This is a genomic window from Actinopolymorpha sp. B17G11 (genome assembly GCF_040196095.1).
GTDB lineage: Bacteria > Actinomycetota > Actinomycetes > Propionibacteriales > Actinopolymorphaceae > Thermasporomyces.
In genome coordinates this window covers 1-57,671 of record NZ_JBEFTW010000032.1, presented here as the reverse complement: position 1 = coordinate 57,671, position 57,671 = coordinate 1, and the positions used below count along the sequence as shown (strand labels likewise).

Sequence of the window (57,671 nt, the reverse complement as noted above, 5' to 3'; positions counted from 1 at the left end):
CAGGACGAGGTTGACGGGCGCAAGGTCCGGCGGACGATGGGCATCGCCAGTCTCGGTGGCGCCACGCTGGACAACGAAGAGAACTACCTGATGAAGAAGCTCTACACCGCACTTGGAGCGATCCAGATCGAGAACCAGGCCCGTATTTGACACTCCTCCACGGTTCCCGGTCTGGGAACCTCCTTCGGTCGCGGCGGCGCCACGACGTTCCAGCAGGACCTGCAGAACTCCGACTGCATCCTCATCCAGGGTTCGAACATGGCTGAGTGCCATCCGGTCGGGTTCCAGTGGGTGATGGAGGCCAAGGCGCGGGGTGCGAAGGTCATCCACGTCGATCCGCGGTTCACCCGTACGAGTGCGGTCGCCGACCTGCACGTGCCGCTGCGGGCCGGATCGGACATCGCGTTCCTCGGCGGTCTCGTCAACTACGTCCTGCAGAACGGCCTCGAGTTCCGCGACTACCTTCTCGCCTACACGAACGCGCCCGCGATCCTGCGCGAGGACTTCCGCGACACCGAGGACCTCGACGGACTCTTCTCCGGATACGACCCGGACAGCCGGCACTACGACATCCACACCTGGATGTACGAAGGAGCCGAGGAGGTCACGGCGGCGGCCGGAGAGCGCGACGACACCTCCGTGGGCACGACACACGGCGGGCGAAGGCACCGCGAGGCGGCCCGCGCCGAGACGTACGGAAGCGGCGGCGCCGCCCTCACGGCCAAACCGAGCCTCGACCTCACGCTGGAACACGAACGCTGCGTCTACCAGGTGCTGAAGCGGCACTTCGCGCGTTACACACCGGAGGTGGTCGAGGAGACCTGCGGCATTCCGGTCGAGCAGTTTCGCCAAGTGGCGCAGGCGATCACCGAGAACTCGGGCCGTGAACGCACCACCGCCTTCTGCTACTCGGTCGGCTGGACGCAGCACACGGTCGGCGTGCAGTACATCCGTACGGCGGCGATCCTGCAGACCCTGCTCGGCAACATCGGCCGGCCGGGCGGCGGCATTCTCGCGCTGCGTGGCCACGCGAGCATCCAGGGTTCGACCGACATTCCGACCCTCTTCAACATCCTGCCGGGTTACATTCCGATGCCGTACGCGCACGAGCGGCTGGATCTCGACACGTTCGTGGCAACCGATTCCGCGCAGGCAGGATTCTGGGGGAACATGCGCTCCTACGTCGTGAGCCTGCTCAAGGCATGGTGGGGCGACGCGGCGACCGCGGACAACGACTTCCGTTTCGACTATCTGCCGAGACTCACCGGCGACCACGGCACCTACCAAACGGTGATGAACCAGCTCGCCGGTGAGTGCAGGGGCTACTTTCTGGTCGGCGAGAATCCGGCGGTCGGTTCGGCCAACGCGAAACTGCAGCGGCTCGGGATGGCGAACCTCGACTGGCTCGTCGTACGCGACCTGCAGATGATCGAGAGCGCGACGTTCTGGAAGGACGGGCCGGAGATCGAGACCGGCGAGCTGCGGACGGAGGAGATTCCCACGGAGGTGTTCTTCCTCCCCGCGGCGGCCCACACGGAGAAGGACGGCAGTTTCACCAACACCCAGAGGCTGCTGCAGTGGCACCACCAGGCGGTCGAGCCACCAGGCGACGCCCGCAGCGACCTGTGGTTCTACTACCACCTGGGCCGGATCATCCGGGAGAAGCTTGCCGGGTCCACCGATCCGCGTGACCGTCCGCTGCTCGATCTCACCTGGACTTACCCCACGCAAGGTCCACTTGACGAGCCTGATGCCGAGGCGGTGTTGCGTGAGATCAACGGCGTGGGGCCTGACGGCGCGCTGTCGGCGTACACCGAACTCAAGGACGACGGGTCGACCGCCTGCGGGTGCTGGATCTACTGCGGGGTCTACGCCGGCGAACACAACCATGCGGCCAATCGCCAGCCAGGTCACGAGCAGTCGTGGGTCGCGCCCGGATGGGCCTGGGCGTGGCCGGCGAACCGGCGGATCCTCTACAACCGCGCGTCGGCCGATCCGCAGGGCAGGCCGTGGAGTGAACGCAAACGCTACGTCTGGTGGGACGCCCAGAAGGCGCACTGGACCGGAGCGGATGTCCCCGACTTCGAGGCGACAAAGCCACCCGACTACGAGCCACCCGAGGGCGCGACGGCGCAGGACGCCTTGTCGGGAACGGATCCGTTCGTCATGCAGGCGGACGGGAAGGCGTGGCTCTTCGCGCCGGCCGGACTCACCGACGGCCCGCTGCCGACCCACTACGAGCCAGCGGAGTCGCCGGTCGCCAATCCGTTGTACGCCCAGCAGGCCAACCCGGCTCGCCAGGTGTACGTCGACGGGCGCAATCGTTACCACCCCAGTGGCGGGGAGCCTGGCAGCGAGGTCTTTCCGTACGTCTTCACCACCTATCGGCTCACCGAGCATCACACGGCGGGCGGGATGAGCCGGAGCCTGCCCTACCTCGCCGAGCTGCAGCCCGAGTTCTTCTGCGAGGTGTCACCAGAACTCGCGGCCGAACGCCGACTCACGCACCTGGGTTGGGCGACGATCGTCTCCGCGCGATCCGCGATCGAGGCGCGGGTTCTCGTCACCGAACGCATAAAGCCGCTCCGGCTACGGCGAAGCGATGGCGGCACCCGCACCATCCACCAGGTCGGCCTGCCCTACCACTGGGGACCGAACGGCCTGTCGACCGGCGACGCGGCCAACGAACTGCTGGCGGTCGTCCTCGATCCCAACGTGCACATCCAGGAGTCGAAGGCCGCGACCTGTGACATCCGCCCGGGCCGGCGCCCGCACGGCCAGGCGCTGCTGGACTTCGTGGCGCACTACCGCAGCCGCGTGCCGGAGGCGGGAGAGGAAAGGGAGGAGCCTTCATGAACGACGGCCACCGACTGTCCGGGCCGCTCGCCGATCCCGCGGCCGACGCGGGCCATCCCGAAGGCCACCCGCCGCGGGTCGGGTTCTTCACCGACACCTCGGTCTGCATCGGCTGCAAGGCCTGCGAGGTGGCGTGCAAGGAGTGGAACGCCCTACCAGAGGACGGTCTCGACCTGCTCGGCCAGTCGTACGACAACACCGGAGCCCTCGGTGCGAGCACCTGGCGACACGTGGCGTTCGTGGAACAGGGCGACAAGGAGGCCGGCGACGCCGGGGCCTTGCGCTGGTTGATGTCGAGCGACGTGTGCAAGCACTGTACGCATGCGGCGTGCCTCGACGTCTGCCCGACGGGAGCGCTGTTCCGTACGGAGTTCGGCACGGTCGTCGTCCAGGACGACATCTGCAACGGCTGCGGCTACTGCGTACCTGCCTGTCCGTACGGCGTCATCGACATCCGGCCCGACAACGGCGGCGCATTCAAGTGCACGATGTGCTACGACCGGTTGGGTGTCGGGCTCGAGCCGGCGTGTGCGAAGGCGTGTCCGACCGACTCGATCCAGTTCGGGCCGCTGGAGGAGCTGCGCGAACGCGCGGACCGCCGGGTCTCCGAGCTGCGGGACCTGGGCGTCGACACGGCCCGCCTCTACGGCGAGAAGCCGGACGACGGCGTGGGCGGAGACGGTGCCTTCTTCCTGCTGCTGGACGAACCGGAGGTCTATGGCCTGCCACCCGACCCGGTGGTGACGACCCGCGACCTGCCGTCGATGTGGCGGCATGCGGCGGTGGCCGCCCTGAGCGTGGCGGCGGGCATCGCGGCGTCCTTCGTGGTGAGCGCGCGGAGGCGGCGATGAGGCACGGCGAGACTCCGAACGTGCCGGAGGCAGCCACCTCAGCGACGAGTGGCCGGTCGTACTACGGGCGTCCGATTCTCAAGCAACCCGCCTGGAAGACGCCTGACGCCCCGCTCTACCTGTTCCTCGGCGGGTTGGCTGGTGCGTCGGCGACGACGGCGTCCGTCGCCGACCTCACCGGACGACCGGGCCTCGCGCGCGCCGGTCGCTACGTCGCCGCGGCTGGCGCGACGGCGAGTGTGGGCACGCTCGTCCACGACCTCGGGCGGCCCGCCCGCTTCCTGCACATGCTGCGGGTCTTCAAGCCGACGTCGCCCCTGTCGGTGGGATCGTGGATCCTGGCACCGTTCTCGGCGGCGGCAACGGCGGCGGCGGTCTCGGCGGCGACCGGTGTCCTTCCCCGCTGGGGCCGTACGGCGGGCATTGCCGCAGGCATCCTCGGGCCCGCCATGTGCACCTACACCGCCGTCCTGCTGGCCGACACCGCGATCCCGGTGTGGCACGAGTCCTATCGCGAGCTGCCGTTCGCCTTCGCGGGGAGTGCGCTGGCGAGCGCGGGAGGGGCTGCGCTGCTGGCCGCGCCGCCGGCCGACCACCCACCCGTGCGCCGCCTCGTCGTGGTGGGTGCCGCCTTGGAGCTCGCGGCCGTGACCAGGATCGAACGCAGGAAGGACATCACCGCCGAGCCCTACCGCAAAGGACGCGTACGCACACTGCTGACCGCCGGCCGCGTACTCACCGGTGTCGGCGCCGGGCTGGCTTTGATGGGGCGGCGGAACCGGGCGATGTCGGCGCTTGCGGGCGTGAGCCTGCTCGCAGGGGGACTGTGTACCCGGTTCGGCATCTTCGAAGCGGGGCACGAGTCGGCGCGTGACCCGAAATACGTCGTACGACCGCAACGCGATCGGCTGGCCCGACAGGGTGGCAGATGAGTGAGGACCCGGACCGCCCGCAAAGCGCGTACACACTGCGCCGGGTCCTCGCAGCACTGGCTCTCGTGGGTGGCCTCGCGGGAACGATCGCCTTCGGAAGGGCCGCGGCACGACCGGACGGCACGACCACCGGTGAATGGGTCGCGGCGGTGATCTGCGCCGGAGTCGCCTTGACCGCGCTGATCGATCTCCTTGTCCTTCGGAGGAAACCGTAAGTTCTGGGGAAAGTGCGCAGATCTCCTTCCGTACAACCCATCCGACGGCCGCGAATGCATGTTTCCGGTAGCGCCGGGTAGAGCGTTCTGATAGGCAGAAAAGAGCAAGCTACGCCGTGTCGGCTCGCGGCGAGGCAGCGAAACCCCGCACGGCGAACCGCTCGTGAAGGTGGAAATGCCATGCCACAGCAACAATGGAGCAAGAAGCGCGAACGCCAGTACGAACACGTCAAGGCCAGCCAGAAGGACCAGGGCCGGTCGGAGGGCCGCGCGAAGGAGATCGCGGCGCGCACGGTGAGCAAGGAACGCGCACGCTCCGGTGAGGCGAAGCAGCGCAGCCGCACCTCGACGAAGGACATCTCCTCTGGTCGCCGCGGTGGGCTGCGTTCCGGACGCGGCCCGGCCGGACGGACCAAGGCCCAGCTCTACGCCGACGCGAAGCGGAAGGGCGTGCGCGGTCGCTCCACCATGACCAAGGCCCAGCTCGAACGAGCCGTCAGCCGGTGAGAAAGTCGCCGCCTGCACGTCGCGGTTGCGACTGACACTGCTCGGGGTCGGCGCGATGAACTCGCCGCGCTTCGCGCCCGCCGGCCTCGTGCTGCGGTACGCCGGGCACCGGATCGTCTTCGACGGCGGAACGAGAACCCCAACGCTACCGCGACGCATCGACGCGTGGCTCGTCACCGACGAACACGCCGAGCTTCGCTCCGTCCTTCGTCACATGGCCGCCGAACTCGGCACCGAGCCCAGGGCGGCGAGCCTCGCGTACGACGACCTCGAGGTGCTCCGCCACCCGGTCGCGCACACGTCCCATCCGGCGTACGGATATCGGATCGTCACCCACGGACTGGTGGTGGTGTGGGCGCCGGAATTCTGGGAGTTTCCGTCGTGGGCCGCAGATGCGGACCTGATGTTCGCCGAGGCAGCTTCCTGGGACCGGCCGATCAGGTTCCGCGGCGGCGTCGGGGGTCACGCCAGCGTGCGTGACGTCGGCGCTGCCGCTGCCCGCCATGGTGTACGCCGGCTCGTCTACGCCCACATCGGCCGGCCCAGCATCCGGGCAATCGACCGGGGACTGCGCCCGGAGATCGGGGAGTGGGGCCACGAGGGCCGGACCTACGTCCTCCGCCCCACCACCTGAGCAGGAGGTCAGGACGCCTTGGCGACGGCGCGTTCGAGTTGGGCGCGACTCATCTTCGACCGGCCGGCGATGTCGAGCTTGGCCGCCCGGTCATAGAGTTCCTGCTTGCTGAGGCCCGTGACGTCGGCGCTCTTGCGGGCGCGCGACTTGGCGGCGGCGGTCTTTGTCGTACCCGATGCCTTTCGGGCCTTCTCCTGTGGCCGGCGCGAACCCTTGCCCTTGGCTTCGTCGATGCTGCGTTGCAGGGCGTCCATGAGGTCGACGACCTTCTCCCTGCGGGGGCCGGGCGCCTCGACGGAGACCTCTCGACCCTTGGCCTTGTCGCGCACGATTCCCAACAGGCGTTCGCGATAGGTGTCGTGATAGCGCTCGGGATCCCACTGCGTGGTGAGCTGTTCGATGAGGTTGACCGCCGCCTTTATCTCCCGCGAGTCCTTCTTGTGCGCACGCGGCAGCTCGTCGATCACGTCCTCGGGGTCGCGTACCTCGTCGGCGAAGAGCATCGTCTCCAGGACGAGCACGCGCTTCCAGGTGCGGATGACGGCGAGATATTCCTTGCCCCGCATGATGAACGACGCAACTCCCGCGAGTCCTGTCTGTGCCATCGCGTCACGCAGCAGGCCGTACGCACCGTGCGCGCTCTTGTCCTTCGGGGCGAGGTAGTACGTCTTCTCGAAGTAGATCGGGTCGACCTCGGCGATGTCGACGAAGTCGGTGATCTCGATGTTCCTGGACTTGCCGAGATCGGCGGCACCCACCTCGTCCTTGGTGAGCGTGACGAATGTGTCGCCGGAAAGCTCATAACCCTTCACGATGTCGTCGTAGTCGACCTCGCGGTTGGTGTCCTCGGCGACCCGCTTGTAGCGGATGCGAGCATTCGTCCCCTTCTCCCGTTGGTGAAAGGCGACGTCCTTCTGCTCGGTGGCGCTCAGCAGGCCCACCGGTACGTTCACCAGTCCGAAGCTCAGGGACCCAGTCCAGATCGAGCGCGCCATACCTCTTCTCCTACCACGAGGACGGCGGCGCCATACCCACAGCGTGATCAGCGATGGTCGGACAGTTGGAGACCCCTGGTCACCGTCGCATCGAGGTTCTCCGCGCTGAACAGCTGGTCGAGCGCCATGGCCGCAGCGCCGACGACGCCGGCCCGCGAGCCGAGCCGGGCCGTGACGATCCGCAGGTCACGGGTGGCCAGGGGGACGGCCTGCCCATGGACCGCCTCCCGGATGGCAGCGGTGAAGAAGTCACCGCTCGCACTCATTCCGCCGCCGATCACCAGGACGGACGGGTTGAGCAGGCTCACGACGGTCGCGAGCATCGTCCCGACGATCGCACCCACCTCGCGCAACAGGCCCAGACAGGCCGTGTCACCGTGGGCGGCTGCCTGCGCCACGGTCTGCGCAGTGACGGTTTCGCCCTGCGCGACGACCTTGGCCAGCCATGGGCTGGTGCCGTCCACGGCGTACTCCTTGGCTTTCTGGACGACCGCGGCGGCTGTCCACTGGCCGGCCGTGTCACCGGGCGGCGGGAGATCTGACTGGCGCAGGCTCATCGCGAGGTGGAGGAGGTTGCCCAGCCGCCCGGCGCATCCCTGGGCGCCGCGGTGCAGGCGCCCCTCGGAGACGAGGGCAATCCCGATTCCCGTGCCCAGCTTGATGAAAACGGCGTTGTCGTTGTCCTTCGCCGCGCCTTCACGATGCTCGCCGAGCATCATGATGTTCACGTCGTTGTCGACCCAGGTGGGGGCGTCGTACCGCTCGGCCAGGCGTTCGCGGACCGGATAGTCGTCCCAGGTGGGCATGCCGGCGGGCGCGACCGCGCGTCCGGTGCCGAACTCCACCGGCGCGGGGATGCCGATCCCGACGCCCCAGAGCGGGCCGATGTCCTGGTGGTCGGCCAGCAGTTGGCCGAAGAGCTTCTCGATCTGGCTGAGGGTGACGTCCGGTCCGTCCGTCACGTCGGTCGACTCGGCGACGTGCGCGAGGAGCCGTCCCGCGAGGTCGGTGATCGCGACGTCGACGCTCGTCCAGCCGACGTCGGCCACCAGCAGATGTCCTGCGGGCAGGAACGTCAGCTGCTTGGGGCGCCGCCCGCCGCTGCTCGGACCGAAGCCCTCCTCCCGGAGCAGGCCGACGTCGAGTAGGTGCTGTACCCGCTGCGCGGTGACCATCCGGGTGAGGCCAGTGCGCCGCATGATCTCGACGCGGGACCTGCAGCCGTGGAGGCGGACCGCGGACAGGACCTGTGCCGCCCCGTCGGGGAGGCCGGCCGTGGGCGTGCTCTGGGTGGAAGGCGACGTCATGTTCCGCAGCATACAGCTTGACTTACGCATAATCGCTGCGTAAGTTCGCGCCATCGACGCAGAACGCGTCTCAGCCTCGGGCGACAGGACCCGCGCAGGGCCGCCCGAATGCACACAAAGTGCCGGCGAGAGGAGCCGTAGATGAGTCCAGTCATCAGCCGGCGGGGGATCATGCGAGGTGCGCTCGGCATCGGAGCGCTGCTCACCACCGCGTCGACCGGAGGTTGTTCGTCGGGGTCCCGCACCACCGGCACTCCCGGGACCGCGACCTACTGGTCAGCGCTGGAAGGCGGCGAGGTCCGCGGCTACTTCGCCGACACCATCGCTGCCGGATTCACCGAGCAGTATCCCGGCGAACGGGTGGAGCTCGTCTACAAGACCTCGGAGAACCTCGAACGCGACGTCCGCCTGGCCCTCGCGGCAGGCACCGCACCCGACGTGATCGAGACCAACGGGCCGGCGTTCGTTCCCGAACTCGCCGACCAGGACTATCTCGCCGACCTCACCAAGCGGGCGAGCGACCTGGGATGGAACGACGTCCTCCTGCCGTGGGTGCCCAGCGTCGGCACGATCGACGGCAAGCTCTTCTCCATCCCCACCCAGTTCGAGACGCTCGGCATCTTCTACAACGCCACGCTCTTCGAACGCCGCGGCTACACCCCGCCCCGGAGCCGGACCGACCTGGAAGCGCTGTGCGAGGAACTCACGAACGAAGGGATCGTGCCGTTCGCCGCGGGCAACCGGGAGTTCGCGCAGACGATCGAGTGGTTCACGAGCGTCTTCTTCTCCCACTTCGCCGGCCCGCAGGTGATGTACGACGTCCTGACCGGGGCGAAGCCGTGGACCACACCGCCGATGGTGGAGGCGGCCGCGCTGATGCAGGACTACTTCCGGCGTGGCTGGTTCGGCGGGAGCCCGCAACGGTACTTCACCACCTCGTTCAACGCGATGCATGCCGATCTCGCGGCCGGGAAGGCCGCGATGGACATGGAAGGCACGTGGTTCTTCGCCGAGATCGACAGCTTCTTCGGCAAGCAGGGTGGCAACGCCAACGACTGGGGCTTCGCGGCGTTCCCCGCACTCCGCGACGCGGTCCCCTATCCGCTGTACGCAGTCGGAACCGGCGCGACCCTGTCGATCAACGCCGACAGTGTGAGCGCGGACGAGGCGGCACACTTCATCGACTTCCTCATCGGCGACCGCAAGGCAGCGGCACAGCGGATCGCGGACCACCCGTCGGAGTTCGCCCTGCCGCTGCGGTTCACCGAGAGCGACTTCCCGCAGAGCATGGACCCGCGGATTCGCACGGCGTACGTCGACCTCATGGCGGCCACCGGCAAGGGCAACATCGGCTATACCAACTGGACGTTCTCCGCACCGCGCACGGCGATCGAGATCTACGAAAAGGCGCAGGAACTCGTCGCGGACGACCTCTCCCCCGAGGACTATCTCGCCGGCATCGAGGACACGTTCCAGTCCGACCTCGAGCGCGGGTTCACCCCGGTGGCCATCGACCCGAGGGCCGGCGATGAGTGAGACCACCTTCGCCAACCGGCTCTCCGCCGCCGACCAACGCTCGCGACGGCCCACCAGCACGCTTCACCGCTCCCGTACCCGCTTCGGGCTCGTCCTGCTGGTGCCGTTCGCCGTCCTCAACGCCGCCGTGATCGTGGTCCCGTCGCTCGCGACGGTCTTCTACTCCTTCACCGACTGGACGGGTGTCGGTCCGGCAAGCTGGGTCGGCCTGGACAACTACGTACGCCTGGCGGGCGAGGGCGACTTCTATTCCGCACTGTCGCACAACCTGATCTGGACCGGGATCCACCTCACCGTGCCGATCGGCCTGGCGTTGCTGGGCGCGGCGATCCTCGCCAGGATCCGCCGGGCGCAGGTGCTCCTCCGGTTGCTCTACTTCCTGCCGTACACGGTGGCGAGCGTCGTCACCGCGTCGGTCTGGCAGGACCTGCTCGACCCGGAGCGTGGCGTCTCCCGCCTCTCGTCCTTCCTGGGCATCGACTTGCCGGATGATCTGGTCCTGCTCGGCAACCAGGCGACCGCGCTTCCCACGATCGCCATGATCAACGTGTGGGCGCTGTGGGGATTCCTGCTGGTGATCTTCCTGTCCGCCATGCAGGGTGTGGACGACCGGCTCTACGAGGCGGCGCGGATCGACGGCGCCAACGTCCTGCAGGAGTTCTGGCACGTCACCGTTCCGGGAATCCTTCCCACGCTGGTCTTCGTCGTCCTGATCAGCATCATGTGGTCGCTGCTGGCCTTCGACTACGTCTGGATCATCACCCAGGGCGGACCCGCCGGCGCGACCGAGCTGGTCAGCACCCTGCTCTACCGCGAGGCGTTCCAGCGTTTCGATGTCGGGTACGCGGCGTCGCTCGGCCTGAGCCTCACGTTCATCAGTGGGCTCATCATCGCCGGATTCCTCCTCCTGCAGAAGAAAGGGTGGACGGTGTGATTCCACCGACGACAGGGCGGATGTCACCGCGTCGCCGCCTCGGCGGCCTCGCCACCCGAGGCGCCACGTCCGTCGCGCTGGTCGTCCTCGCGCTCTATGCGGTCGGGCCGCTCGTCGTGCTGGTCTTCAATGCGTTCAAGACGAACGTCGACATCGCCGGCAACCCACTTGGACCACCGTTGCCGCCGACCTTCGACAACATCGCCGAGGCATGGGAGCTGGGCAACTTCGCGACGACGCTGCGCAACAGTGCCATCCTCGCGATCTGTACGGCGGTGGGGGTCTGCGTGGTTTCCTACCTGACCGCCTACGCGCTCGCGCGGCTCCTGCCGCGGCCGGCGCCCCTGGTGCTCTACCTGTTCGTGGGGACAGCCGTTCCAGCCCAGCTGTTCATCATTCCGGTGTTCTTCCTCTGGACTCGGCTACACCTCAACAACAGCCTCTTCGGCCTGATGCTGATCTACTGGGCGTTGTTCGCGCCGTTCGGAACGCTGCTGTTGCGGGCGTTCCTGGTGACGCTCCCGCAGGAGATCGACGACGCCGCCCGGATCGACGGCGCCACCGAGTGGGCGGTGATGAGCAGGGTGGTCCTGCCGCTGGCGCAACCGGGCATGCTCGTCGTGGCGCTGACCACGGGCCTCTTCGCCTGGAACGAGTTCTTCTTCGCCACCACCCTGATCGATGACGAGGCACTGAAGCCGATCTCGACAAGCCTGCTCGCCTTCCAGGGCCAGTTCTCCCGCGACTGGGGACTGACGAGTGCGGGCTGTCTCTTCATGATCGGCCCGGTGCTCGTGCTTTTCCTGGTCCTGCAACGTCGATTCATCGCCGGCCTCACCGCCGGTAGCCTCAAGGCCTGACCACCGAAGGGATCATCCGTGGCCACCTGTCTCGTCCTGACCGCGCCGCGCACGCTCGAATTCGTCGTCACCGAACACCGACCGCTTCGCGACGGTGAAGTCCGGCTGCGCACCCTCGTGAGCGGCATCAGCCACGGCACGGAGATGAACCTCTACCGTGGCACCGCACCGTTCGCCACGCGGAGCTTCGACCCCCAGCTGCGGGTCTTCGTACCTTCCGAGGAGTCCAGCCGGACGGCCAAGCTGGGCTACGACCTGGTGGGTGAGGTCGTCGAGGTCGGTCCGGGCGTCGACGGCGTGGCGGTGGGCGACATCCTCCACACCGGGCAGGCGCACCAGGAGGAGCCGATCGTCGCGCTCGACGAGCACACGGACTTCTATCCGCCCTGCAAGCTTCCCCGCGCGCACGTGGAGAGAGGCCTGTTCGTCAGTCTGGCGAGCGTCGCGTTGCAGGCTGTCCACGACGCGCGGATCAAGGTGGGTGACGCGGTCGTCGTGTCGGGCGGGGGCGTGATCGGCCAGCTCGTCGCCCAGCTCGCCCGCATGAACGGCGCCGATCCCGTGGTGGTCGTCGAACCCCACGCCGAACGCCGCAACCTGGCCGTGCGGCTCGGCGCGGCGGAGGCGCTGGACCCGACGGCCGGCGACCAGCCGATCGGCTACCAGGTGAAGAAGGCGCTGGGTAACCGCGGCGCCGACATCGCCATCGAGACCTCCGGCACGTATCCCGGCATGCACGGCGCGATCGCCTCTGTCGGTGTCGGCGGCACCGTCGTCGCGGCCGGCTACTACCAGGGCGGCGCCGCCGACCTCAGGCTCGGCGAGGAATGGCACCACAACCGGCCGAACCTCGTGTCGAGCATGGGCGTCTGGGGCTGTCCGCACCGCGACCACCCGCTCTGGAACCGGGTCCGGATCGCGCGCACGGTGGTCGACCTGATCTATTCCGACCGGCTCGTGGTCGAGCCACTGCTCACCGACCGGGTGCCGTTCCGGCAGGCACCCAAGGCCTACGAACGGCTGGACAACGATCCCGCCAGCGCACTGAAGATCGCCCTCACCTACTGAGCGCGACCGGTCTGGCCAGGCGTCACGTACTTCTCGTGGAGGGCGTCCAGACCGATCCGGCCGTCGAGGTCGTCGGCGAGGGCGACGTTGGCCCGGACGACGTCGGCGTCGCGCATGCCGACGAGCGCCACGTCGACGTACGGATTGGACAGGACGAACTGCACCAGCGCGCTCGAGTAGTCGAACGTGTTGGCCGGGTTGACCAGCTGGACCCAGCGCTGGAACGTCCCTGACGTCGTCGTGCGCATCGTCGCGATTCCCAGCCCGTGCCGGTCAGCCTCCAACATGGCGCCGAACGGACGGCTCGGTTCGTACGGATGCTGGAACAGCAGGTTGTAGCAGACCTGGATGGTGTCAAAGACTCCGCTCGCGATCATCCGGTAGGCGGAGTCGTTGTTGTCCTCGGTGGTGAAGCCGATGTGCTTCACGAGTCCCTCGTCCTTGAGCGACAGCAGCTGCTCGGCCATCCCTCGCGGGCTGAGGATGTCGTCGGTCTGTTGCGTCGTCCAGGACTCGCCGTGCAGTTGCAGCAGGTCGACGGAGTCCCGCCGCAGCCGGGTGAGGCTGGCTTCGAGGGATGCCCGGACGTCGCCGCGCGCGCCGTACCCCACCTTGGTGGCGACGAAGAGGGGCTGCCCGCCGCTCGTCGGCACGCCCTGCAGTGCTTCGCCGAGCACCTGCTCGCTGGCACCGTTGCCGTAGCCGGGCGCGGTGTCGTAGTAGTTGATCCCGCCGTCGAGGGCGACCTCGATGGCCTCGAACATCCGGGCCCGGTCGCCGGGGTCCTCCGGGTCGAACGCCGACACGTAGTTCGTCAGGCCGAGCGTGGCGCCGCCGAAGCCGATCCGGCTGACGGTCGCGCCGGTTCCACCGAAGGTGGCGTACTCCATCTGTGGCCTCCGCTCGAACAAACCGGATGCGCGGACTCGACGTCGAGGCTACGGTCTTGCCCATCGGCGTCGAAACCTGACGTCCGGTCGGCCCGCCGCGCGAGAGCTCTGTCCTCGCCGCCCGCTCAGTTCTCGAGTGGTTGCGGCGCTACCCGCGTGTGTCCGCCGCAGGAGCACACTCTCCCCTCACAGAGGACAACCGTGTCCCACGAAACGACCGCTTCCTTCGCCACGGCATTCCGGCTGCTCGTCGGCTTCGTCGCCTGTACGTCGCCGCCACGCTTCGCCGGCCTGCTCGCCCTCGCGACCGTCGAGGGCCTGCTCGGCCCGCTCGTGATGGCCGCCACCGGCCTCGCCGTCGCCCGCGCGCCAGCCGCGTTCGACGCTGGCGTCGGGTCGGCGCAGGCGTACGACCTCGCTCTGGCGATCCTCCTCGTCGGGCTGGCGTTCGGCGCCGGGCAACTGCTCGCACCGATCCGCGTCGCCGTCTCGACCGGCCTGGGCTCGATGGTGGCCCAGCGAATCCGCCAGTGCCTGCTCGACGCGACGCTCTCGCCGCCCGGCATCGCGCACCTGGAGGATGCGGAGACCGCGAACGAGATCCAGCGCGCCGGGGAGTACGAATGGGCCGACCTGGCACCGCTGACCCGAATCGTGACCGAGTTCGGCTCCATGGTCTCGAAGGTGGTCACCGCGGCCGGAGCGGCAGTCCTGCTGGCCGGTTTCGCCTGGTGGGCGCCGGTCCTGCTGGTGGCCGGGGCGTTGGCGTCGCACGTGTGGATGGCCGGCAACGAGCACGCCGCCATCGAGAAGCATGAGGAGTACGCCCCGCTGGTCAGGCGGGCCAACTACTTCGCGAACCTCTCGCACGACCCGCCGGCGGCCAAGGAGGTGCGGCTCTTCGGCCTGGTGGGTCTCCTGGCGTCGCAGACCCGCCACTACCGCACGGAGTTCGGCCGGCACGTCTGGCGGGCTCGCCGGGCGAAGCTTCGGCCCGTCCTCGCCACGATCACCTCGATCGCCGTCGCCACCGGGATCGTGCTCGGCGCGTTGGCGTCCGCCGCCGTCGAGGGGCGGATCGACGCGGCCGGGCTGACGGTTGCCGTCCAGGCCATCTACGCGATCGAGCTGTTGGGCAGCGGACTGTTCGCGACCTGGTGGGTACGCCAGGGTGCCGCCGCGCTCCCCCACCTGCGCGCGCTGCCGGCACGCACGTCGGCGCTGAGCTTCGCCGCGTACGGCACGGGCTCGGCCGACGGCATGCCGCGCAGGCACATCCGCTTCGCCGACGTGCGCTTCGGCTACCCGGGCCATGACCGGCCGGTGCTGGACGGGCTCTCGCTGGAGATCCGCGCCGGCGAGTCCCTGGCGATCGTCGGCGAGAACGGCGAGGGCAAGACGACGTTGCTCAAGCTGCTCACGCGCCTCTACGACCCGGACGAGGGCGCGATCCTCGTCGACGGCCACGACCTGCGCGACCTCGACCTCGCGTCGTGGCGGTCCCAGGTGGCGGTGATCTTCCAGGACTTCGTCCGGTACGAACTGAGCGCCCGGGCCAACATCGGCTTCGGACGCGTGACCGACCTCGACAACGCCGAGGCCGCCGCCCGTGCCGCGGACCGGGTGGGTGCACACGACCTCATCACCGGACTGCCGGCCGGATGGGACACCGTGCTCGCCCGGCAGTACCGCGGCGGCCTCGACCTCTCCGGTGGACAGTGGCAGCGGATCGCGTTGGCCCGTGCCCTGCGGGCGGCGGAGGGTGGAGCCCGACTGCTCGTGCTCGACGAGCCGACCGCCGCGCTCGACGTCCGCGCCGAGGCTGAGCTCTTCGACTTCGCTCTTCGGGGGTTCCAGGGGGTCGGCCCCCTGGGAGAGCAGAGCCTCGACCTCACGGCCGGGGTGACGACCCTGCTGATCACCCACCGGCTGTCGAGTGTCCGGCGGGCGGACCGGATCGCGGTGGTGGGGGGTGGGCGGGTGGTCGAGGTCGGTACGCATGACGAACTGCTGGCCGCCGGCGGTGTCTATGCCCGGATGTTCCGCCTGCAGGCACAGCGATTCGAGACGGGAGCAAGCCATGGTTGACAGCACGCGTACGCCTACGGACGAGACCGATGTCTCTTCGTTGAACGGCGCCGACGGTGCCAAGGACCGGGACCTGCCGGGCCTGCTGCGTACCCTCTGGTTCACGGTACGGATCTCGGTCCGCTCCCACCCGGCACTCGCGGCCGGTGGGATGCTGATCATCCCCGTCGGTTGGGTGACGGGAAGCCTCGGCGCCCTGTGGCTGAAGTACTTCATCGACGGGGCCATCGGCGGACAGGCCGGCACGGTCGGCCTCGCGGCGAGCCTGCTGGTGCTCACCCAGGTGCTCGGCTGGGCCGCCGGCGGGCTCGGCATGCGACTCCAGCAGACGTTCCACGAGAAGGCCGGGATCATCTTCGAGGAACGCCTGATCCGGGCGTCGGCCGGTATGAACGGCATCGAGCACCTGGAACGCCCTGACTACCTCGACAAGCTCGACCCGCTCCGCAAGGAGGCCTGGATCGTCCACTGGACGCTGGAGGCGCTGGCCGAGACGATCGGCGCCGTCGCCCAGACCGCGTTGACCGTCGTGCTGCTGCTCTCGGTTGATCCGCTGCTGCTGGTGCTGCCGCTCTTCGGCGTTCCGGCTGTATGGGCCGCCCACACCGGTGCGGTGCGGGAGCGCGACGCGCAGGAGGCCACGGCTGAGTACCGCCGCCGGCAACGTCACCTCGTCACCCTGGGATCGGAAGCGTCGCCGGGCAAGGAGATCCGCGTCTTCGGGCTCGCCGGCGAACTCCTCCGGCTGAGCCGGGAGACGTGGCGGCGCGAACACACGGTCCGGGTCCGGATGGCGTGGGTCGGCGCCGGACGCATCGCCGCCGCGACCCTGCTGATGGCGATCGGGTTCGCCGGCGCGCTGTTGCTGGTGGGCTACCGAGTGGTCACCGGCGCGGCGAGCGTGGGCGACCTCGCCCTGACGTTCGTTCTCGCCCAGTCGTTGAGCGGCAACCTCGGGCTGGTCGTGGGGATGGTCAGCTGGCTCGTCGACTGCCTCGGGATCGGCGCGCGGTTCGTCTGGCTGCTCGACCGCGCCGACGCCGAACGACGCGGCCTCATCGCGAACCCTGTCGACGTGCCGGCCAGGTTGGTCGACGGGATCGCCCTGCAGGACGTGACGTTCGGCTATCCCGGCACCGGCATCATGACGTTCGACAAGCTGTCCTTGACACTGCCCGCGGGCAGCGTCGTGGGCATCGTCGGCGACAACGGTGCCGGCAAGACCACACTGGTCAAGCTGCTCTGCGGCATGTACGACCCGTCGAGTGGTGCCGTGCTGGTCGACGGGATCGACCTGCGCAAGCTGGACCTGACGGCCTGGCGGCAGCGCTGTGCGGGTGCCTTCCAGGACCATGCCCGGTTCGAGTTGCCACTGCGGCAGGCGGTCACGATCGGAGACGTCGCACGGTTCGACGACAGCCCCGCAGCCGCCAGGGCGCTGGCCGCCGCGAGTGCCGACGACCTCATCCGTACGCTGCCGGCCGGGCTCGACACCCAGCTCGGTACCACCTGGCCGGGCGGCACCGACCTGTCAGGTGGCCAGTGGCAGAAGGTCGCGCTGGCGCGCGGACTGATGCGGGCGGATCCCCTGCTCACCGTCCTCGACGAACCCACCGCCGCGCTCGACGCGCAGACCGAGGACGCCCTCTTCACGCGGTACGCCGAGGAAGCCCGCGACCGCCGGTCTCGCGGTGGGATCACGCTGCTGATCTCGCACCGGTTCTCGACCATGCGGACGGCAGACCACATCATCGTGCTCGACGCCGGCCGCGTGGTGGAGCAGGGCAGCCACGAGGAGCTCATGCACAACGCCGGCCGGTACGCCGAGCTCTACGACATCCAGGCCCGCGGCTATCGCTGACCGCCGCGACGTGTTCGCGAGGCTCGGGCGATGACCGGCGATTGGTCGGTGGATTCCTTGAAAACAAGGAACTCCCGCTCTGGCGATGATCACAGATTTGGTAGACTCGCTGGTATGTTCGAACGCGGGCGTGTGGACTTCTCGGCGCTGGCTTCGGCTGCGCCGGGTCCCGAGCTTGCTTCGGTGTTGGCGGGTATCGATCTGGCTGCGATCAATGGCCATGTGCGGGTGTTGGTTCTGCGGGCGTGGGAGCGGCAGTCGTCATGGGTGTCGGCGGCGATGTATGAGGCGATGGCGTTCGTGGCGCGTTCGCCTGCGTGCACACCGGATTCACCGCCTGAGGTGAACGCGTCGTTCTCGGAGTTCGCCTCAGCTGAGGTGGGTGCGGCGCTGGGTTTGTCGCCGTGGTCGGCTGATCGGGATTTGTCGTTCGCGTTCGAGTTGACCGAGCGGTTGCCGGGCACTCGGGCCGCACTCGCGGAGGGGACCATCAATCTGGGCAAGGCGCGGGCGATCGCCGAGGAGACCTGCTGTCTGTCACCGGAACTGGCGCGGGTGGCGGAGGAGTTCATCCTTGCTGCTGACGCTGCGGTCGGGATGGGTTTGACTCGGGCGCAGTTGGTGCGGCGGCTCCGGCGGAAAGTGCTCGAGCTCGACCCGGACGGCGCCGAGCAGCGACGGCGGGAGGCGCAGCAGGGCAGACGGATCCGGTTCGGTGCGGGAGTGGACGGCACCGGCAGCATCACGGGACAGGACCTGCCGATGGCTGGCACCGCGGCGGCCAGGGTGTTCGTCAAGACCCTCGCCAGACGCATCAAGGGCGATGGTGATGGCAGGACGCTCGCGCAGATCGAGGCCGACGTCTTCCTCGACCTCCTCCGCGGCCGCCACCCCCGCACGGCGGTTGCCGATGCCGATGAGTCGCCTCCCGCCACCAACGCCGACACTGCCGATGACTCGGCGGCTCCCGCAGGCGGCGACACCGCCGGAGCCGACGATGGCGGCGACGGCGAGGACGCCGGGGATGGCGAAGATGCCTGGGATGCTCCGGGTGATGGTGGTGCGTGTGTCGAGACCGGTGACGAGCACCTGGTGGCCAAGGTCGAACTCGTCGCCGACCTCGAAACCTGGCTCCGCCTCGGCACACGAGCCGGTGAACTCGCCGGCCTCGGCGCCATCAGCCCCGCGGTGATCGACGACATCAAGACCGCCGCGGCCGGTGGATTCGAGCACTGCCGCACCGTCACCATCGACGGCAAAGTCGTCTACCACCAGGCCAGCAGCCGACGATACAAACCCACCACCACCCAACGCCGCCTCATCCAGGCGATGCACCGGACCTGTAGCCAGCCCGGCTGCAGCCGTCCCGCCATCGCCTGCGACCTCGACCACACCATCGAACACCGATTAGGCGGACCCACCTGCGCCTGCAACCTCGCACCCCTGTGCCGACGGCACCACCGGGCCAAACACGAAGCCGGCTGGTGGTGGACCCAGAACCAGCCAGGCGAGCTCACCGCCCAGAGTCCACTCGGCCACACCTACGCCATCCGACCCGCACCACCACCCGGCACAGGACCACCCAGCGCAGACGTCGAACCCGCCAAGGCTCCGTTCTGACGCAAACTGGGCGTCACGGCGTGCGTTCGCAGACGTTGGGGGCGTTCGCCGCCAAGCGTTGGAGGTCCGTCGCCTTCTATCCCGACAAACCTCCAACAGGTCGGGTTACGCGTCGGCGTACGCGCTCGCCTGGAGCCGGTACATGCGGGCGTAGTGCCCGTCGAGTGCCATCAGCTCGTCGTGCGGGCCCTGCTCGACCAGGCGGCCCTGGTCGAGGACGAGGATGCGGTCGGCCGTGCGTACCGTCGAGAAGCGGTGTGAGATCAGGACGATCGTACGACCAGCGCGAAGGTCCTGGATGGTCTGGAAGAGTGCCGCCTCGGCTTCGGCGTCGAGGGAGGCGGTCGGTTCGTCGAGCACAATGAACGCCGCCTGCCGGAAGAGCACCCGCGCGATCGCCACGCGCTGCCACTGGCCAACGGACAGGTCGGCACCGCCGTCCACCTCGACACCAAGCGGAGTGTCCAGGCCGTTCGGCAGGTCGGCGAGGAACTCCGCAGCCCCCGCCTGCCTGGCAGCCCGCTCAATCGCCGCGCGATCACCCACCCGGTCGACGTCGCCGAGGCCGATGTTGTCGGCGCCGGAGAACCAGTACCGGCCGAAGTCCTGGAACACCACACCGACGGGCGACAACCCGCCGTCGCGGGTCAGTTCGGCCAGCGGTCGGCCGTCCCAGCGCACCACGCCGCGCGTCGGTTCGTACAGGCCGCACAGTAGTTTGGCGAGCGTGGTCTTGCCGGACCCGTTGTGGCCGACGATCGCGATGACCTCGCCGGACGAGACCGAGAAAGCCACGTCCACAAGGGCTTGCGTTGTCGCGGCTGGATAGGTGAAGGTCACGTCCTCGACCTGGAGGCGCGCGAAGGGCGGCACCTCCACGGGCGCGAGCGGCCGCACCTCGTCGGCCCGCGCCGACACCCGCGCGAAATCCTCCAGATAGCGACCGTGCTCCAGTGTCTGGGCGAGACTGCTCGCCGCCTGCTGTGACCGGTTGGCCAGCAAAAGGACGGCCACGCAGGCGGTCGCGGCCGAGCCGAGTCCGAGGTCACCACGGCGGACGAACCACAGCACAGCAAGGAATACGCCGCCCAGCACGAGTGCGCCGATCACACTGCCGAACGCCGACCGGCGGACGAACCGCCTGACCAGCTGCTGGATCCCGTCGATCCGCTCGTCGTACAACACCGACCAGCGCCCCAACAGGAACGGTGCCAGCCGAAACGCCCGCACCTCCGGCGCCGACGGGCGGCCGTGCACGATGCGTTCGATGTGGAACCGCGCCCGGTCGTTGGGGGTGTTGCCGAAGCTGAACGAGTACATCTCGTCGCTGTTGACCCGCCCCACCCACCACAACGGAACGCTGGCCAGCAAGGTGATCGGCACGAGCCACGGACTGATCGTCGCGAGTCCCGCCGCGATGCCAACCGTGCCGACCACCGCACCGGCGAACTGCGGCACCGCCATCGCGATGGGCAGCGTGCTGCTCCCGGCCCGCTCCGCGCGTTGCAGCGTGTCGTGGAACGCCGGAGAGTCGAACTCCCGCAGGGGTACGTGTCCCGCCAACCGCAGAACCACCTCGCTGCAGTGGCGTATCGTGCGTTCGGCCAGCAGTCGGTGCATGCCAGCACCCGCCGCTCCCGCGAACGACACCACGCCCGCGATGCCGATCGCGGCCGCGACCAGCCACCACACGTCCGGCGACAGGTCCGCCGCTGTCTCGTGGCCGATCACCTCGTGCAGCAGGGCGTTCCCGATCAGGAGCAGGACCGCGACACCGAGGCCGGAGAGCGCGAAGAGCCCCACGACGGCGAGGAACGCACCCCGCCCGGCCGCCCACACCAGAGCGACCGCGTGCATGAACGACGCCCCGCGTCGTCCCCGGCTGGTCGTCGCGTCGACACCGCCCGCGCCGCTCATGACGACTCCCGGTCCGAGCGCGTCCGACGGCGAGCGCCAGCGTCCGGCGCGTCGGTCCGGAAACCCCACGCGGCGATCGTCACGGGCTTGGCACTCTCCGGAACGTCGCCTGCTGGGCGCTTGAACGGCTCGAGGATCTCGCCGATCTGCCGGCTCACCTTCTTCAGCTCCTCGACCGTCATCCGGGTCTGGAACTCCATCTCGAAGCCGACCTTCTGCCAGGGCTTGGAATAACTGGACCGCTCCGCCACCCAGCGTTCGATTCGGCGGAGCAGGTTCGCTCGCCTGGCTCTGGCCATCGCCACCGCTGCGCGTCGCGCCTCGCCGTCCAGCTCCTCCTCACGAACCAGCAACCCCCCTTTGACCTCGCGCCATGGGCGGTTGCGCCCTTTGCCCCGCTCGGCCTCCTCGACGAAGCCGTACTTCGCCAACGTACGCAGGTGAAACGAGGTATTCGCGGGGCTCTCGCCGATCCGCTCGCCGAGCTCCGTTGCCGTCAACGGCCCCTCCTCGCCCAGGATCTCCAACACCTGGAGCCGGACCGGATGGGCCATCGCGCGCATCGCCTTCGGGTCCCGCAGCTCGCGGACACCCGGATCGATATCGTCGGAAGACATGTTTCGAAATTACTGTTTCGAAACATGTCTTGTCAACGAGATGGCGAGTGTTACCTGCTTCAGTTGCCGGCGGGAGGGGTGGGACGGTCCCGCAGGACCTGGTAGTCCACTCCGGCAAGCGGTCTCGTCGTGAGTGAGCCGTCTACCAGCGGGACCTCGACCGGCTTGTGGTCGCGGGTGAGCTGGACCCGCTCGACGCCGGGAAGCGAGGTCAGCGACAGCACGACCTGTCCGATGGTGAGCGGGCTCTCGGCGGCCGTCAGCCCAGCAGGGTCGCCGGCGAGGTCGATGGTGACCTGCCCGGCCTCGAACGACGCGACGGCGAGCCGCAGGCCGGGTGGGATGGCCGAGCTGAGGCCACGGGCCTGTTCCGGCGCGGCGGGTCCTGAGGTCAGCGCCTCGACCACCACGTCCACCCGGTCCGGCAAGGGCCCCGGTCGGACCTTACGTTTCACTCCGACGAGGGTCTTGCCTTCGACGAAGTAGACCGCCACGCTCGTGTGGAAGAACGGGTCGGCACTCGTGTCCGAACCCGGCAGCGGAGTGGCACCCGCCTTGGCCGCCGCCGACCGGTTGCTCAGCAGGCCGAACGGCACCGTGGTCGGTTCGATGAGTGTCGGCCGGTCCTGACTCGGCACCCCACACCCGCCGAGCAGCGCCGACGCGGCAGAAAGGACGGCACCCACCAGGAGCAGGCCCACCGTTCGCCGGCTCATGGCTGCACCCGCGGCAGCGAGACGGCGAAGCGTGCGCCGCCCTCCGGACGATCCGTGCACCAGACCGCTCCCCCGTGGGCGGCCACCGTCTCACGCGCCAACGCGAGACCGAGCCCCGTGCCCGACGAGGACCGCCGTGCCGTCCGCCCGGTCGCGAAGCGTTCGAAGATGCGTTCCCGGTCTTCTCGTCGTACGCCCGGACCGTCGTCGTCGACCAACACCAGAACGCGGTCGTCGGCCTCGGTGTCGGCGAGGAGCCGGACCCGCACGAGCCGGTGCCCGTGGATCTCGGCGTTGTCGAAGAGGTTGCCGAACATCCGCTCCAGCATCAGCTTGTCACCGTTCACCTTCGCATCCGACTCGACGACGAGCAGGTCAGGCGAGCGGCCCGACCGGCGGAGCGTATGGCCCAGCAGGTCCGCGAGCGGCACCGGCTCGATCGCCCGCGGGTCGAGACCGGCGTCCATCCGCGCGAGTTCCAGCAGGTTGTCGAGCAGGTTGCGGAACCGCTCCAGCTCTCCGGTCACGAGATCCAACGCCTGCCGGGACCGCTGCGGCAGTTCGTCCCGCCTGGTGTTGAGGACCTCCACGCTCGCCACCAGCGTGGTGAGCGGCGACCGCAGCTCGTGGCTGACGTCGGCGGCCAGCCGGGCGTCGCGCTGGATCCGCTGCTGCAACGTGTCGACCATGCTGTTGAACGAACCGACGATGGTCGCGAGGTCGGGGTCCCTCGTCGCCGCCAGACGGGTGTCGAGTTGCCCGCCCGCGATCTGCGCCGCCGTACTGGCCACCTCGTTGAGCGGTCGCAGGACCGACCGGCTCGCCCACACGCCGAGCCCGCCACCGGCCGCGGCGGCCACCAACGCGCCGCCCAGCAGGACCGTGCCGAGGATGCGGAGCGTCTCCTGCAGTTCGGTAAGCGGCACGACCTCGTAGAAGTACGCACCGACCGCCCGTAGCGGCACCCCGACGACGAGGACGGGTTCGCCACCCAGCCGGGTCCGCATCGACGCGGGCCGCCCCGACTCCACCTCGGCGCGCAGCGCGAACGGCAGTGACTCGCGTCCGGCCTCCAGCGAGGAGGAGTACCACCGCCCACCGCGGCTCACGACGATGGTGGCGTCGGCCGAGGGCGTACTCGCGGTGAGGACCGTGGGCATGTCGGCTCCGGCGGTTTCCAGCCGGCCGCGAAGGAAGTTGGCATCGATGTACACCTGCCGCACCACGGCCTGCTCACGCTGGGTGAGCAGATAGCTCTGCGTCAGACCGTAGGTCAGGACGGCGAAGATGGCGGACACGAGCAGCGCGCCCACGCCGAAGGCGAGAACCACCCGACCACGCAGCCCGCGCGCCCGCACCACCCGGCTCATGCCGGTCGCGCTCATGCTGGGTCCAGCCGATAGCCCAGCCCCCGGACGGTGACGACGAGCCGCGGGGTCGCCGGGTCGCGTTCGATCTTCGTCCGCAGCCGGCGGATGTGGACGTCGACGATGCGTTGGTCGCCGAAGAAGCCGTGCTGCCAGACCGACTCCAGCAGCACCTGCCGGCTGAGTACCCGCCCGGGCGGAGTGGCGAGCTCGCTCAGCAGCCGGAACTCGGTGAGCGTCAGGTGCAGGTCCTGCCCAGCCCGCCGCAGTGTCCCCCGAGCCGGTGAGAGCACCAGCCTGGCGTCAGGATCGGAGTCGAGCACGATGTCGGCCGGCGCCTCCGCATCACTCGGCCCCCTGAGCCGCCTGCGCAGGGCCCGGAGCCGGGCCGTGATCTCCTTGATCTGGAAGGGTTTCGTGACGTAGTCATCGGCTCCCGCTTCCAGACCGGCGACGATGTCGTGGGTGTCGACCCGGGCGCTGACGATGATGATGGGCACGTCGCTTGACCGCCGGATCTCCCTGATGCAGGTGAAACCGTCCATTTCGCCGAGCATCAGATCGACGATGATCAGATCGGGAGACGTGGCCGAGAGGGAGGGCAGGGCCTCCTCCGCCGCCACCGCTTCGGTGACCGCGTAGCCCTCGTCTTCCAGGGCCAGCCGGAGGACGGACCTGATCCGGTCGTCGTCCTCCACCACAAGCACCCGCGTCGGCATGGGCCCATGCTGCCAAAGGTTGTGCGGCGACGCGTTCCAGGTCACGCCCGGAGGACTTCGTCACGTAATCGCAAAGTAACCGGCCGAGCGACCTCAAAGCCATGGTGACAACGTGGAGCCATACATCGGGGATTCTCGAAACCAACTCGGGAGTTGGCCATGGGGGCAACCGGAAAGTCTCTCGTCCACAGCGAGGCCGAAGTCATCCTGACCGAGGCGCTGGTCGCCAACGGCATGGCCGAGTTGCGGTGGGAGCTCCGCGATCTCGTTCTCGCCGGCGTACGCAACCTCATCGTCGACGTGTCCCGGATCGACCGCCTGTCGTCGACCACGCTGGCCGCACTGCTCGGCACCCACCGAGCCTGCAGGGCCCGGGGCGGCGGCGTCATCATCCGCAACCCCAACGCGAAGGCGCTCGACCTGCTCCGGCGTACCGGCCTGCACCGGGTCTTCCTCGTGGATCCGCCCCTTCGCTGACCGCGCAGAGTGCGGGCGCAGGCGACGAGCAGGCAGGGCAAGCGGCCAGCGCTATGCGGCGCGCGCGGTGGCCTTGGCGCCGAGCGATCGGCGGATGGCCCGCACGATCTTGCCCGCCTTCTGGGTCAGCCGGTAGGTGCGCGAGGAGCGGATCGCCATCAGCTCCTCGCGGGCACGCTTGAGTTCCTCCGTACGACTGGCGAGGAGCGCCGCCTGGGTGTGTCGCCTGGCGTCGCGGCGCCGCGCCTTGTCCTCCGCGGTCTGGGTCGCCGCCAGGGTCGTGACCTGCTCGGCGAAGTTGGTGAGGTTGTCGTGGGCGAGCTGGGAGAGCTCCCGCGACCGGGCGAGGACCTCGGGACGGTCGGCGGCCTCCAGCGCCATTCCGACGGCCGCGTCCAGCCCGCCCAGGGACACGTCGAAGGGCATGTCTGGGTCCCAGGCTCGCGCGTACCGGGTCGGCTTGGTCCGCGACAGCGTCACCCGCGGGATGCCGTAGGCACAGGCGATGATCCGCACGTGCAGGGACGTGCCGATCACGACCCGCGCCTCGCGCATGCGGTCGCACAGGTCGAACGGGCGCCGGTCGGCGACGATCTCCATGTCGACACCGGGATCGATCCGCTTGGCGTGCGTGATGACCTTCTCGAAGTCGGCCACCGAGTCGTGGCCGTTGGCGGTGCCGGCCATCAGGAGCCGGATCCGCAGGCCCTTGAGGTGTTCGCTGGCGACGAGCGCCGCCGCGACGTTGGCGTGGCCCAGCTTGGTGAGGATGGACGTCGACGCCTGGAAGATCGCTACATCCGAGTCAGGGTTGCGTTCAGCGGGTCGCAGGACACTGATCGCGTGCACGGCGTCGGGAACCTGGCGGTGCTCGATCCCCAACTCGGTGAGATAGACGCTCGACTCCTTGTCCCTCACGGAGACCAGGGTTGCCGCGCGCAGCAGGGCGATGAGCTCTTCCCGGCGGTAGCGTTCGGCGCCCCGGATCCCGGACACCCCGACCGAGTTGAGCACCGAGATGGCCCCCGCGTTGAGCGGGTAGGAGGCCAGCGATGGGATGTACGGCGATGCGATGTGGACCTTGCCCGCCGCCTCGCGCACCATCTCGTCGCGCCTGGCCGGCGAACTGCGCCGGTACTCACGGTAGAGCTCAGGGCCGGCCGACATCCGGAACGCGCTCCTGAGGTCGGTGCCGCCCACCTGTCCTCCGACGGTCCAGACCGCGTCGAACTCCTCGTCCAACAGCAGCGGGCTGTAGGCCTCGACCTTGCGGTCCAGCAACGCGGTCATGTCGGCGCTGAACGGGGCGGACGAGACCACCTGCGCGTTCGGCAGAAACTTCTCGGTCACCAGGAGAAACAGCAGGTCACCGAAGTTGTCTCGTTCGTACGCACCCACCATCAGCACCCGGGGACCGTGCGTCGTGCCAGTGCTCACTGCGCTCCTTTGGGTCGAACTGAACGGTATGGGCGATATATCAGACTAGTTAGGTAGGATTTGGAGAGTAGCAGTCAGGCCTGCTGGCAGATTGAGCGCCTGTACCCACACCACTCATCCCCGTGATCACGACCTGCATTCTCATGACGGATGAACTGGCACCAAAGTTGCCGGGGCTGGGCGACAACTTCGAAGCGTGCGCAGACGATCTCTCTGCGTACACAAGTTCGCCAACCGTCGGGATCGCACCGGCCTACAGGCGCGCCACAGTGGAAATACAGCGGGCGGGCTCACGATGGCGGCCATGTTGGGCAGAGCTGCGTACCGTCACCTTCTCCAGGTTGCCACCGCCCTCGCCGCGGCGTCCCTTGCGGCGGGACCGCTCGTCGCGCCCGCGCTCGCAACTCCACCCACCACGCTCCCCACGCTCGCGGCACCGCCCTCCGCGCTCGACAAACTCGACAAAGGCGAGGCCAGCGAGGGCTCGCTGCTGTTGGTACTCGACTCGTCGGGGTCGATGAAGGAGGCCGACCAGTCCGGTACCAGCAAGATCAGCGCGGCCAAGCAGGCGTTGAACACGGTGGTGGACAAGCTCCCGGGGGACGCCGTGGTGGGGCTGCGGGTCTACGGCGCCACCGTCTTCGAGAAGTCGGACCCAGGTGCGTGCACGGACTCCCAGCTGGTCGTGCCGATCAGACCGGCGGACAAGCCGGCGCTGAAGACTGCCATCGCGAAGTACAAGCCGTACGGAGAGACACCGATCGCGCACAGCCTCAAGCAGGCGGCCAAGGACCTCGGTACCGAGGGCAAGCGCACGATCCTGCTCGTCTCCGACGGTGAGGAGACCTGCACCCCCGACCCTTGCCTGGTCGCGCGAGACATCCACGCCAAGGGAATCGACCTCAAGATCGACGTGGTCGGCCTGCATGTCGGCGCCGCCGCGAAGCGCCAGCTGTCCTGCATCGCCGACGCCGGCGGCGGGACCTACTACGACGCGGACGACGCCGGCGACCTCGCCGCAAGCCTTGACCAGTCAGCACTTCGTGCGTTCACCGACTTCGCGGTCTCCGGTACGCCGGTCAAGGGCGGACTCCAACCCGGCGAGGCACCGGAGATCGGCGCCGGCCAGTACACCGACACGCTCGCCTCGCCGACCCAGCAGGACGGCCGGGTCAAGTACTACATGCTGACACGCACTCCCGGCTCCACCCTGCACGCCGCCGCCACCAGTCGGCCGGAGAAGCGCAGTGGCTCGGCGGCCTCCTCGGACGAGCTGAAGCTCGAGCTGCTCACCCCGGCCGGGGACGAGGAATGCACCTGGGGGAACGGCGCCGCGTTCGAGTGGAGCTCGACCAGGGACTTCCTCAACGCCTCGGTGTTCCAGGGGCCGAACGGCAACAGTTCCGCCTCGACGTACGTCCCCGACGAGTGCAAGACGTCCGACCGGCTGCTCCTGAAGGTCGAACGCAGCGAGGAGGACGGGGCGGCCAGCGGGCCCGAAGATCCGATGGAACTCGTCGTGATCGAGGAACCACCGCTCGACGGTGGCGTCGAGCAGTTGCCGGAGCAGGTCGAGGAGGCGGACATCGACTTCGGAGCGCTTCCCGCCGGCCAGAGCCAGGGCAAGGCAGACGGCGGCGGTGGCTTCGCCGACGCGACGACCCTCACGCCAGGGCACTGGACGGGCACGCTGCAGCCTGGCGAGCAGCTCTTCTACCGGGTCCGCGCCGACTGGGGGCAGTCCGTCGCGGTGACCTTCCGGCTCCCTGCGAACCCGGCACTGGACAGCCAACTCGGCCAACTCGGCGAGAAGGTGGAGATCCGTGCGTACGGACCTGACCGCGCCGAGTTCTTCCTGCCCGGAGGCACCGAGAAGAACTTCACCGGTACGACGAGGACCTACTCGCGGAACCAGGTCTTCCATGCGACGTTGCCGGAGGTCCGGTACCGCAACCGGGAGGACGGTGGCGGCGACACCATCCAGGCAGCCTCGCTCGCGGGCCACTACTACGTCGCGATCCAACAGAACGCCGACGACGAAGGACGGAAGTACCAGGAGCCCATCGACATCGCGGTGGCGGTCAAGGGCGAGGTCTCTGGAGAGCCGACCTACCTGGAGCCCGACCCGGAACCGGAGCCGGCGAAGACTGAGGAGAAGCATGGTGAGGCTCCGGCTGGATCGTCGGGGGCGTCGGGATCGTCGGGATCGTCGGGAGAAGGAGACGCATCTGAGCCTTCGGCCGCCGACGGCTCGGGCTCGTTGATGCCCGTCGCCGTGGCGGGGGGCAGTGGTGCGGTGGTCCTCCTCGGCGTCATCCTGGCGGTGTTCCTGCTCCGCCGTCCCCGCAGCACGCCAGCAGGGGCACCGGGGCAGAACCTCCCATGGCCACCGCCGCAGCCGCCGCGACAGCCACCGCAACAGCCGAATCAGGGTCCGCCGCAGAACCCGCCGCCGGCCCCGCCTCGATAACACGCAACGCTCGTCGTCCACGATCCCTTACAGGGCTACCCTCGAGCGTTTGCCTCTGACGTGGGAGATTGACCACGGTGCTCGCAGGACGTTACGAACTCGTCGACATTCTCGGCGAGGGCGGCATGGGCGCGGTCTGGCGCACCTGGGACCATCGCGAACACCGCTATGTCGCGGCGAAGGTCCTGCAGCAGTTCAACGCGGGATCGCTGTTGCGGTTCGTCCGGGAGCAGAGTTTCCGGATCAGCCATCCGCATGTGATCACGCCACTCGGCTGGGCCGGCGAGGACGAGCGGGTCCTCTTCACGATGCAGATGGTCCACGGCGGTTCGGTCGCCTCGCTTCAGCGCAACGCGGGACGGCTGCCGCCGCAGTGGGCCGCCCTGCTGCTCGACCAACTGCTCGACGGATTGGCTGCCGTCCATGCGGCCGGTCTCGTCCACCGCGACGTCAAGCCCGCCAACCTGCTCCTCGATGCGACCGGCCGCACGCGTCCGCACGTGTTCCTCAGCGACTTCGGGGTGGCTGTCCCGCTCGACGAGCCACGCATGACGCGTACCTCGCAGGTCTTCGGAACACCTGGATATCTGGCTCCCGAACAGGTCCGGGGCGCCGAGCCCGAACCCCGCCACGACCTCTACTCCGCTGGCATCGTCGCCGTCGAGATGCTGACCGGCGTACGACCCGATCCCGACGTCGGCGTGGGTACGCATCGCCCTGACCATGTGCCGCCTCCGCTCTGGGACTACTTGCGCAGGCTCGCCGCCTGGAGTGCTGGCGGCCGTCCCGACTCCGCTGCGCACGCCCGCTCGGAGCTGGCGGCGACAGGCCTGTTGCCGGATCCCGGCGCGGTCCCGAGTGACCCGGCCGGCGTGGTCGACATCGCCGACGTGATCCCGCCGCTGCCGCCAGGATGGGGGCCGAATGGACCATCGGCCGCCGACTTCGTACGCCGGTCGGCACCGCACCCTCCCTCCGTCAAGCCAGCCTTGACAAGACCGACGACGCCTCGCGACCCACGCCGGGCCAGGCCTCCTGCCCCGAGCGGGCGGCATTGGCGGCAGACTCTGGTGGGCCTCACCGTCGTCGCCGCGCTGGGCATGTCGGCCTACGTCGCGCAGGCGGCACTGCGCGGAGAGCAGCCGCCCGACCCGGGAACACACACGCCTGGTACGCAGGCGCCCGAAACCTCGTCCTCGTCTCCGTCCCCCTCCCCATCTCCGTCCGCGTCTGGGGAGCGGTCGCCAGGAACATCGCCTCCCACCGGCGGCTCGGGGAGTGACGCCCGACCAGGCGAGCCTTGTACGTACATCGAGGTGGGTTTGATCGAGACGACCAGGAACGGAGAGAGGGTCACCTGCGTACGCCGGGAGAACGCGTACTCCTGGGAACGCACTTCCTGACCCCCCTAAAGCACTGGTTCTCGACCCCGGCCTGCCGTTAGCTTTCGCGCATGGGAGTTCCAGGCTCGTCTCCGGTGGCCGGGTCGTTTCGTCGGATGGCTCTCTACGGCCGGGTGCTGTGGGCATCAGCACCGGCCCACTCGTTGACGGCCTTGGGGCTGGCCGCCGGCTCGGCTGCTGTCGTGACCGGCGGCATCCTGGCGACCGGTCAGCTGATCGGGTCGTTACATCAAGCCGCCGCGGCCGGGGCATCACCGGCCGCTGCCGAACGAGTGTGGCTCTGGCTGCTCCTCGTCGCGGCCACGTTCGTCTCCTCGCCGATCCTGACGTCAGCGACGGCCGCGTTGTCACAGGCGATCTCGGCACGTTACGTCCGCACGTTCTACGACATGGCGATGGACGCGGGGACGGCGCCGCACGGCGTTGCCCACCTGGAGGATCCCGACGTCGCCGGACGCCTCGATGCGGTGATCAACGCCAGCCGCGAGTGGGACTTCACCGCGGGTATCGAGCTCACGTGGTCGATCGTCCGCACCCGACTTACCGGTGTGGGTTCGTTCCTCGTGCTGATGGCGTGGCATTGGTGGGCACCTTTCGTCGTGGCCGCGTCGTACGTCGTGCTGTCCCGGGTGTTCACCTGGTGGGTGAACAGGCAGCACGACAACGTCCTCGAGGTCGCTGGTGACGAACGTCGCCGCGCGGCCTATCTGCGGGGGCTGCTGACCGGCGCCGGGCCAGCGAAGGAGGTCCGGCTGTTCGGCCTGGCGGGCTGGCTGCTGGAGCGTTACTCGACCACGTGGAAAGCCGCGATGGTTCTGGTCTGGCGCAATCGCCACCGTGGGCTGGGCATGGTGATGGTGGCCGCGGTCGCCATGCTCGCCGCCAACGGACTGGTGCTGGCTCTGCTCGCGCGCGACGCCTCAGCCGGTGTGGTCTCGCTCGCGGCGATCGTCACGCTGGTGCAGGCGATCCTCGCGTTGGAGGCGTTCGGCCCGCTGGGCGACGAGCAGATGGCGCTCGGCCGCTCCACCGCCGCGACGTGGGAGCTGGTCCGGCTCCGCACCCAGCTCGGGCTGAGGGAGCTGCCGGATCCTCCCTACCAGACGCCGGCGCAGGCGGCCTCGCGCGCGACGGCGATCCGGTCGGGTGCCGCGGGCATCGAGCTTCGCGACGTGACGTTCACCTACCCGACGCGCGAGGAGCCGACGTTCACGCGGCTGTCGTTGACGGTGCCGGCCGGCCAGGCTTTGGCCGTCGTAGGTGAGAACGGCGCGGGGAAGTCGACGCTGATCAAACTCCTCTGCGGGCTCTACGCGCCAGACTCGGGAACCGTCCGGATCGACGGCGGCGACCCCGCCGCCGACGACTCGGTACGCCAACGAGTCGGGGTGATCTTCCAGGACTTCGTCCGCTACAAGCTGTCGCTGCGCCGGAATGTCGGACCGCACAGCCGAACTGGCCCCACCGGACGCACCAACGCCAACCCACACTCGCCCGCGCACCAGGTCGACGACTCGGTCCTGGCCAGAGCGCTCGAGGACGCAGGCGGCACGGAGCTCCTGGAACGGCTCGAGCACGGCTGGGACACCATCCTGTCGCCTGAGTACGCCGGCGGCACCGACCTGTCCGGGGGCCAGTGGCAGCGGGTCGCCCTTGCCCGTGCGCTCGCCACCGTCGCAAGCGGGGCCGGGATCCTCGTGCTCGACGAACCCACGGCCGCGCTCGACGTGCGCGCCGAAGCGGCCTTGTTCGACCGCTTCCTCGAGGTGACGGCCGGGATGACGACGTTGCTCGTGAGCCACCGGCTCTCCAGCGTCCGGCACGCCGACCGCATCGTCGTGATCGGCCAGGATGCCATCGGCCGGGGACACGTCATCGAGGACGGCACGCACGACCAACTCCTGGCCGCTGGGGGCACCTACGCCCAGATGTTCAGCCTGCAGGCGCGGCGTTTCGCCGCCGCAGGGGCCGGCCGGTCTGAGTACGCCGGGCACACAGCGGACGACACCGGGCAGGTGCCGGCGCCATGAGGGCACTTCGAGGCATCGGCATCGTCGTGGCCATGTCCGTGCGGGTCAGCCCCTGGCAGACGCTGGTCTGTCTCCTCGAGGCCGTCGGCAAGGTCATCGGCCTGCTTCAACCCCTCTACCTCGCGTGGTTCGTCGAAGGTGCCGTACGAAACGACACGAGGCAGATGGTGCTCGCCGTGAGCGCCTTCACCGCATCGATCGGCCTCAACTGGATCCTTCAGATCGCCGGCACGACCGCACGGGTCAACCAGATGGAACGCGTGGGCTTCGCGTTCGACACCGAGATCGCCCGCATCACCGCGAGCATCCAGACACTGGACCACCTGGAGTCGCCGCGTTATCTCGACCGGCTGCAGATCCTGCGCGATCAGCGCGACGCCCTCGGCGGCGCCTTCAACATGCTTCTCGGCACGTTCAATGATCTCGTCTTCGTGACCGGCACGATCCTGCTCGCGCTGACCGCCGACGCGAGACTGCTGCTGCTCGTGCTCGCCGGCCTCCCGATCCTCGCCGCGACCCGCTGGTTGGCGCCCTGGCAGGCCGCCGCCGAGCAGTCCTCAGCCGAACCGGGCCGCCTGACCACCCACCTGCTGGCTCTCGGCACCTCACCCACAGCCGGTGCGGAGCTACGCGTGTTCGGGATCCGCCGGACCATGCGGGCCGAACTCGCCGAGGCGGTGACCGGCTGGCGACAACCCGGTGTGCGCCTGGCCATCCGTACGAACGCAGTCGAAGGCGCGTGCGCCACGTTCTTCTTCCTCACCGCTGCCGCCGTCCTGGCGTGGATGGTCAGCGACGCACTCGCCCGGTCCGTCCCCGTCAGTGCGCTGGTCCTGGCCGTCCTGCTGGTCGGCCGTCTGCAGTACGCCGGACGGTCCGTGCAGTGGGCAATCATCAGCTTCACCCGCATCGCTCGCATCACCGGCCAGTTCCTCTGGCTGCGCGACTACGACCAGGAAGTCCGCGTCGGACGGTCCCGGACCAGCGCCCCGCCGGCTCGGCTCGACGACGGGATCCGACTGGAGCACCTGACCTTCAGCTATCCCGACGCCGACACACCAGCCGTCCGCGATGTCGACCTCCACCTACCAGCAGGTGCCGTCGTCGCCGTCGTCGGCGAGAACGGCGCCGGCAAGACGACCCTGGTCAAACTCCTCACCGGCATGTACCGACCCACGTCCGGCCGGATCCTGCTGGACGAGACCGACCTCGCCGAGGTCGACATCGACGCATGGCGAACCAGCACCGCCGGAGCTTTCCAGGACCACGCCAAGCTCGAACTTCTCGCACAGGAGACGGTCGGCGTCGGCGACCTCGCGCGTCTCCACGACCCGCCGGCCGTTCGCGCCGCGCTCCGCAGCGCCGCGAGTGATGACGTACTCCAGGCACTTCCCCAGGGCCTGGACACCCAGCTCGGCAGCTCCTGGCCCGGTGGCGTCGACCTGTCCGGCGGCCAGTGGCAGCGTCTGGCGATCGCGCGCGGAATGATGCGTACCGAACCGCTCCTGCTCGTCCTCGACGAACCCACGGCCGCTCTCGACGCCACCACCGAGCATCGCCTCTTCGAGCGGTACATCGCTGCCGCCGGCAAGGCACGGTCCCGCGGCGCGGTCACCCTGCTGGTCACCCACCGCTTCTCCACGGTCGCCGCCGCCGACCTCGTAGTCGTCCTCGACCAGGGAAGCGTCGCCGAAGTCGGCTCCCACCAGGAGCTGATGGCCGCCCAGGGCCACTACTCCGAGCTCTACGCACTCCAGGCCCGCGGCTACCACTGACCAGCCGACTCCGGACCGTGGCCACAGTACGCTCCCCAGATGGACGTCGGCTCCGAATCGACCCGGCTCATCGTGCTGCGCGGCAATTCAGGCTCGGGCAAGAGCACCGCGGCCCAAGCCATCCGCGAGGCGTACGGACGTGGACTTGCGTGGGTCTGCCAGGACATCATCCGCCGCACCATCCTGCGCGAACACGACTATCCCGGGATGGCGAACATCGGCCTCATCGAGCAGACGGCGCGCTATGCACTCGACCATGGCTACCACGTCGTCCTGGAAGGAATCCTGTACGCCGACAGGTACGAGTCGATGCTCGCCCGCCTGCACCGGGACCACCGCGGCCCTACGTACTTCTACTACTTCGACGTTTCCTTAGCCGAGACGGTACGCCGCCATGCCACGCGACCACAGGCGACCGCGTTCACGCCGGCCGACATGGAGAGCTGGTACCGACAGCAGGACTGCCTGACGCTGGTGACCGAACGCCTCATCGACGAGTCCAGCTCACTCGACGATACGGTCGATAGAATCCTTTCCGACACCGGCCTGCTGGACTCTCCCCACATCACCGAGATCCAGATGGAGAAGGTCGAGCGGGCTCCCACCCGCCACGAACGCCTCACCAGGGTTCCCTGGGACCACTCGTACCAGGACGCTTCCCCGCCGTGGGACTCCGGCCGCCCGCAGTCGGCGTTCCTCCAGCTCGCCGAACACGCGGGAGCCGTTCATGGTCGCGTTCTCGACGCGGGTTGCGGCACTGGCGAGAACGCGCTGGCGTTCGCCGCGGCGGGTTTCGAGGCCTGGGGCGTCGATGTCGCTTCCACCGCCATCGAAATCGCTTGCCGCAAGGCCAGCGAACGAAACCTGACGGTGACCTTCAAAGTCGAGGACGCCCTGCAACTGCAGCGACTGCAGCAGCGTTTCGACACAGTGCTCGACTCTGGGCTCTTCCATACCTTCGATGACGAGGAACGGGCCAGGTACGTCGACAGCCTCGGCACTGTGATTGAGCCGAACGGGACTGTTCACCTGCTGTGCTTCAGTGATGCGGTGGCCGGAGACGGCGGACCGCGCCGGATCAGCCGAGCCGAGATCTGTTCGGCGTTCGCCGACGGCTGGCATGTCGTCGACATCCGTGCGACCCGCTACGAGACCCGCTTTGGCGGTGACGGCTCACCGGCCTGGCTCGCCACGATCCGACGTGCGGACACGCTGTCGCCGCCAAGGGCCTAGAACGGCAGCCAGCCGGTGCGCTCATACCAGTGACCGCCGGAACGAAGGTGGGCGACGTAGGCGCGTTGCAGGGTGGTTTCCTGCGGGTAGTCGTCGAGGTCGGGGTAGGAGCGGCCGAACACGTACTCCGCGAGGTCCCCATCGGCCGGTGGTAGATCAGCTTCGGTGTGGACAGGTAGTAGGTGGAAGCGCCGTTGGAGCTGGACGATGTTGGAGCTCTCTGGCAGGTAGTCGGCGAGTTGGGGGTCCAACAGCCAGGATCCGCAGGTGAAGAACGTCACCGGTTCCTCAGGAAAGTGGCGGAAGAAGAATTCCCGTGCCTGGGTGAACGACTCATCGCACAACCTCGGAGACAGCGGGCGGACCGGGGGAACGTGGACGGAGAGCGCGTATCCGCACGGGCCGTCGGACAACGAGATGGCCCCACGGTTGAACTCCAACTGTCCGAGTCTGTATTGCGCTCCTCGAAAGAGCAGCATTGCGCTTGTCCCGAACCCGAAGAGTCCGATGCCGCTGAGCCCGGTGACGGATCGGTGCTTCTGCATCACTGCCGCGAGCCCGGTCAGGCTGCTCCAGGACACGTCATCGGGAATCCCGCGCTCGGCGTGGTAGCGACGTACCTCGGGAAGAACGGCCAGATACATCCAGACAGGCACGTGCCGGCCCACCGGTCCGGTCTCCGGGGAGAACCGCACCGGCCATCCCGAGTGGCCCTCGATCGGTACAGCCTCGCCCATAGTGGCGAGTAGCGCGTGGTAGGCGCGGTCCAGCACCCACCACAGCGCGGGGTGGGCGTGCGGATCGGGGCGAGAGGCCAGCGTCTCGTAGCGGTCCTCCTCCTCGACGCCGAGGCGTTCCAACTGCTGCGCTGCCTCCGCATCGTCGGGCAACACCAGCCCGGGCGAGGTAGCTGGCCGGTCGATTCGCTCCAACCAGTTAACGGCCTCGGCAGGTAGGTCCAGTTCACGGACCAACGCCGCAAGGTCCACGCCGAAGGGAGAAGTCTCGGGCGGATTGACGGTCAGATCGCGGTCACAAGACACGTCAGGCAGGTCCTTCCGCTACTGGTCAGGCATGCGGATTCTGCTTGACGGCATACTGGCCGCCACGCCACGGATGTTTGCGATGACGCTACACCCCATCGCGGCAGGGTCGGGTCCGGTGGTGGACGTGGATAGGGTGTATTGCTGTCGCCGGTGTTACCGTGCTGGCCACGGCATCGGTGCGTGGGCTGCTGGGGAGAGATGCCGAGATGCCAAGGGAGCAAGCATCCAAGGCTGAGGGACATGACCGCCTGGAGCTTGAGTTCAGTGGCGAGATCTTTCAGTGGCGCGGGCCCGCGCCGTACTACTTCGTCAGGGTGCCCGAGGAGGAGAGCCTCGAGCTGAAGATGGTGTCCTCTGGCACCTACTACCGGGGCATGATCCGGGTTCGGGCGCGTATCGGTGAGACGGAGTGGGCGACATCGTTGTGGCCCAAGGACGGGCGTTACGTCCTCCCGATACGAGACTCGGTACGCAAGCCCAGGGGGCTCGCCGACGGGGACACCGTCACGATCCATCTCGCCGCCGCTGCACCAGCGCTGGAGAAAAGTCAGGATCCCGCTCGGGCGCCTTCTGATCAAGCCAATCGAAAAGCACATCGGGTAGCCGGGCGACGCGAACCCCGTAGCGGAGACGATCAACGGACTGGGCGCAGCGGACCAGGCGTCGCAAAGGCTCGCAGCAGGCCACAGGTCACCGACGATCAGCTCCGGATCGTCCCAGCGAACGAGGCAACCTGGGAAGACTTGCAAGCGATCTTCGGCGTACGCGGCTCTTCGTCCATCTGCTGGTGCCAGCGGTACAAGATGCAGCCCAGAGAGCGTTGTATTGCCACGGTTGGAGCCGCCGAGCTCGCCCCCCGGCTCCGAGAGCAGACCGCCTGCGGACAGCCAGAGTCGGCTCAGACGACCGGCCTGGTCGCCTACCTCGACGGTGAGCCGGTCGGCTGGTGCGCGGTGGACCCGCGATCTGCTAACCCGCGCCTGTTGAGCCAATGTCCCACACCGTGGGTCGGTCGGACCGAGGACAAGAGCGATGCCAGCGTGTGGGCGGTGACCTGCATCCTTACCCGGGCCGGTTTTCGGCGCCGCGGTATCAGCCGAGCACTCGCCCGGGCCGCCGTCGACTTCGCCCGACAACGCGGCGCCCGTGCCCTGGAGGCCTATCCCCACACCAGCGAGGTCGGGCACTTCGGCACTCCCAGCGTCTTCGCCGCCGCCGGCTTGGTCGAGGTGAGCAGGCCCACCCTCAGGCGCATCGTCATGCGCATCGATTTCTAGCTGCGTTCGGATCAGTCCCGCCTCCGCGAATCTAGGAGACACGGCCTGGCCGCTTAAAAGCACTGCGCCCGGTTCACCGGCGAACGTTACGATCGGCCGATGGCCGGATATGAGCCCGTGGATCTTCATCCGTACTGCAACGCAGGTGTCGACGTTCTCGGCGACCCTGCTGACGATGCCCCGCTCGGTCGCGTGCAGCTTCGTGGGCTGCCGTTCCAGGTCGGCGGCGACGACCCGGCGGCACAGCGGTGCTTCATCGCGCCCCAGCCGCAGACGCCGGTGTCGATCGCTGTCGGCCAACAGGCCAGCCGCGTGATCGTCGCCCATCGCCTGCTCGAGCCCACGAGGCCTGCCGGGCACGGAGTCGGTACGCAGGTCGCCGACTACGCCTTCCACCTCGCCGGCGGCGAAGTCGTCACCGTGCCCATCCGGGAGCGGTTCGAGATCCAGGTCGTCCCGACCGAGTGGGGCCGGGACGCGTTCCTCGCGGTCTCGGACACCCCCGACGGCAACGAGCCGCGTTTCGAGGGCCGCTGGGACGGCGCCGGCTACCGTCTCACCGAGCACCACAAGGGATGGGTCAAGGCGTACTGGCTGTGGTGTTGGGAGAACCCGCACCCCGAGAAGACCATCGAGCGGATCGAGCTCATCCCGCGCGGCCCGGCGTTCCTCGTGGCGGCACTCACGCTCAGCCAGGCCGACGAGCATCCGTTCGTCAACGGGCCTGCGAGGCCGGTGCGGCTCGAGGTCACCGATCCCGACATTGCCGCCCGCGACGACGTGCTCAGCATCGAGGTCGACCGCGGTGTCGCGACCTATCCGCAGCCGCTGCCGACGACTGTCGACGACCGGCCGGGCTACGGCGCGGCCAACGCACCGCCACCCGCCAGCCCCGCCTACGCGGGCGTCGCGGCGATCCCGTCGGCCACCCTCGTCCTGCGGCAGCGGGACGAGGATCTCGGCCAGGTCACCTGGGGTGATGTCGAACGCGACGGGCACGCCGACACGGGGCGGGTACGGGTCGAGCTGGCCGACTCCGGCCGCAACTGGGTGCACGTCACGGTGCTCGACGACGCCACCGGCAAGCAGGTGCCGTGCCGGGTGCATTTCCGTTCCCCCGAAGGGATTCCGTACCAACCGCACGGCCACCACAACCACGTCGCGCAGAACCTCAACAGCTGGCACTACGACGTCGGCGGCGATGTCCGGATGGGCCAGTCCACCTACGCCTACATCGACGGAAAGTGCCAGGGATGGCTGCCACGGGGCGAGGTCGTCGTCGACGTGGCCCGGGGGTTCGAGTACGCGCCGCTGCGCGAGACTGTACGCATCGAACCCGGCCAGCGGGAGCTGACCCTGCGGCTCAACCGGGTCACCGACATGGCCGCGAACGGCTGGTGGTCCGGCGACTCCCACGTCCACTTCCTGTCCACGGCCGGCGCGCAGCTGGAACAGCTCGGCGAGGACCTGCGCGTCGTCAACCTGCTGCAGTCCCAGTGGGGTGCACTGTTCACGAGCACCGAGGAGTTCACCGGCCGCCCGAGCGGCGTGGGCGGGGTGCATGGCGGCGACTACCTCACCTACGTCGGCCAGGAGAATCGCCAGCACGCCCTTGGTCACATGGTCCTGTGGGGGTTGAAGGAACCCGTCATGCCGTGGTGCAGCGACGGTCCCGACGAGGCGGAGCTGGGCGGTGCGCTCGACACCAACCTCAGCGACTGGGCCGACCGTACCCACGCGCAGGGTGGCACGGTTGTCGCCGCGCACTTCCCCAACCCCAACGGCGAACCCGCCGTGCTCGTCGCCACCGGACGCGCCGACGCGGTGGAGATGCTCGCCCAGGGTGAGGACAACCTGCGCGAGTACTACCGCTACCTCAACTCCGGCTACCGCCTCCCGCTCGTGGGTGGTACGGACAAGATGTCCAGCGCCGTGCCGGTCGGGCTCTACCGCACGTACGCCCGGCTCGACGGCAACCAGGAGTTCAGCTACGACGCGTGGTGCGCGGCAGTCCGGGCAGGGCGGACCTTCCTGTCCGGCGGGCCGTTGCTGGATCTCCGGGTCGACGGCCGGCAGCCGGGCGACATGGTGGAGCTGTCCGGGCCAGGGACGGTCACCGTCGAGGCACAGGTCACCAGCATCTTTCCCCTGCGTACGTTGGAGATCGTGTGCAACGGCGAGGTCGTCGGCACGGCCACGCCCGACTCGACTGGCGACAGCGGCGACCGCCGGCTCTCCCTCACCCAGGACGTACGCATCGACGGCAGCGCCTGGATCGCCGCCCGGGCGTTCGGCACCCAGACGCATCTGGACGAATGGGGGCGGCAGGTCTTCGCCCACACCTCGCCGGTCTACCTCGCCAGCGGTGGACCGTGGGGAATGGCCGATCCGGAAGGCCTGCACTACATGCGCACGCTCGTCGAGGGCGCGCGGGAGTACGTACGCCACACGGCTCCGCGCCGGGCCGACCACCTCACGACCCACCACCACGGCGAGGCGGATCACCTGGCCTGGCTGCAACGCCCCTTCGACGAGGCACTTCGCGCCCTCGACGCCCGCCGCTGAGCTAGCTGTATGTCCGGCTTCGTCAAGCGGCGGGATCCTCCGGTGCCGGGGTCGATTCCCGACGCGCTCCAGGTGTTCGAGGCGGAGGTGCGGTTCTACCGGGAGGTCGCGCCCGTGGTCGGCGTGCGCACCCCCGCCTGCTTCGAGGCGGAGGCGGGTCCCGCCGGCACCCGGCTCGTCCTCGAGGACCTGTCGACGTGGCGGCAGGGCGCCGACCCCGCCGTCGCCGCTCGCGTCCTCGCCGGCCTTCACCGACGCTTCGAGAACGAAGCCGCCGGTCGGTGGCCGTGGCTGCGCCGGAGCGGCGCTGGTGGTGATCTGGTCGGCCAGCTCTACGACCGTACCTGGCCGATCCTCGCCGCCCGTCGCGACGTCACGGCGCGTGCTCGTGACCAGGGCGAGCGGCTCGTCGGAGCCGTGCCGGAGCTGGCGCGCGCCGGATCCGCCGCCGGACCGCTCACCCTGGTCCATGGGGACGCGTCGCTGCGCAACATGCGGACGGGACCCGACGGCACCCTCGCACTCCTCGACTGGGAGGACGTGAGCCTCGCCCCCGGCGTCACCGACCTCGCGTGGCTGCTGGTCTCGTCCGTGCCGCCGCCGCGCTGGCCCGACGTGTTCGCGGCGTACGGCGACTGCGCCGGCCTCGACCTCGTGCTCGCCGCGGCCGTTTCGCAGGCGTTCCTCAGCCTCGCGGACACGCCGGAAGGTTCACCCGACGCGCGGGAATGGATCGCCCGCATCGAGGCGGCTGTCGCGCGGCTGACCTGAGCGCCAGCCGGGCGACTTGTTGGAGGTTGGTCGACTTAAGAAGGCGACGAACCTCCAACAGTTCGAGCGGTGGCAGGCGACGATCCCTACCAGGGCAGGGGATCTGCGGCGTGCGTACGACCGAGGTCGCGGATCGCGTCCAGCGTCTCGGACGGTAGCTGCACCTTCGCCGCGGCGGTGTAGTCGAGGCGACCGGTGGTGCGCCTACGCCGCGGCCTTCCAGTCGACGAGCTGGACGATGACGCCATTGGGGTCGCGTACCTGGAAGGCCCGCTCGCCCCACTCCTCCACGGTCAGCGGCATCGTGATCGTGACCCCCTCCGCCTCCAGCCGTGCCAGCTCGCCTTCGAGATCGTCGACGACGAAGGCGAGGATCAGCCCGGACGCGTGGTCGTTGCGCTGGTCCTCCGGCAGCGACTCGAGCCCGCGCCGCAGGAAGACCACGTTCATCCCGGCGTCGTCGCGGGTCAGTGACGCGAACCCGTCCGCCGCCAGCTCCTCGCGGAAGCCGAAGTGGGTGGCCAGGAACTCGGCGGAGGCCGCCACGTCGTCGACGTTGAGCGACACTGCGGACGAAGTGATCTTCATAGAGCCCTCCAGGAGCGATAGAGTCGAGGCAACAATGCCGTACGCCGTACATTGTACGTCGTACGGAGTAATCTGACGAACGCCGACCCGGAAGGTCCGACATGTCCAGTGACCGCAGCAGCGCAGGCGACCCGGCACGCACCCTCGAACTGCTGTGGCGCGACCGGGGCGCGGCGGCGGGTGGGCAGCGAGGACCACGCCAGGGTCTGACCGTGGACCAGATCGTCACGGTCGCGATCGATCTCGCCGATGCCGAGGGCCTACCGGCGGTGACGATGCGCCGGGTCGCGCAGGAGCTCGGGAGGGCTCCGATGTCGCTCTATACGTACGTTCCCGGCAAGGGAGAGCTCGTCGACCTCATGCTCGACACGATCTACGCCCAGATGCCACGCACGACCCTGCCGGCGAACGCGGCGTGGCGGCGACGGGTCGAGGCGGTGGCGGGCGACAACCGGGCGATGTACGAACAGCACCCCTGGATGGCCACCGTCTCCACCAGCAGACCCACGCTGGGGCCGGGCGCGATCGCGAAGTACGAGCACGAGCTGAGCGCGTTCGACGGTGTGGGCCTCGACGACGTGGACACCGATGCGGCGCTGACCTTCGTGTTGAGCTTCGTCCAGGCATCCGCGCGTTCCGCCGCCGACGTTGCCGCGGCTCGTCGCGACTCCGACCTGACCGATGAGCAGTGGTGGGAGGCGAACGCACCGCTGCTGGAGCGGGTGTTCGACGAGGCGAAGTACCCTCGCGCGGTCCGCGTGGGCGCCGCGGCCGGTGCGGCTCACGGTGCGGCGTACAGCCCTTCCCATGCGTACGACTTCGGACTGCAACGCGTGCTTGACGGCCTCGCCGCCCTCGTCGACGACCGCCGCAGCACTCTCGAAGGCTAAAAGGGATCGACGCGGGCGATCAAAGAGACCTAGCTTCTCCCTGTGTCGACGCCACCAGAGCAGGTCCTTCGCTGGGCGGCCAACGCCGTGGGCGCGGGGGCCGTCGTCGAAAGCAGCCGCAGCCTGCGAGCTGGCGACGACGGTCCATGGCTTCTCCGCCTCACCGACGGCCGGACGACCATCGACGCTGTACTCAAGACCGGGCCGCCGGAATGGCATGAGCTCCGCACGGAAGGAACGGCACTCGCGTGGGCGGAGCAGCACCGGCTTCCCACGCCACGCCTGCTCGCCTTCGAAAAGGAAGCAGCCGCTGGGTTTCTGGCCATATTGACCGCCGTACTCCCTGGCAGCACAAGGATTCCGCGAGTGGCGACACCTCAACGCCTCCGCGCCCTCGGCGCCGCCGCCGCAGCGGTCCACTCCGTACCGCTTGCCCCACGGCCCGATCTTCCGCTGCGTACCCACCACATGCCGTGGGTCGACCGCGCCGCGGAACGTCGATGGGCGCGGAGATACCAGCAGACGACCGACGCACAGGAGCGCGACGCCATCGTGGCGGAGTGGCGCAACGTGGGGCTGGCCCCATCTCAGGACGAGGCCCACACCGTGCTGCGGGAGACCCGATCGACGCCGTTGCTCGACGAGGCGGACGATCGTCTGCAGGACATGACACCACCACGCGGCGAAACCGTCTTCGTCCATGGCGACCTCTGGCACGCCAACACGATGTGGGACGGCGATTCGTACGTCGGGATGATCGACTGGGACGCCGCTGGTGCCGGCCACTACGGAGTCGACCTGGGCTCACTGCGCTGGGATGCGGCCATTCTCTTCGGACCGAACGCACCCGGTGAGATCCTCACCGGCTGGGAAGAGGCCAGCGGCCGCAAGGCGGAGAACGTCGCCTACTGGGACATCACCGCCGCCCTGAACACCGACGTCGAACTCGACAGCTTCGTCGAGATCATCCACGCAGAAGGGCGTCCGGACCTCGACGCGGCAACATTGACCGAGCGTCGCGACGGCTTCATCCGGACAGCGCTCGATCGACTCGGCCACGACTGATCATTTTGTGCCAGCATTGGTTGAATGGGCGGCTCACGAAGGCGGACTCGCGAGCAGGAGGTGGCGGAGTTCCGCGACGCGCTGACAGATTCCGACTCCCAGGTACGCCTCAATGCTGCGGTCCGACTCGCCTACCTCGACTGCGCCGACGGCCTCGCCGAGCTCGTCACGGGCCTGTCCCATCCCGAGGGCGCGATCCGGCTGGTCCAGGTCCCCGAAGCCCTGTCGCTGCTGGGCGAACCCGGACTCTCCAAAGCTCGGCGACTGCTCAGAGACCGCGGTCCGGTGCGGCTCGCCGCTGCCAAGACACTGACGTACGCCGGTGCGTTCGACGGCGTGGTCGAGGTCATCATCGACTCACTGCACGATGCGGATCGTACGACCAGAACCGAGGCCGCCTCGCTCGTCGGCGAACTCGGACCACCTGCGGTCGACGCGTTCGACGCCCTCACGGCGGCATTCCGCGACCAAGGCGAGGAGCTGGCGATCGCTCTGCCGGCGTTGGCCTCCGCCGGTAGGCAACGGGCGCTCCCGATCCTTCGTCAGGCCCTCGGGCACGACACGTCGCCGTCGCCGGTGAGGACCTCCGCGATGCGGGCGCTGGCCAGTCTCGGTACCCGTGCCGCCGACACTCACCCGATGGTGGCGTCGGCCCTCGACGACCACTCGGCCCCGCTGCGGGAACGCCTCACCGCGGCCCACACCCTGACCCGCATCGGCCCTTCGGGCGAGGCGGTGGCCGCGACCATCGGAACGACGCTGCCGCAGGCGGACCGCTGGCTGCGGATCGGCCTCCTGCGGGCTCTTTCCCACATCGCTCCCGGCTACCCGCGGCGGCCGGAGGCCAGCCAGGAGTGGCCGTGGTGGGAGTCGCGCTCCGTCCACACACCACGGCCACAACGGGTCGAGCCGGTCGGGCGAGCCTGTGCCGATCTCCTTGGCACATTGGTCGCACACCTCGACCACGACGATTCAGACGTACGCCGGAATGCCGCCCTGGCGATGGCATTCTTCGGCCGGTTCGGGCGTACGGTCGCAGGCGACGTTCGGGCGGCACCTCGACTGCCGGAACCGTTGCGCGGCGACCTGCTGCGCCGGCTCTTGCCGCGTGCTTTCCACGAGTCCGTGAGACCGTCACCGTTGCAGTCCGGCCGCTACGCCCACCTCGATCCGGCCGCTTGGCAGTGGGGCCTGTATTTCGCGCAACCCGACGTCGACCTCGACGCCATCGCCGCCGACTGTGAACGCCAATGGGCACAGGCCGACGGCGGCGATCTCGACTACCAGCTCGCGGTACCGAAGTGGCAGTTCCTGCACTACCTGGTCGAGCGGCACGGTGTGGTGCTGCACGGTTCGGCGACACCCGGCATCGACGTGCTGCATCCACGCAGTCGCAGTTGGGGTGGCGGTCGTACGTCAGGCCAGCCTGGTGTCTTCGCGGTGGACCATGCCCTGATGGCGATGTACTTCGGGATCATCGACCGGTCGAAGGTTTCGTCCATGAGCAACGGCGTGTGGTGGGGCAGGAACCCCGACGGAACGCCGCGCCGATGCTTCTCCCTGGCCGTGGAGTACGCCGGACTAGCCGCGCGGCCGTTCGTGGATGCGACGTTGTACGTGCTGCCCTCCGACACGTTCACGATGATGGGTGAGCTGACGAGTCTGGTGCCGGTGAAGCCGCTGGCTCGGCTCGCGGTCGCCCAGGAGGACTATCCGTTCCTCGAGGACGTGTGGGGAAACGACGTCGGACCACTCGCGTCGCAGTTCGGCGGGCGGTTCGCGTTTCTCCGGGACGTCGGGGCCTTTCCTGCCAAGCGTTCCGTGCCCTCCGGATCGAACTGAGGCATCGGTCAAAGCAACCTGTGTGTGCGCATTCTCGCCGCGGGTCCGCCCGGGACGCGGTCACCTGTCGGCGGACCCGTCAAGCGTGATCGTGGCAACGTCGAAGACGTTGACGACGCCAAGCTGGGGCCGCGAGCCGACGCGACGCGTGGTTTCCGTGGAGATGGCTGTAGAAGGCGACCTTGCCCGCCGACATGACCTCCGCAGCCCAGGCGTGGGCGACCCGACGCCCATGTCCCTGGCGCTGGAATGCCGGGTCGGTTCTCACCCACAGCTCAGCGGCGTCGCTGTTGCTGCGTGCCGAGCTGGCCCACGACACCGCGCGCCCGTCGACCACACACGCGTACTCCTCCGCGCCCGTCCGCACGACGCCCGGATGCCGGCGTTCCGTCTCTGGAAAAACGTACGTATGAAAGCGCCCCACGGCGGTGGGCCGCCCTCCCGCGACCGTTTGCGCGGCCAGTTCTGTGTCGAGGAAGAACAATCCAGGCTCGAGCAACGACGTACGGGCGATCAGGTCGTCGTCGGCGTCCTCGCAGAAGACGACCTGGTCACCATCGACGAAGCGCACGGCCGAGCAGGTGGCGATCTCGTCGGGGTTGTCACCAGGGACCCGCACGATCCGGCCAGTGTCGTTCACGGCCTTGCATTCCAGCCGCAGTTGGACCGACCAGAGGATCCGCGGATCAGTTGGCAGCATGCCCTTGTTTATCACCCACACGCGACACGGCGTGGGTGATTCTCATGGCTGTCATCGCCACCGTCAGCCGCGCCATCCGATCACCGTCGGCCGCCCAGCGATCGTCGGGCAAAACGCGATAGCCTGCTGAGGACAACTGACCGTACCGGGTAAACCAAGAGATAGCTCACGGCTTCCTCCGGGAAGATCGTGAACGTAGCGCAAGCGGCCTTCGGCCTAGCGCGCTTGGGAGCCACGGTCCTCTCCGCGTCCATGCTCGTGCTGGATCGTGGAGACGGATCGCTGCTCCCGGCGTGTTCTCTAGGAGCCGTCGATGTCCGCGCCAGTACCGCCATCCGCAGCAGCCCTACCCTCCCCATCGATCCAGCCTTCGCGTTATCTCGACCGGTTCGTTCGTACGACGGTGGGAGCGAGACTCGCCAAGTCCCGGGTCTTCCCGAACGCCAAGGAGGTAACGGAAAGCTACGCGGCGAGAGCGGCGGCTCTCCGTTTCCGGGCGGAGTTCCCGCCCGCGGATCCTCACATTCTCCTCATCGCCGTCGCCGACGGGTCGACCCCACGAACCGCGGCCACCTTCGCTCTGCACACCGCATGGGAATGCCATTCCGTCGACCCCAGGTTGAGAAGCTCCCGGCGCTGGGCAGAGATACCGCGACTGACGCTTCATCCGCAGCGGATCGAGACCTGCCGGTTCTCGGCCCCGCGCGCCGTCGTGGTTGCCGTCCACTCCCATGTCAGCCTGGCGTCGTCCTTGGCAAGCGTCTTCGCTGAGGACCTGCTGGTGATCGCCATGCCATGCTGCCTGCCGATCGACCTCAACGAGCCAGTGGATCTGAGTTTCGACGACGCGCACGTTCTGTCTGCCCGGCGTACGATCCACGTCTGGTCACTACCGCACGGCCGACCGTGCGCGAGCGAAACCGTGGGAGCGGACACATGAGGGTGGAAACCTACGCCGAGCGCCCGCGCCGGCTCGCGCGCAAGCTCCGCCAGCCGGGCCACGTCGCCGCGTCGTGGACCGAGACGGTCGTCGGTCGGGATGACGTGGGTGAGTGGGCGGTCCTTCCGGCTGGAACACCGATCCATCGAGATTCCGGCACCATCCTGCGGTACCAGTCGGCGCAGGTCTTCTGCTATCCCCACCAGGGGTGGTGGGTCGCGCGTCTCGGCGGACCCGACGCCACGTTCCTTGCCTCTCGCGTGGACGGAACGGTCAAGAGCTTTGACAACCCGGCACCGGATCGCGTGGACGTTTCCACGCCGCACGTCGTTTCGCCAGCCGGCGTGGAGTTCGTCGACCTCGTCCTGGACGTCGTACGCCATGCGGACGGCACAGTCGAGGTCCTCGACGAGCACGAGGTCGAACAGGAGGCGGCGGCGTGGTCGATCCCGGCCGAGCAGATCGAGCAGGCCTGGCGGTCCTGTGCCGAGATCGTCGCGATGATGGAACGTGCCATGGCGCCTTTCGACGGCTCCGCTGCGTACTGGCTCGACCAGTTTTCCGTCGGGTCCGGCAGTCCTGCGGGCCGTCGATAATCGGTACGCCGCTCAGCCCATGCCTGCCATGCTGGCCGCATGGACGCGCACACGACCGTCAACCAGCGGCTGTGGGATGAGCTGGCTCCCCTGCACGCGGCGTCGGACTACTACGACGTGGAGTCCTTCGTCCAGGGCGCGGAGACACTCGAGGACACGGAGGTTCGCGAGGTCGGCGACGTCACCGGGAAGCGGCTCGCCCACCTGATGTGCCATTTCGGGATGGACTCGCTGTCTTGGGCGCGGCATGGCGCCTCCGTCACCGGGCTGGACTTCTCCCGCCAGGCGGTCGACATCGCTCGCACTCTCGCCACCCGCACCGGTGTCGAGGCGGAGTTCGTCTGCGCCGATGTCATGGCGGCTGCCGACGTCCTCGACGGCACGTTCGACGTCGTGTTTCTCTCCAAGGGCGTCATGATGTGGATCGAGAGCGTCTCGGCTTGGGCGCAGGTCTGCGCTCGGCTCCTCAAGCCTGGCGGCGTCTTCTACCTGCTCGAGTTCCATCCCCTGGCCATGGTGATGTCTCAGACCAAGGACGGCCTCGCCTTGCAGGGCAGCTACTTCCATTCGCCAGACCCGGAGATCGTCGTCAGTGACGGCTCCTACGCCGTCTCCGAGCCCGGCCTGGCACACCAGGAGTCGCGGGAATGGACGCACTCCGTCGGCGAGATCGTCACGGCTCTGGTCGACGCTGGCATCAGGATCGACTTCCTGCACGAGTTCCGCGCGGCCGAGAACGCCTTCACGACCGTGTCGGGGACCAAGGTCCCGACTGGCACAAGTCTCCCGGCCGCCTTCTCCGTCCGTGGAACCCGTACGTAGGCACGGAGTCGGGCGGGCGGCCGGGCACTTGCCGACGCCCTGGTAGTCCAGGTCCTAGTCGGCGACGAAGTACTGCTCGGGCCTTGTCGGGCCGGGCGTCGGGTAGAGCCAGGCGGCGGGGATCTTCCTCGGCACGTTACGGAAGTTCCTCCGGACAGTTCCGTACGTCCCGTCGACCGAGACCAGGCCGATCACCCAGAACTGCTCGATGGCGATCTGGAGGATCTGGTTGAAGAGCCCCCTTGCCTCGGCCTTGTCGACAGTGGCGCGGAACTGGTCGTAGAGCTTCATCTGCTCGATCGCGGCCGCCGGGGGCTTCTCGCCTTCGGCGCCACCGGAGGTGTACCACGTCGACCACAAGGGCGCGTAGTTCGACTCGCCACTGTAAGGAAAGTACCAACGAGGATCCAGATCCGCGTCGAACAATCCCCCGTCACCAGTCCACACACTCGCGTCGTGCAGGTTGGCCGCCTTGCGATCGTAGAAGAGGGTCCGGTCCTCCGTCTTGACCTGCATCTCGACTCCGACCTCGCGCCAGTACCCCGTCACCAGATCCATCGCCGAGATCTGGTTGGGCTCATTGGTCACGACCTCGAGTGAGAACGCGATTCGCTTGCCATCCGGGCCAAGGCGGGTCCCGTCGCCGTCACGCCGCGAGTAGCCCGCCCGGTCGAGGTAGCTGTTTGCCTGGTCGACGTCGTAGTCCGTGAACTGCTTCGCGAGCTCCTCGTTGAAGAACTCCGACTCTTTCCGGGGAGCCGCCTGCCATGGCTCGCCCTGCCGCTGGTAGACCGCATTCACGATCTCCTGCCGGTTTATTGCATAGGAAAGACCAATGCGGAAGTCGCGGTTCTGGAACACCTCGCGAAGAGCGGCGTTCTTGGTGTTCAGGTTCAAGGAGATGACTCCCTGGTTCATGCTCCCGGGAACTCCGTCGATGAACTCGTACTCGCCCTTTTCACGCCCGCGGGCCAAAACTGGTTTGTTGTCCAACGTGGCGACACCACCGGTCAGCGCCGGAGCGTTGAAGTCGAGATCGCCACTCGTCGTGCGAAGGAGCACAACCTCGAGATCCATGATCTCGTACGTCACCCGATCGATGTACGGCAGCTGACTACCGTCTGGATCCACCTTCCAGTAGTACGGATTCCGTTCGAACACACCACGACCCGACGAGTCGTCGACCGCCGTCGTGAGAACCCAGGCGTTGAGGCTCGGACGGTCAGGGTTGCTCGTCGTCGTGTTGCGGTCCCAGAAGTAGTCGATCCAGTCCGAGAAGCCCTCGTCTTTTGCGGCCGCCTCGGTGTCGGGGTTGTAGTCGACGTGAAACTTCTCCATGTAATGGCGAGGAGTGATGAGTGAGTTCGCGCTCGGAGTGGCGAGGCGACGGAGGAACAACGCGTTCGGAGCACCGAACACGAAACGCACGGTGTGGTCGTCGATCTTCTCGAGCGTGGCGAGCTTGCCATCGGTCGAGAACATCTCTGGCGGTATCGGGCTGATCTCCTTGTTACCCCAGACATCCTCGAACATGAACGTGAGGTCGTCCGCGGTAAAGGGTTCACCGTCGGACCATTTGACGCCTTGCCGCAGCTTGAAAAGGTAGGCTTGGCCTCCGTTCTCGACTTCCCAGCCTTCGGCAAGGTTGGGGATGAGGTCACTCCAGTCGGGCGCCCAGGACACCAAGGGGTCGTATCCGAGTTCGACGTAGAACTTGTATCCCACTGCCGCCAGACCGTCGAGGTAGCTATGCCATGTCCCGCCGTAACGCCCCACCTCATCGATCGGGTTCACCACGAGCGGGTTCTTCGGCAGCCGGGATGACAACGGTGGCAGGTCGCCCGCCTTCACCAGCTTCTCGAGGCTCGGTGCCTGTTTTCCTTTGGCCGCGCCAGCGTTGCTTCCCGCATCAGAACCGCCAGGATCGGTGGAGAGCAGGTCACAGCCCGCGACCGCCACGCTCGTCAGCGCCAAGCCTCCCGCCAGTCCCAACGCGTCCCTTCTCGACAGCCGACGTGGGAACTCTTGACTGTTCCTGATCACGTGACGTTCCTCCGCTCTACTGTGCGGCTCCTGCGGCGACACCACACGCCACACGCCACCAGCCGGCGTTGCCGGCCTCACCAACGGGTAAGCGCTTACCCTTGGCGCTCACCCTCGTCGTGTCAAGACCTCATCAGTGCCGACGGTCCAGTCGGGCCGAGGTCGGACAGCCGGCGACTCGAGTGTCGACGTCCTGGGAAACGACTGGGATGCGCTGTGCGACGATCTTCGCCGTACGCATGCGGTGCAGCCATACGGGGGAGGACGCATGGAGTACCACCTGCTCGGGCCGGTCGAAGCACGTCACCAGGGGGACGCCCTCCGGATCGGGGGCCCACGACAACGGACGGTGCTGGCGACCCTGGCCCTCAACCTCGGCCAGGTGGTACCCGTCCGCAGCCTCGTCGAGGCGGTGTGGGATGGCGCGCCACCGGCCACCGCCCACCGGCAGATCCTGACGGCCGTGTCTGGGCTGCGCCGCTCGCTGGGCACGGCGATCGAGACCCGGCACGCCGGCTACCTGTTGCACGCCCGCCCCGACGACGTTGACGTTCATCGCTTCGAACGCCTGGTCGCCGAAGCCCGGCGGCTCGACGAAGGTAGCCGGCACGCCGCCGCCGCGCGGCTCCGGGAGGCGCTCGCGCTGTGGCGCGGACCGGCTCTCGGCGGAGTGCGCGGCATGGCTGCCGAAGTCGCCCGGTTGGAGGAACGACGACTTTCGGTGCTGGAACTGTGCCTCGAAGCCGAGCTCGCCACCGGCGCACACGCCGACCGGGTGGCGGAGCTGTTCACGCTGGTGAGGGCGCATCCACTGCGAGAACGGTTCCGGGCGTTGCTGATGAAGGCGCTCCACCAGCTCGGCCGTCAGGCCGAGGCGCTGGAGGTCTACCGGTCCGGGCGTACGCAGCTCGTCGAGGAGTTGGGCATCGAACCCGGCCAGGAGCTGGTCCGGTTGCACGCGATGATCCTCGCCGGCGGCGACGAGCGGATGCCCGTCGCCGCGGAGCCACTGCGCGCGTCCGATCGCGTTACCGAGCAGCAGGTCCCGGGTCCGGCGTGGTACCGCGACCCGCCCGTATCCGTGCCGCCGGCTTTCTTCGGCGTGACCCTCAACAGCACCCGCGGTGAGATGCCCGGCTTCCGGGTGAGCGCGGTCCGTTTGTGGGACTGCGCCTGCCGATGGTCGAACATCCAACCCCGCAAGGACGTCTTCGACTGGCAGAGACTCGACCGGTTCGTGGCGGGCGCGCAGAGTGCCAAGCTGCCGGTGCTCTACACGATGGGCATGCCCGCCGGATGGGCGAGCCCGGACGCACGACGCGCGCCCTACACCAACGACTCGCGCGCCGCACCGCCGCGCGACCTCGCCGACTGGGACGCCTACGTGCACGCCACCGTGACCCGCTATCGCGGCCGGATCGAGGCGTACGAACTCTGGGACTATGCCAACTCGCCGATGAGCTACAACGGCAGCGCCGACACCCTGGCCGAGATGGTCCGGCGCGCGGCACGGATCATCAGGTCGGTCGACCCGGCGGCGTTCATCGTGTCGCCGTCGTTCGGTGACCTGTGGGAACCTTCTGGCCGCGAGCAGCTTCACAGGTATGCGCTGGCGGGTACGTTCGAACCCTGTGATGCCGTGGCGGTCAAGCTCCATCAGCGGGATACCCTCGACCCGCCCGAGCAGATGATCGAGCTGACCGACCTCATCAACCGGACGTTGCACAAGGCCGGCGTCCAGCGCGCTCTCTGGGCAACCGGACTGTCGCACGACATCGTCCACGCTCCACGACCGGACCAGGCCACGGCCGGTGCACACGCCGTTCGACACTTCCTTGCCGGCATCTACGCCCGTTGCGCCCGGATGTACTTCTACAACTGGGGAGGCCGGAAGATTCCCCTCGTCCTGCAGGCCGACGGAGGTCCGCCCACCCAGGCCGCCCGGTTCGTCGAACGACTGCAGCACTGGCTGGACGGTGCGTGCGTACGATCCGGTAGCCACGGCAGCGACGACAACCTCCCGCCGAACGTCTGGCAGATCCGGCTCGTGTCTTCCTCAGCATCCGGACGTGGCCCGACCGACCGGTCGTGGGACGAGGCGATGATCCGGTGGACCGACATCGGCGAGGCGACCATGCCGGTCGAGCCGGGGATGGCAAGGATCGAGCACCTCGACGGCACGGTCGAGGTGCTCGATCCCGCCGGCCCGATGGTCATCACCGAGTTGCCCGCCCTGGTTCACTACCACCCGGGCAGCGAAGTCTCCGCGGGCAGCTGAGCAGGTGCGGGAGCCGGAACCTGGCGATGCTCCCCGTAGAACTCATTCGACACAGAGCAGGCAGTCCTGCCTTCCGATGGTGGTGAGCTCCGCACCCGGAAGCACGCCGTCGAGGGCGTCGCCGAGTGGCAGTGGTGCTCCTGGTACCCAGCCGCCGTCGATCACGGTGGCACCGGTGGTGAGGGCGCGCGGCTCGGCGACGTCGACGTCGAATCCCGCGTCAGGACTGGTGTCATAGAGCAGGTCATCGGGCGGAATGGTTCCCGAGGAGAGCGGCCAGACCACCGCACGGAACCTGGCGTCGGTGGCGTACGCGACGAATCCGTACTCCCCTGCCGTTCCCTTCACCGCGCTCTTGGCGTCCGGTGTGATCACCAGCCACTCGAGCGTGGCGGTCGTGAAGGTGAGCCGCTCGTCGCCGCTGGCCGGCGCGGAGAGCGTGAAGGTCCCGAACGGCTTGGTGGAGTCGGTCGTGAGGTACTTCGCCACCGTAGCGAAGGTGGTGTGGTCGTCGACCTTGCCGGCGCCGGTCAGCAGGCCGGCTCTCGGGTCGTAGACAACGACCATGACCTCGGCCGAGTCCGCGCCACCGTCATCGTCGGTCACGGTCATCTCCATCGTGTACATCCCGGCGTGGTCGAAGGTCCTGCCGCGACTGCACGTGTGGTCTTCCGCGGCGAACGTCGACGTGGTCCCGTCGTCCCAGGAGATGGAACAGGTGTGCGTGTCGTTGCTGCCCGGATCGGTGAATGGCGCGTCGAGCTCTATCCGGTCCTCGACGCGGTAGACGGCCCAGTTCTCCGGGGCTTTCAGCCTGAGGGTGGGCGCGACATTGCGTACCGTCAGAACCGCGCTGTCGCTGACCGGCGCGTTCACCCCGTCATCCGCCGTGAGCGTGAGCCGGTACGTGCCGTCGTCGGTGCATCGCACCGTGGTCACGGGATCGCTCTTGTCGGCGAAGCGGCACTTCGCGCCGGCATCCACCCCGTCCATCGGTTCGTACGTCCAGTGGACGGGAGGCTCCCCCAGCTCGTCGACCGCCTCGCCGCGCAACTTGACGTCGGCGCCTTCATGACCGTCCACGTCCGGCCCGGCGTTCACGACCGGCGGCTGATTGTCCGGCCGGTCGACCGGGGGGATGTACCCGTCGTAACCCCCCTCGGAACTCCAGTTGCATTCGTGCTCTTTGGCGCCGCCCCACACCTCCGCCCAGGAGATGTTGGGGCGCCATGACTCGAGGTCCCACGAGTCGCCGATCTGGTCCGGTTCGGCGAAGTACTTCCCCTGCGCGTGGCAGACGAGTTGCTTGTAGATCGACTCCCGTTGGTCGTCGGAGAAATGTTCGGGAAGCGGCGTTCGGGCGTTCAGCTCCGCCGACATGAGTTTGAGCGCAAGCCCTGCGAAGATGTCGGTGTCATTGGTCTCCTGCGTGGGCCACACGCTGGCGGTGATGCCCAGATCGCCGTGGTACTCGTCGTTGTAGACGCTCGTCTTCTCGAAGAAGATCCGGTCGTCCTTGTCGTCGGAGAGCGATCCCAGCCAGTCCTTCTCGCTCCGACCGCTGTACTGGATCTCACCGTCGGAGTCCTTGGCCCAGAGTCGCCAGGACATTTCCGTGATCTTCGAGGTCTGGCGGTCGATCGTGAATCCGTAGTCGTCACCGCACTTGTCCTTCGGAATCTCCCGTACGCCATTCGCGCGTCCCACTCGCCAGGTCACGCCGATGGTGAGTCCGTCGTCGCAGTCGAGGTCCAACAGGATGAACGAGTTGAACCCTGCCCCACCCGTGCGCCCGTGCTCGCCGTCGTTGCCGCTGTAGAACCAACCCTCGCCGAGGACGTCGGACCCGTCGCCGACGTACCCGAAGCTGGTGGACGCGCTAGCTGTCGAGGTGATGTTCGACGCGACGAGAAGGCTGCCGACCATGGCCACAAGCGCGAGCGCACGCACGAGAAGGCGGCGCGGCAGCAGCGGTGCCGGCATGCGCGCGCCGAGAGGGGTCCTGCGTTCCGGCAACCCCCTCGTGCCGGAACGCCTCTCGGCACGCGCCTTTGCCGGCCTGCGGTGGGTCCCGCGTAGCAGACGCCTCATCACTGTCCCCCCTTGGCAGTGCCCTGCCTGTCGCGTCGCCGGGTCGGCCGCATCGCCGGCCGGCGCATATCCGTACGAACCGACCAGCAAGGGTCGCGGAAGCCGGTATCGATCCGGTACTGATCCGGTATCGCGCGCCCGACGAGGAACCACGTGCATGCCTTGACAGGCATATGCGGTCCTCGGCATATTAGGTATCGTGACCGCAGATACCTTCGCCGTGCTCGCAGAGCCGACCCGCCGCCGCATCCTCGACCAGCTCCTGCGATCGGAGCGAAGCGTGAGCTATCTGGTCGACGCGGTGTCGATCAGCCAGCCGACGATGTCGAAGCACCTGAAGGTGCTGCGGGAGGCGGGTTTCGTGTCCTGCCGCACCTCGGCGCAGCAGCGCATCTACCGGATCGAACCCGGACCGTTCGCGGCGTTCGACGAGTGGCTCGAGCCCTACCGCCGGCTGTGGACCCAGCACCTTGACGCCCTCGAACGCCACCTCGACAACCAACCTGACGACCAACCTGACGACCAGGAGGAATGATGGATCGCAGCACCTTCAAGCCGGGACCGCTGTCCGAGGTCCACGCCCGGGCCAGCGCGGACCAGTGGACGCTGGTCTTCGTCCGTACCCTTCGCCACTCGCCCACCAAGGTGTGGGCGGCCCTGACCGAGCCCGCTCAGGTGGCCGAATGGGCGCCGTTCAGCACCGACCGCGATCTGGGCAGTCGCGGCGACGCGATTCTGACGATGATCGACGGCGAGGTTGCCGAGCCGACGTCGGCGACGGTGACGCGCGCCGAGCCACCGACCCTGCTGGAGTACACCTGGGGAACCGACCAACTCCGCTGGGAACTGGCCACCGTCGAAGGCGGAACACGGCTGACCCTCCTGCACACCCTCAAGGACCGCGACTGGATTCCCAAGATCGCCGCCGGCTGGCACATCTGCCTCGACGTCGCCGAACACCTGCTCGCCGGCAACCCGGTCGGACCGATCCGTGGCAACCAAGCACGCGACCACGGATGGGACGAGTTGAACCATGCGTACGCCGGCAAGCTGGGAATCCCCGCCACGGACCTACCCGACAGCGAGCAGTCCTGACCGAGCGGTCCACTGAGCGCTGGCCAGTGAGCGCTGTCCAGTGAGCGCTGTCCGGAACCGGGCGAGGTCTAGCGGCGCGAGAGGACGACCGGGAAGCCCTCGTCGGTCATCGGTTCACCGTCGCCAACGGTGACGAACCGCTTCATCACGTGGTCGCCGCTCGCGTCGTATCTCGTGTCGTCACCCATGACGTGCAGCGCGATCGCCCGGCGAGGCCGGTTGCTCGTGTTGCCGTGGGAACCGTGCCAGGTCAACGAGTGGTGGTAGTGGACCTCGCCCTTGGCGACGGGGCGGAGGACCACTTCCACCCGATGCCCTTCGTAGGTCTCGGGGAGGACGGGTTGGCCCTGCTGCTGGACGGTGTGCAGGAACTCGATCTGGTCACCCCACAGATGCGAGCCGCGCACCATGCTCATGCAGCCGTTCGACTCGTCGACGTCGTCCAGCGCGACCCAGGCGGTGACCTGCGTCATCGGCTGGATGATCGGCCAGAGCGGGGCGTCCTGATGCCAGTGCAGCAGTCCACCCTGCTCCGCCGGCTTGTACTGGATCTGGTCATGCCAGATCCGCAGCTCGTTCGCGCCGGTGAGCTGGCCCAGCTCCTCGGTGATCGTCGGATGCGTCGTCAGGCGGGCGAACGCCTTGCTCGCCTGCCAGATGTTGACGATCTGCCAGATCGGGTGGTCCTCTTCAGCCAGGTTGTTCAGCAGAACCGGCTGCGGCTGATCGGCGCGGTCACGCTCCTCGATCACCCGCAGCATCTCGGTACGCAGCTCGTCGACCTCGGCGTCGTCGAGCACCCTGCCGCCCTTGACGAACCCGTCCGCGTGGAACCGCTTCACCTGCTCATCGGTCAGCATGCTTCTCGCCCCATCCGCCTCATCGGTGAACGTTGACCAGTCTCCGGCGATCCGCGCGCGCCTTGTCAAGAAGTGTTCATCGGACTGACGGACGGCCAGGCTCACGGGCTGGCGGCGGCGAACACGCGCACAGGCCGGGCGGATGCTGATGTGATGCCGGTGGTGGGCCCTGGCAGGCGCAGAGGCCGGGCGGATGCCGGTGGTCCATGGTCAGTCTCCGTCCATGAGGTCTGCCGTAGCGTACATAGCCCGGGTCAGGCCACACGGAACGCGTCGACGTGCTTGACCGCCCACTGCGCGAACGTCGTCGCCGGCCGACCGGTGACCTGCGCGACTGTCGCGACCGCCTGCTGCGGATGCGCGACGAGGGCGGCCTTGCCCTCGAGATACCAGTCGGCGTACTCCCCCATCGCCTTCGACAGTTGCTCGACAGCCTGTTCGCGGGTCAGCTCCACATAAGGGATGTCGCGACCGTGTGCGGCCCCGATGCACCGCACCAGGTCGGCTCGGGTGAGCGACTCCGGGCCGGTCAGTTCGTACGCCCTGCCGACGTGACCGTCCTCGATCAACGCGAGGGCCGCTACGGCGGCGATGTCGTCCATGGCGATGGGTGCGTTTGCCGCATCGGGGTAGGCGTCACGGACCTGCCCGGTCGTACGGATCTGGTCGGCCCAGATCAGGCTGTTCTCCATGAACTCGCCGGCGTCGAGATGGGTCCACGCGATGCCGGACTCCTCGACCGCCACCTCGATCGCGTGCCACCAGTTGCCCTCCGGTCCGGCCAGGTCGACGACGTGCTGGACGCCAGCCTTCCTGGCCAGGGCGAGGACCTCGTGCACGGTCTCCGTGAGCGGTGCGAGGTACATCCGGTCGACGCCCTCGAGGGC

Annotated in this window: 47 protein-coding genes and 1 pseudogene (1 of these 48 running past the window's edge); 32 read left to right on the top strand and 16 right to left on the bottom strand. The window is 68.4% G+C overall.

The genetic code is table 11. The features are described 5' to 3' along the window. From ABN028_RS35510 to ABN028_RS26820, 7 genes and pseudogenes are all read left to right on the top strand, one after another. Nucleotides 1-150: the end of a hypothetical protein gene (locus ABN028_RS35510; RefSeq protein WP_502877624.1), read on the top strand. The gene continues 432 nt to the left of window position 1, outside the view; the window shows 150 of its 582 coding nt (coding positions 433-582); its start codon lies beyond the left edge, outside the window; its stop codon occupies nt 148-150. Nucleotides 151-162: 12 nt separating this feature from the next. Next, nucleotides 163-2,856: pseudogene (fdh, locus tag ABN028_RS26845) on the top strand (formate dehydrogenase); the annotation flags it as partial. Continuing rightward, nucleotides 2,853-3,707: a 4Fe-4S dicluster domain-containing protein gene (locus ABN028_RS26840; protein WP_349698546.1), complete on the top strand. Its 855-nt coding sequence runs from the start codon at nt 2,853-2,855 to the stop codon at nt 3,705-3,707. The pseudogene fdh and the gene ABN028_RS26840, both read left to right, overlap by 4 nt. Continuing rightward, the gene (gene nrfD / locus ABN028_RS26835; RefSeq protein ID WP_349698545.1) at nt 3,704-4,639 is read left to right on the top strand and encodes an NrfD/PsrC family molybdoenzyme membrane anchor subunit; all 936 of its coding nucleotides are present in this window, start codon (nt 3,704-3,706) and stop codon (nt 4,637-4,639) included. The genes ABN028_RS26840 and nrfD overlap by 4 nt, the downstream gene beginning before the upstream one ends. Next, complete coding sequence (locus ABN028_RS26830; RefSeq protein WP_349330597.1) at nt 4,636-4,854, top strand: hypothetical protein; 219 nt, start codon at nt 4,636-4,638, stop codon at nt 4,852-4,854. The genes nrfD and ABN028_RS26830 overlap by 4 nt, the downstream gene beginning before the upstream one ends. Nucleotides 4,855-5,034: 180 nt before the next feature. Continuing rightward, entirely contained in the window at nt 5,035-5,361 is a 327-nt protein-coding gene (locus ABN028_RS26825) for a plasmid stabilization protein (RefSeq protein ID WP_349330596.1), read from the top strand. A 55-nt stretch (nt 5,362-5,416) separates the two neighbouring features. Next, on the top strand, nt 5,417-5,995 hold the full coding sequence (locus ABN028_RS26820) for an MBL fold metallo-hydrolase (RefSeq protein WP_349698544.1): 579 nt from the start codon (nt 5,417-5,419) through the stop codon (nt 5,993-5,995). An 8-nt stretch (nt 5,996-6,003) separates the two neighbouring features. Here the strand turns inward: ABN028_RS26820 and ku are convergent, their stop codons facing one another. Together ku and ABN028_RS26810 are read right to left on the bottom strand one after the other, a co-directional pair. Then, a complete protein-coding gene (gene ku, locus ABN028_RS26815; RefSeq protein ID WP_349698543.1) occupies nt 6,004-6,990 on the bottom strand; it encodes a non-homologous end joining protein Ku in 987 nt (328 codons plus the stop codon). Nucleotides 6,991-7,037: 47 nt separating this feature from the next. Beyond that, the gene (locus tag ABN028_RS26810; protein ID WP_349698542.1) at nt 7,038-8,297 is read right to left on the bottom strand and encodes an ROK family transcriptional regulator; all 1,260 of its coding nucleotides are present in this window, start codon (nt 8,295-8,297) and stop codon (nt 7,038-7,040) included. A 141-nt stretch (nt 8,298-8,438) separates the two neighbouring features. Here ABN028_RS26810 and ABN028_RS26805 point away from each other — a divergent pair, with 141 nt between their 5' ends. From ABN028_RS26805 to ABN028_RS26790, 4 genes are read left to right on the top strand one after another with little or no spacing between them, the layout of a single operon-like run. Next, nucleotides 8,439-9,833: an ABC transporter substrate-binding protein gene (locus ABN028_RS26805; RefSeq protein ID WP_349330592.1), complete on the top strand. Its 1,395-nt coding sequence runs from the start codon at nt 8,439-8,441 to the stop codon at nt 9,831-9,833. Continuing rightward, nucleotides 9,826-10,767 (top strand): carbohydrate ABC transporter permease, encoded by a 942-nt coding sequence (locus ABN028_RS26800; RefSeq protein WP_349698541.1) that lies wholly within the window; start codon nt 9,826-9,828, stop codon nt 10,765-10,767. Before ABN028_RS26805 ends, ABN028_RS26800 begins: the two co-directional genes overlap by 8 nt. 20 nt (nt 10,768-10,787) lie before the next feature. Further along, entirely contained in the window at nt 10,788-11,627 is an 840-nt protein-coding gene (locus tag ABN028_RS26795; RefSeq protein ID WP_349698540.1) for a carbohydrate ABC transporter permease, read from the top strand. A gap of 18 nt (nt 11,628-11,645) precedes the next feature. Beyond that, entirely contained in the window at nt 11,646-12,695 is a 1,050-nt protein-coding gene (locus ABN028_RS26790) for a zinc-binding dehydrogenase (RefSeq protein WP_349698539.1), read from the top strand. On the opposite strand, the gene ABN028_RS26785 is transcribed toward ABN028_RS26790, so the two are convergent. Next, complete coding sequence (locus ABN028_RS26785; RefSeq protein WP_349698538.1) at nt 12,689-13,585, bottom strand: aldo/keto reductase; 897 nt, start codon at nt 13,583-13,585, stop codon at nt 12,689-12,691. The genes ABN028_RS26790 and ABN028_RS26785 overlap by 7 nt on opposite strands. A 201-nt stretch (nt 13,586-13,786) precedes the next feature. Between ABN028_RS26785 and ABN028_RS26780 the strand changes: the two genes are divergently transcribed. From ABN028_RS26780 to ABN028_RS26770, 3 genes are all read left to right on the top strand, one after another. After that, nucleotides 13,787-15,673: an ATP-binding cassette domain-containing protein gene (locus ABN028_RS26780; protein WP_349698537.1), complete on the top strand. Its 1,887-nt coding sequence runs from the start codon at nt 13,787-13,789 to the stop codon at nt 15,671-15,673. Continuing rightward, nucleotides 15,666-17,534, top strand: coding sequence for an ABC transporter ATP-binding protein (locus tag ABN028_RS26775; RefSeq protein ID WP_349330586.1), 1,869 nt, complete (start codon nt 15,666-15,668; stop codon nt 17,532-17,534). The genes ABN028_RS26780 and ABN028_RS26775 overlap by 8 nt, the downstream gene beginning before the upstream one ends. A gap of 114 nt (nt 17,535-17,648) precedes the next feature. Further along, nucleotides 17,649-19,154 (top strand): HNH endonuclease signature motif containing protein, encoded by a 1,506-nt coding sequence (locus tag ABN028_RS26770; protein ID WP_349698536.1) that lies wholly within the window; start codon nt 17,649-17,651, stop codon nt 19,152-19,154. A 105-nt stretch (nt 19,155-19,259) separates the two neighbouring features. On the opposite strand, the gene ABN028_RS26765 is transcribed toward ABN028_RS26770, so the two are convergent. From ABN028_RS26765 to ABN028_RS26745, 5 genes are read right to left on the bottom strand one after another with little or no spacing between them, the layout of a single operon-like run. Next, nucleotides 19,260-21,071 carry an ABC transporter ATP-binding protein gene (locus ABN028_RS26765; protein WP_349698535.1) on the bottom strand — a complete coding sequence of 604 codons (1,812 nt, stop codon included), beginning with the start codon at nt 21,069-21,071 and terminating at the stop codon, nt 19,260-19,262. Then, nucleotides 21,068-21,688: an ArsR/SmtB family transcription factor gene (locus ABN028_RS26760; protein ID WP_349330583.1), complete on the bottom strand. Its 621-nt coding sequence runs from the start codon at nt 21,686-21,688 to the stop codon at nt 21,068-21,070. Before ABN028_RS26760 ends, ABN028_RS26765 begins: the two co-directional genes overlap by 4 nt. Nucleotides 21,689-21,747: 59 nt before the next feature. Further along, on the bottom strand, nt 21,748-22,404 hold the full coding sequence (locus ABN028_RS26755; RefSeq protein WP_349698534.1) for a GerMN domain-containing protein: 657 nt from the start codon (nt 22,402-22,404) through the stop codon (nt 21,748-21,750). Continuing rightward, nucleotides 22,401-23,789 (bottom strand): HAMP domain-containing sensor histidine kinase, encoded by a 1,389-nt coding sequence (locus tag ABN028_RS26750; protein ID WP_349698533.1) that lies wholly within the window; start codon nt 23,787-23,789, stop codon nt 22,401-22,403. Before ABN028_RS26750 ends, ABN028_RS26755 begins: the two co-directional genes overlap by 4 nt. Continuing rightward, entirely contained in the window at nt 23,786-24,490 is a 705-nt protein-coding gene (locus ABN028_RS26745) for a response regulator (protein ID WP_349330580.1), read from the bottom strand. Before ABN028_RS26745 ends, ABN028_RS26750 begins: the two co-directional genes overlap by 4 nt. A gap of 159 nt (nt 24,491-24,649) precedes the next feature. On the opposite strand from ABN028_RS26745, the gene ABN028_RS26740 reads away from it, so the two are divergent. Further along, on the top strand, nt 24,650-24,967 hold the full coding sequence (locus tag ABN028_RS26740; protein WP_349330579.1) for an STAS domain-containing protein: 318 nt from the start codon (nt 24,650-24,652) through the stop codon (nt 24,965-24,967). A gap of 51 nt (nt 24,968-25,018) precedes the next feature. Here the strand turns inward: ABN028_RS26740 and ABN028_RS26735 are convergent, their stop codons facing one another. Continuing rightward, the gene (locus ABN028_RS26735) at nt 25,019-26,404 is read right to left on the bottom strand and encodes a polysaccharide pyruvyl transferase family protein (protein ID WP_349698532.1); all 1,386 of its coding nucleotides are present in this window, start codon (nt 26,402-26,404) and stop codon (nt 25,019-25,021) included. Nucleotides 26,405-26,708: 304 nt separating this feature from the next. Between ABN028_RS26735 and ABN028_RS26730 the strand changes: the two genes are divergently transcribed. The 5 genes from ABN028_RS26730 to ABN028_RS26710 all read left to right on the top strand — a co-directional run bounded on the left by ABN028_RS26730 (nt 26,709) and on the right by ABN028_RS26710 (nt 35,315). Beyond that, nucleotides 26,709-28,874 (top strand): VWA domain-containing protein, encoded by a 2,166-nt coding sequence (locus ABN028_RS26730; protein ID WP_349698531.1) that lies wholly within the window; start codon nt 26,709-26,711, stop codon nt 28,872-28,874. 77 nt (nt 28,875-28,951) lie between these two features. After that, entirely contained in the window at nt 28,952-30,277 is a 1,326-nt protein-coding gene (locus ABN028_RS26725; protein WP_349698530.1) for a serine/threonine-protein kinase, read from the top strand. Nucleotides 30,278-30,327: 50 nt separating this feature from the next. Continuing rightward, nucleotides 30,328-32,307 carry an ABC transporter ATP-binding protein gene (locus ABN028_RS26720; RefSeq protein WP_349698529.1) on the top strand — a complete coding sequence of 660 codons (1,980 nt, stop codon included), beginning with the start codon at nt 30,328-30,330 and terminating at the stop codon, nt 32,305-32,307. Then, entirely contained in the window at nt 32,304-34,082 is a 1,779-nt protein-coding gene (locus tag ABN028_RS26715) for an ABC transporter ATP-binding protein (RefSeq protein WP_349698528.1), read from the top strand. Before ABN028_RS26720 ends, ABN028_RS26715 begins: the two co-directional genes overlap by 4 nt. Before the next feature lie 39 nt (nt 34,083-34,121). Continuing rightward, nucleotides 34,122-35,315, top strand: a complete 1,194-nt coding sequence (locus ABN028_RS26710; RefSeq protein WP_349698527.1) for a methyltransferase domain-containing protein — start codon at nt 34,122-34,124, stop codon at nt 35,313-35,315. Here the strand turns inward: ABN028_RS26710 and ABN028_RS26705 are convergent. Continuing rightward, nucleotides 35,312-36,358: an acyltransferase domain-containing protein gene (locus tag ABN028_RS26705; protein ID WP_349698526.1), complete on the bottom strand. Its 1,047-nt coding sequence runs from the start codon at nt 36,356-36,358 to the stop codon at nt 35,312-35,314. The genes ABN028_RS26710 and ABN028_RS26705 overlap by 4 nt on opposite strands. A gap of 209 nt (nt 36,359-36,567) precedes the next feature. Between ABN028_RS26705 and ABN028_RS26700 the strand changes: the two genes are divergently transcribed. From ABN028_RS26700 to ABN028_RS26690, 3 genes are all read left to right on the top strand, one after another. Further along, a complete protein-coding gene (locus tag ABN028_RS26700) occupies nt 36,568-37,638 on the top strand; it encodes a GNAT family N-acetyltransferase (protein ID WP_349698525.1) in 1,071 nt (356 codons plus the stop codon). Between the two features lie 99 nt (nt 37,639-37,737). Further along, complete coding sequence (locus ABN028_RS26695; RefSeq protein ID WP_349698524.1) at nt 37,738-40,203, top strand: CehA/McbA family metallohydrolase; 2,466 nt, start codon at nt 37,738-37,740, stop codon at nt 40,201-40,203. Between the two features lie 9 nt (nt 40,204-40,212). Continuing rightward, nucleotides 40,213-40,974 carry a phosphotransferase family protein gene (locus ABN028_RS26690; protein ID WP_349698523.1) on the top strand — a complete coding sequence of 254 codons (762 nt, stop codon included), beginning with the start codon at nt 40,213-40,215 and terminating at the stop codon, nt 40,972-40,974. A 204-nt stretch (nt 40,975-41,178) separates the two neighbouring features. Here the strand turns inward: ABN028_RS26690 and ABN028_RS26685 are convergent, their stop codons facing one another. Further along, nucleotides 41,179-41,562, bottom strand: coding sequence for a VOC family protein (locus ABN028_RS26685; protein ID WP_349330569.1), 384 nt, complete (start codon nt 41,560-41,562; stop codon nt 41,179-41,181). Nucleotides 41,563-41,663: 101 nt separating this feature from the next. Between ABN028_RS26685 and ABN028_RS26680 the strand changes: the two genes are divergently transcribed. From ABN028_RS26680 to ABN028_RS26670, 3 genes are read left to right on the top strand one after another with little or no spacing between them, the layout of a single operon-like run. Then, nucleotides 41,664-42,452, top strand: coding sequence for a TetR/AcrR family transcriptional regulator (locus tag ABN028_RS26680; RefSeq protein WP_349330568.1), 789 nt, complete (start codon nt 41,664-41,666; stop codon nt 42,450-42,452). 42 nt (nt 42,453-42,494) lie between these two features. Continuing rightward, the gene (locus ABN028_RS26675) at nt 42,495-43,517 is read left to right on the top strand and encodes an aminoglycoside phosphotransferase family protein (protein ID WP_349330567.1); all 1,023 of its coding nucleotides are present in this window, start codon (nt 42,495-42,497) and stop codon (nt 43,515-43,517) included. Between the two features lie 24 nt (nt 43,518-43,541). Continuing rightward, nucleotides 43,542-45,359: a hypothetical protein gene (locus ABN028_RS26670; protein ID WP_349698522.1), complete on the top strand. Its 1,818-nt coding sequence runs from the start codon at nt 43,542-43,544 to the stop codon at nt 45,357-45,359. A 79-nt stretch (nt 45,360-45,438) separates the two neighbouring features. On the opposite strand, the gene ABN028_RS26665 is transcribed toward ABN028_RS26670, so the two are convergent. Beyond that, nucleotides 45,439-46,059 (bottom strand): GNAT family N-acetyltransferase, encoded by a 621-nt coding sequence (locus ABN028_RS26665; RefSeq protein WP_349698521.1) that lies wholly within the window; start codon nt 46,057-46,059, stop codon nt 45,439-45,441. Between the two features lie 313 nt (nt 46,060-46,372). Here ABN028_RS26665 and ABN028_RS26660 point away from each other — a divergent pair, with 313 nt between their 5' ends. Genes ABN028_RS26660 through ABN028_RS26650 form a run of 3 tightly spaced genes read left to right on the top strand, consistent with a single transcriptional unit; the run spans nt 46,373 to nt 48,417 of the window. Beyond that, nucleotides 46,373-46,999, top strand: a complete 627-nt coding sequence (locus ABN028_RS26660; protein ID WP_349698520.1) for a hypothetical protein — start codon at nt 46,373-46,375, stop codon at nt 46,997-46,999. Then, entirely contained in the window at nt 46,996-47,595 is a 600-nt protein-coding gene (locus ABN028_RS26655) for a DUF402 domain-containing protein (RefSeq protein ID WP_349698519.1), read from the top strand. The genes ABN028_RS26660 and ABN028_RS26655 overlap by 4 nt, the downstream gene beginning before the upstream one ends. Before the next feature lie 39 nt (nt 47,596-47,634). Then, entirely contained in the window at nt 47,635-48,417 is a 783-nt protein-coding gene (locus tag ABN028_RS26650) for a class I SAM-dependent methyltransferase (protein ID WP_349698518.1), read from the top strand. A gap of 54 nt (nt 48,418-48,471) precedes the next feature. On the opposite strand, the gene ABN028_RS26645 is transcribed toward ABN028_RS26650, so the two are convergent. Beyond that, entirely contained in the window at nt 48,472-50,460 is a 1,989-nt protein-coding gene (locus tag ABN028_RS26645) for an ABC transporter substrate-binding protein (protein ID WP_349698517.1), read from the bottom strand. 268 nt (nt 50,461-50,728) lie between these two features. On the opposite strand from ABN028_RS26645, the gene ABN028_RS26640 reads away from it, so the two are divergent. Beyond that, the gene (locus tag ABN028_RS26640) at nt 50,729-52,738 is read left to right on the top strand and encodes a BTAD domain-containing putative transcriptional regulator (protein WP_349698516.1); all 2,010 of its coding nucleotides are present in this window, start codon (nt 50,729-50,731) and stop codon (nt 52,736-52,738) included. Between the two features lie 42 nt (nt 52,739-52,780). Here the strand turns inward: ABN028_RS26640 and ABN028_RS26635 are convergent, their stop codons facing one another. After that, on the bottom strand, nt 52,781-54,721 hold the full coding sequence (locus ABN028_RS26635) for a DUF2599 domain-containing protein (protein WP_349698515.1): 1,941 nt from the start codon (nt 54,719-54,721) through the stop codon (nt 52,781-52,783). Nucleotides 54,722-55,028: 307 nt separating this feature from the next. Here ABN028_RS26635 and ABN028_RS26630 point away from each other — a divergent pair, with 307 nt between their 5' ends. Then, a complete protein-coding gene (locus ABN028_RS26630; protein ID WP_349330555.1) occupies nt 55,029-55,364 on the top strand; it encodes an ArsR/SmtB family transcription factor in 336 nt (111 codons plus the stop codon). Continuing rightward, nucleotides 55,364-55,924, top strand: coding sequence for an SRPBCC family protein (locus ABN028_RS26625; RefSeq protein ID WP_349330554.1), 561 nt, complete (start codon nt 55,364-55,366; stop codon nt 55,922-55,924). Before ABN028_RS26630 ends, ABN028_RS26625 begins: the two co-directional genes overlap by 1 nt. Nucleotides 55,925-55,992: 68 nt before the next feature. On the opposite strand, the gene ABN028_RS26620 is transcribed toward ABN028_RS26625, so the two are convergent. After that, nucleotides 55,993-56,784 (bottom strand): phytanoyl-CoA dioxygenase family protein, encoded by a 792-nt coding sequence (locus ABN028_RS26620; RefSeq protein ID WP_349330553.1) that lies wholly within the window; start codon nt 56,782-56,784, stop codon nt 55,993-55,995. 254 nt (nt 56,785-57,038) lie between these two features. Further along, the coding region (locus ABN028_RS26615; protein ID WP_349698514.1) for a Rossmann-fold NAD(P)-binding domain-containing protein at nt 57,039-57,671 on the bottom strand (633 nt) is incomplete at its 5' end.

Coding starts and splice junctions, on each gene's coding strand:
- ABN028_RS26840 (WP_349698546.1), top strand. CDS start 2,853: ATGAACGACGGCCACCGACTGTCCGGGCCGCTCGCCGATCCCGCGGCC.
- nrfD (WP_349698545.1), top strand. CDS start 3,704: ATGAGGCACGGCGAGACTCCGAACGTGCCGGAGGCAGCCACCTCAGCG.
- ABN028_RS26830 (WP_349330597.1), top strand. CDS start 4,636: ATGAGTGAGGACCCGGACCGCCCGCAAAGCGCGTACACACTGCGCCGG.
- ABN028_RS26825 (WP_349330596.1), top strand. CDS start 5,035: ATGCCACAGCAACAATGGAGCAAGAAGCGCGAACGCCAGTACGAACAC.
- ABN028_RS26820 (WP_349698544.1), top strand. CDS start 5,417: ATGAACTCGCCGCGCTTCGCGCCCGCCGGCCTCGTGCTGCGGTACGCC.
- ku (WP_349698543.1), bottom strand. CDS start 6,990: ATGGCGCGCTCGATCTGGACTGGGTCCCTGAGCTTCGGACTGGTGAAC.
- ABN028_RS26810 (WP_349698542.1), bottom strand. CDS start 8,297: ATGACGTCGCCTTCCACCCAGAGCACGCCCACGGCCGGCCTCCCCGAC.
- ABN028_RS26805 (WP_349330592.1), top strand. CDS start 8,439: ATGAGTCCAGTCATCAGCCGGCGGGGGATCATGCGAGGTGCGCTCGGC.
- ABN028_RS26800 (WP_349698541.1), top strand. CDS start 9,826: ATGAGTGAGACCACCTTCGCCAACCGGCTCTCCGCCGCCGACCAACGC.
- ABN028_RS26795 (WP_349698540.1), top strand. CDS start 10,788: ATGTCACCGCGTCGCCGCCTCGGCGGCCTCGCCACCCGAGGCGCCACG.
- ABN028_RS26785 (WP_349698538.1), bottom strand. CDS start 13,585: ATGGAGTACGCCACCTTCGGTGGAACCGGCGCGACCGTCAGCCGGATC.
- ABN028_RS26775 (WP_349330586.1), top strand. CDS start 15,666: ATGGTTGACAGCACGCGTACGCCTACGGACGAGACCGATGTCTCTTCG.
- ABN028_RS26770 (WP_349698536.1), top strand. CDS start 17,649: ATGTTCGAACGCGGGCGTGTGGACTTCTCGGCGCTGGCTTCGGCTGCG.
- ABN028_RS26765 (WP_349698535.1), bottom strand. CDS start 21,071: ATGAGCGGCGCGGGCGGTGTCGACGCGACGACCAGCCGGGGACGACGC.
- ABN028_RS26760 (WP_349330583.1), bottom strand. CDS start 21,688: ATGTCTTCCGACGATATCGATCCGGGTGTCCGCGAGCTGCGGGACCCG.
- ABN028_RS26755 (WP_349698534.1), bottom strand. CDS start 22,404: ATGAGCCGGCGAACGGTGGGCCTGCTCCTGGTGGGTGCCGTCCTTTCT.
- ABN028_RS26750 (WP_349698533.1), bottom strand. CDS start 23,789: ATGAGCGCGACCGGCATGAGCCGGGTGGTGCGGGCGCGCGGGCTGCGT.
- ABN028_RS26745 (WP_349330580.1), bottom strand. CDS start 24,490: ATGCCGACGCGGGTGCTTGTGGTGGAGGACGACGACCGGATCAGGTCC.
- ABN028_RS26740 (WP_349330579.1), top strand. CDS start 24,650: ATGGGGGCAACCGGAAAGTCTCTCGTCCACAGCGAGGCCGAAGTCATC.
- ABN028_RS26730 (WP_349698531.1), top strand. CDS start 26,709: ATGTTGGGCAGAGCTGCGTACCGTCACCTTCTCCAGGTTGCCACCGCC.
- ABN028_RS26720 (WP_349698529.1), top strand. CDS start 30,328: ATGGGAGTTCCAGGCTCGTCTCCGGTGGCCGGGTCGTTTCGTCGGATG.
- ABN028_RS26715 (WP_349698528.1), top strand. CDS start 32,304: ATGAGGGCACTTCGAGGCATCGGCATCGTCGTGGCCATGTCCGTGCGG.
- ABN028_RS26710 (WP_349698527.1), top strand. CDS start 34,122: ATGGACGTCGGCTCCGAATCGACCCGGCTCATCGTGCTGCGCGGCAAT.
- ABN028_RS26700 (WP_349698525.1), top strand. CDS start 36,568: ATGCCAAGGGAGCAAGCATCCAAGGCTGAGGGACATGACCGCCTGGAG.
- ABN028_RS26695 (WP_349698524.1), top strand. CDS start 37,738: ATGGCCGGATATGAGCCCGTGGATCTTCATCCGTACTGCAACGCAGGT.
- ABN028_RS26690 (WP_349698523.1), top strand. CDS start 40,213: ATGTCCGGCTTCGTCAAGCGGCGGGATCCTCCGGTGCCGGGGTCGATT.
- ABN028_RS26685 (WP_349330569.1), bottom strand. CDS start 41,562: ATGAAGATCACTTCGTCCGCAGTGTCGCTCAACGTCGACGACGTGGCG.
- ABN028_RS26680 (WP_349330568.1), top strand. CDS start 41,664: ATGTCCAGTGACCGCAGCAGCGCAGGCGACCCGGCACGCACCCTCGAA.
- ABN028_RS26670 (WP_349698522.1), top strand. CDS start 43,542: ATGGGCGGCTCACGAAGGCGGACTCGCGAGCAGGAGGTGGCGGAGTTC.
- ABN028_RS26665 (WP_349698521.1), bottom strand. CDS start 46,059: ATGCTGCCAACTGATCCGCGGATCCTCTGGTCGGTCCAACTGCGGCTG.
- ABN028_RS26660 (WP_349698520.1), top strand. CDS start 46,373: ATGTCCGCGCCAGTACCGCCATCCGCAGCAGCCCTACCCTCCCCATCG.
- ABN028_RS26655 (WP_349698519.1), top strand. CDS start 46,996: ATGAGGGTGGAAACCTACGCCGAGCGCCCGCGCCGGCTCGCGCGCAAG.
- ABN028_RS26650 (WP_349698518.1), top strand. CDS start 47,635: ATGGACGCGCACACGACCGTCAACCAGCGGCTGTGGGATGAGCTGGCT.
- ABN028_RS26640 (WP_349698516.1), top strand. CDS start 50,729: ATGGAGTACCACCTGCTCGGGCCGGTCGAAGCACGTCACCAGGGGGAC.
- ABN028_RS26635 (WP_349698515.1), bottom strand. CDS start 54,721: ATGCCGGCACCGCTGCTGCCGCGCCGCCTTCTCGTGCGTGCGCTCGCG.
- ABN028_RS26625 (WP_349330554.1), top strand. CDS start 55,364: ATGGATCGCAGCACCTTCAAGCCGGGACCGCTGTCCGAGGTCCACGCC.
- ABN028_RS26620 (WP_349330553.1), bottom strand. CDS start 56,784: ATGCTGACCGATGAGCAGGTGAAGCGGTTCCACGCGGACGGGTTCGTC.